The organism is Actinoplanes sp. G11-F43, from assembly GCF_050589265.1.
Lineage (GTDB): Bacteria > Actinomycetota > Actinomycetes > Mycobacteriales > Micromonosporaceae > Actinoplanes.
In genome coordinates this window covers 1-55,915 of record NZ_JBNZCE010000051.1, presented here as the reverse complement: position 1 = coordinate 55,915, position 55,915 = coordinate 1, and the positions used below count along the sequence as shown (strand labels likewise).

Sequence of the window (55,915 nt, the reverse complement as noted above, 5' to 3'; positions counted from 1 at the left end):
ATCCCGCGCACCGCGCTGACGCCATCCGGCTGGACACCCTGGAGCGTGAGGGGGGCATCTTCCTCGACCTGGACGTCATCACCATCCGGCCATTCACAAAGCTGTTGGACAATCCGGCCGACACGATCCTCGGTTTCGAAGACACTTTGGCGCTGTGCCCGGCGGTCATCCTGTCCCGGCCGCGAGCGCCGTTCATCCGACGGTGGATCGAGGGATACGACCCGCAACTCTCGGAATGGCAGGGCTTTCGTTCTGAGGGTTTCGATGAATTCTGGGGCGAAATTTCCACCCGTTATCCCAAGTACCTCGCACAGAAGCATCCTGAGGAGGTATCCCTGGTCCCGTCACACTATTTCTATCCGGTGCACTGGCGCCGGGCCAGCTGTGAGCGCCTTTTCTATCCACCGGAGGCAGGCGGCCTGGACGAAGGCGAGCTGAAGGATTCCTACTGCATTCATTTGTGGGAGACCGGAAGCTGGGCGGAACGCCTGAGGACGCTGGATCCATCATCGGTGCGCAATGGGAGAACCGTACTCGATGCCGTGTTGTCGCCGCTGTTGAAAGGACTGTGAACATGCCCGTTCGCCGCTATGAGGACGATCCATGGGCGTCGACGGTGAGCAAGCGCGGGCTCGCCTGCGACGAGTTGATCTCCGCTCTGCAGAAGTACGTACGGCGCAGCGAGACCGAGGAGTGCCTGCTGATCGCCCGCGAGATGTACGAGACCAGTGAGGAACTCGCGCATCACCTCTGGGAGCGCCTGGTCTTCATCGCTTCCGCCGACGTCAACGATGGGACCTTCCTGGCTCCCGTGATCGTCGAGACGTTGCGCGCCCAGTGCCTGCGCCAGCCCTGGGCGGAGCAGCAGGGCTGGCTGTTCGTCGCGCAGGCCGTGCGCTACCTGTGCCAGTCACCGAAGGACATGACCACCGAGGACATGTGCATGTGGGGTCACCACGTCATGACCGAAGGGCTGCGTTCGCCGCGGATCCCCGAATACGCGATCGACAACCACACCCGCCGCGGCCAGTTGGCGGGGCGGGGCGTCAAGCACTTCCTAGAGGTCGGGTGCCAGGTCACCAACGAGGTACCGGGGCGTGACACGTCCTACCGCGCGCGTGTCCTGGAATTCGTCGACCGGCACGAGTGGAAGGAATGACGTTGGGCCGCCTATTGGTCAGCGGAATGGGGGGCGCCTCCGGCTACGCCGTTGGGCTCCTGGCCAGAGACCTGGGCTTCGACCCACTCTGGGGCGACACCGATCCGCAGACTCCCGCACTGCTGCTGGAGCCCAGTCGCGCGGTGCTTCTGCCGCACGCCAAGGATCCGGACTTCCTGGACGCGTTCGACGAGGTTTGCCGCCGTCACGACATCACGTGCATGAGCCCGAACGTCGACGCTGAGATCGCCCGGCTGGGTTGTGCCGCGGCCGCCACCGTACGCGAACGGGTGCGGGTGTGGTTGCCGGCCGACGACATCGTTGCCTGTTGTCTGGACAAACAGCGATTCGCCGAGTTCCTGGAGGCCCGCGTGCCCGAACTGGCTCCCCGCCGGTTTGGTTCGGACGGCGAGTTCCCTTCGGCGGGAGTCGTGGTCAAGCCACGCACCGGCAGCGGGGGGGCGGGGTGTCGAGGTGTGCCGGACCCCCGAGGAGATGCGGCGGGCGCTGCGGGCGTGTCCTGACGCTCTGGTGCAGGAGCACCTGGTCGGACCGGAGTTCTCCGCCGATTGCGTGTCCGACGCGGACGGCCCGTCGCTGGTGCATCTGCGGCTGCGACACCGGACGCGAGCCGGGATGTCCACCGTCACCGAAGCCTTCACCGACGCGGACTTGGAGAAGGCGATCATGCGGGTCCTGGGTGATCTTCGGTTCGCCGGGCCCAGCTGTGTGCAGGGGTTCCTCACTCCGGAAGGCCCACGCCTGACCGAGGTGAACGTCCGTTTCGGTGGTGGCTGCGCGCTTTCGCAATTCAGCGGCGGTGGGCTGGTGCAGACCTACTTGCGCGCCCTGGTGTCCGGCGAGCCGCTGCCGGCCGAGAACTTCCGGTACGCGGCCGGCGCCAAGTTGGTCCGTCCGCTCGACTTCCAGTACATCCCGGAGGAACTGTCATGACCGTTCTTGTCATCGCACCCCATCCCGACGACGAAACGCTCGGCTGCGGCGGCACGATCGCGGCACTCGCCGCCGCCTCCATCGAGGTCTACATCATCGCGGTGGTCTGCCACGGCTCCAACACCGGCGATCTGGGTGAGCAACGGCCTGCCAACAGGTCCGAGGAGTTCCACACGGCGTGCAAGGCACTCGGCGCCACCGGTTCCGAGGTGGTGTTCGAGCCGTCGATGCACCACACCCTGCACGACCGGCAGGCGCTGCTGGTCGCGCTGCTGGAAAGTGGCTGCACCTACGCTATCGACAAGGTTCGCCCCGACACCGTGCTGATCCCCGCCGAAGGCGCCTACCACCAGGACCACCAGGTCGTACACGCCGCAGCGCTGGCTGCCTGCCGTCCGCGTGGGATCGGTAGCCACACACCGCCCAACGTCCTGGGCTTCTACGGTCCCGAGGACGAGTGGCGCGCGCAACCCAAGGTCACCCCCGCCTTCATCGAGGTGACCGACGTGCACGAGCGGAAGATCGAGGCGTTGCGCAAGTACTCACTTCAGCTACGTCTGCCTCCGCACCCGCGATCGATCGAGTTCGTACAGGCCGCGGACATGGTCAACGGCGCACGATTCGGCGTACCGGCCGCCGAGGTGTTCACGCCGTACCGCCTGGACCTGGCGGGAGCGCTGGGAGTCTCCGCACGATGAGCGAGTCGCCATTGCAGCACTGGAGCTGGGCGCAGTCGGTCGTCCGGTTCACCACCGTGCTGCCGCCTTCCGAACTGGTTCAGGGCACGCGTGCGGTTGCCTGCCACCGCGACGGCCGGGTCGCGGTCTGCGTCGACGGCGACGGGAGGGCGCTGCTCCCTGGCGGTACGCGTGAGCGTGACGAGCCGGCCGAGGAATGTCTGCTGCGAGAACTGGCCGAAGAGGCGGGCGTGCTGGCCGCCTCCCGGCCGCACTGGTTCGCCGCTCACGTCGGGCTCAGCTACCACCGGGTGCCCTATCGCGACTACGCACCGTTCCCGCTCAAGGCCTGGCTGTGGGGCTTCGTGCTCATCGATGAGGTCGGGCAGCCGCGAGGTTCGGCCGACAGTTCGCCGGAGGCGGAGACGGTGTCGGCCGTGAAGTTCCTGCCCTTCGACGACGCGTTGGAAGCCGTGCGCGACAGCCCGCGAGGCTGTGCCGATGCCCTGAGCCAAGCGAGAGGACTTGCCGATGCTCATTGTCGATACTGACCTGGAAGAACTGAACGACGACGCCTTCGCCCTGCACTTCCTGCTCGCGTCGGGCCGCGTCCCGGATCTGGTGACGACCATCTTCGGGAACACGACCCCGCAACGTTCGGCCGCTCTCGGCCGGCAGAACTTCCCCGTACCAGTCTCCCCCGGTGCCGCCGTGCCGCTCGACTGGACACACGACCGCGCCAGCGCTCTGCGAGCCGCAGTCGAGGCGCTGCCCAGGGGAGCCTATGTGGCCGGCCTGGCCGCCGACGGGCCACTGTTCGCCGCCAGCCGGCATGACATGGGTCCCGCATCCGCCGACATCGCCGGTCGGCTGTCCGGTGATCGGGCGGCGACCGTCCTCGCCCTGGGGCCACTCACGAACGTGGCGGAGGCCTGCCGCGGCACCGCACCTGGCTCCCTCGCCCGGCACGATCTCCTCTTCTGCGGCGGCAGCCTGGAAACCGGCAACATGACGGCGTTCAGCGAATTCAACGCGTTCGCCGATGCCGAGGCGGTCAACGTGGCATTGGCGGGCAATTGGCGCTCGGTCACCGTGGTTCCGCTGGACGTCACCGCCACCGTCGACTTCGGCGAGCCGGAGATCGAGCGTCTGGCCGCCTCGGGGTCTGCTTTCGGCAAGGCGGTCGCTGCGGCCTACACCGGCCGCTCGCTGATGTGGGATGTGGTGGCCGCAGTGCTGTACCTGCGCCCCGACGTGATACGGCAGTCACGGACGCTACGGCTGAAAGCGCTGACCGAGCCGCCGCACTTCGGCCGTCTGGTTCCCGCCGAGCCACCGGTGCCAGAGGTCACCGTGATCACCGACGTTGACGCCGGCGCTGTACGGGAGATCTTCGTCCGCGCCTTCGAGGAGGCTACCGATGAACACTGACGTCACCGTGGTCATCCCAGTTCGCGACGACCCGCTGGTCTTCCGCTGTCTCGCCTCGATCGATGTCGACATTCCCGCGGTGGTGGTCGCCAACGGGTCCACACCGGAGTTCCTACGCTTACTCGAGCATGTCTGCCGCGGCAACGTACGCCTGGTGGTGTGCGAGCAGCCAGGGATCGGCACCGCCTACAACGCGGGGATCGCCGCCGCTGACACCGACTGGGTGCTGCTGATGGACTCCGACTGCGTGTTCCGTCAGGGAGCACTCACCGCCATGCTCAAGCACGCCGACGGCGAGCGGATGGTGAAGGGTCGCGTCGAGTTCGAGGGCACCGGCTGGCAGACCCGGCTCACTGCCCGCGCCCGGCGCTGCTGCGAGGATCCGCTGCTCACTGGGCGGGTTAATGCGTACAGCCCGCCGTTGCTCTACCCGAAGGCGATCGTGGGCCGCATGGATGGCCGGCACTTCGACGACCGGCTCGCCTGGCGCGAGGACCGTGACTTCGAGCTGCGGCGCCGCAAAGCAGGGCTACCGGTCGTCTTCGAGCCCGACGGCGTGATCGTGCACAAGCCGCTGTCGATCCGGCAGGACCTGGCAAGTGTCCGTAGCTACGGCGGCGGGCAGCGACGCGGGGAGCGATTGGGGATTCTCCCTCGGTTCACCGCCCGTCACGAGCTCCGTAAGGTTGCACGAATAGGCCGTCGCGCCATCCGGCAGGACGGCCCAGCCGTTGCCGCGTACTCGGTGTCTCGATACCTGATGCTGTGGTGGGCCAGGGCGGTGACGAGATGATCCAGGCTCTGGCATGCGACCTCGACGGCACCCTGGTGCCTACCGGAGGGCGGATCGCCCCGTCCGACGTGGCGGCACTGGTGGAGGCGGGCCGGCTCGGTGTCCGGCGCGTCCTGGTGACTGGACGCCCGTCACGCTGTCTCGACGACGTACCCGACGTGGTCGCGCTGTTCGAACGCACGTACGCCTGCAATGGCGCGGAGGCGGTGGCACCCGACGGGCGCGTCATGGTGCGGCACGCCTTGACCGCCGCACAGGCGCTGGACGTCACTACGCACATTCGCCGGCTGTTGCCTGACGCCGCGTTCGCCGTCGAATACGGAACCCACTTCGGCTACGAACCGCGATACTCCTACTGGCCAGCGACCGATCGATGGCCCGACTCAGTCGAGGCGCCGATATTCTCGCTCCTGACCGGCTCCGGACCGTTACTGAAGCTACTGGTGAAAACAGACCTGCCGACCGCCGAGCTAGTCCGATTGATCCTGGCGGCGTTTCCTCGGCTGACCGTCACGCACTCCAACCCTCAGGGCGTCCCCGGCCCGGTCGAGATCCTCGCCGGTGGCGCCACCAAGGCGAACGTCGTACGCGAGTTCGCCGATTCTGCCGGGATCGGGCTCGGCGACTTCGCGGCCTTTGGAGATCGCCTCAACGACCTGCCCATGTTGCGTATCGTCGGGCACCCGGTGGCGGTGGGTGCTGCGGATCAGCCAGACCTTGCCGCATTCGAGCAAGTCGCCACTGCTCCCGCCGATGGTGTGGGCGGATGGTTGCGCCGCTGGCCGCCCCTCACTCGGGTGCCGGGTTGAGAGGCGGTATGCCGCCTCTCAACGTGTCTTGAGCGTGGTGGCTGCCGGTCCAGTGCACGGGCGCGGGTGTCGGCAGGATGACGGCCCAGTTGCTGCCGAGGCGGCACGAAGCCGTGACGCCCGCGCCGGGCCCGGAGCCGTGTCTCCAGCGGTGGGAGTAAAACCGGCTCCGGGGACGACACGCGCCCACCAGCCAAGGGCGTTAGCGCGCCTGCGGGCGGCTACACGAGCCGGCAGCAGGTCGTCACCCTCACGACGATGGCGATCACGACGCCGCGACGCCGACCGTGTCCGTAAGACGAGGACTCGGGAGGACATCATGCCGACGCCAGTGTTCAAACAATGCGGCTGCCGGGACACCACCACCGGGAAGCGGCTGCTGCGCCGCTGTGCCCGGCTCACCGAACGTGGCCATGGCAGCTGGTACTTCCGCTGCTACGTCCGTGACCTGTGGGGCAAGCCGACACAGATCAGCCGCGGCGGTTTCACCTCGCAGACCGCCGCGCGCCAGGCACGAGCCCAGACCCTGTCGGAGTCACAGGAGGAGCACGCCGGGCGGACCTGGACCGTCGCGCAGTGGCTGCGGTACTGGCTCACCACCCGCCGGTCGATCCGGCCTACCACCCTGCGCGTCTACATCCACCACGTCGACGCCTACCTTATCCCCGGCATCGGCGCCCTCCGGCTCAACGCCCTGACCAGCCGCCACCTCACCGCCTTGTTCACCGAACTCGCCGCCGGCACCACCCCCACCGGCCAGCCCCGCTCGCCTTCCACACTCCAACGGATCCGGGCCACCCTGCGTGCCGCCTACAACGCCGCCATCCGCGAAGGCCTGGTCACCGCCAACCCCGCCCGCAACGTGGAGATGCCGCCCGCCCGCCGCCCGCACGCGGTGGTCTGGACCGATGGCCAGGTCGCCCAGTGGGAGACCGACGGCACCCGGCCCGCCGTCGCCGTCTGGACCACCGAACAGGTCAGCCTGTTCCTCACCGCGGTGGCCGACGACCCGCTCTACCCGCTGTGGTGGCTGATCGCGCTGCGCGGGCTCCGCCGCGGCGAAGCCGCGGGACTGCGGTGGTGCGACATCGACCTCGACAACCGGCAGCTCACCATCACCAACCAGCGCACCACCGTCGGCTACCAGATCATCGAAGGGCCGCCCAAGTCCGCGGCCAGCCGCCGCACCATCGCCCTCGACCGGCAGACCGTCACCGTGCTCCGCGCCCACCTGCGCCGGCAGCGGGCCACCTATCTGGTCACCGGCCGGCTCTGGCACGAGTTCGGTTACGTGTTCACCCGCCCGGACGGGCAGCCGTACCACCCGAACTACCTCACCCACCGGCTGCCGTACCTCATCGAACGCGAAGGCCTGCCACCGGTCCGGCTGCACGACCTGCGCCACGGCGCGGCCAGCCTCGCCCACGCCGCCGGCGCCGACCTCAAGACCATCCAGGCCTTACTCGGGCACGCCAGCATCGTGCTGACCGCCGACACCTACACCAGCGTGCTCCCCGCCGCCCACCACCAGGCCGCCGAAGCCACCGCCCGGCTCATCCTGACCACGGCCCGCCGCGCCCGCGGCAAGATCACCCGAAAGAGCCGACGCCTGAGTTCAAGGCCCGAATCCACCAACCCGACGCCGGCTAACCCGCCGAACGCCCGGAAAACCGCTGGCCAGCGCCGTAACCGGCGCCGCGGTCGGGCATGAAAGCCGCGAATCGCAATGAGTGGCAACGAGCGCCCAGCAAGCTACCACTGCCCACAAAAGAATGACCTGCGGTACGAAACCGCAGGTCAACCAGTGGGCCGCCAGGGACTCGAACCCTGAACCTATGGATTAAAAGTCCACAGCTCTGCCATTGAGCTAGCAGCCCGCACGGGGAGAGATTACCCGGTGAAGGCGATTGAAGCCTACGCGGACCCTCCCATAGCTCCATGATCGCAGGCATGTCGAGGGCGTCAAGCGGATAACACCGCTTCCTCGGTCAGTTGGCGGCGGTGATGTGTTCGCAGCCGGTGGTGTTGTCGTTGGGCCAGCGCTCACAGACGTCGCCGCCGCCGTTTCCGGGGCTGGTGTTGGTGCCGCCGTCGAGGAGGTCGGCAGTTCTGCTGTTGCCCCAGTCGTTGCCGGTCAGCCAGTCGTCGCCGGCGCCGCCGTACAGCTTGTCCTTGCCGGGGCCGCCGAACAGGGTGTCGTTGCCGCCCAGGCCGTGGATCGTGTCGTTGCCGCCGACGCCTTCCAGCACGTTGGGGCCGGCGTTGCCGACGAGCCGGTCGTTGCCGAAACCGCCGACCAGGTTCTCGATGTCGGTGGCGATGGTGTCGCCTTCGCCTTTGCGGCCGTCGTCGCCGGTGACGCCGTCGGCGTCCAGGCTGACCGCCGACCGGTACGAGTAGAAGACGGTGTCGTTGCCGGTTCCGCCGAAGAGACGGTCCTTGTCGACGGTCTGACCGGCCGGGTATTCGTGCATCGTCAGCCGGTCGTCGCCGCCGTCACCGTAGAAGGTGTCGTTGCCGCCGTGGCCGGAGATCCGGTCGTGGCCGTTGCCACCGCGGACCAGGTCGCGGCCGTGGCCGTCGTCGATCGAGTCGTCACCGTCGCCGCCGTACAGGAAGTCGTTCTGGGGGGATCCGTAGATCTCGTCGTTGCCGCCGAGGCCCCAGATCTTGTCGCCGCCGAGGTCGCCGTAAAGGATGTCGCCACGAGGGCCGCCGGTGATCCGGTCGCTGCCGGTGCCGCCGAAGGCTGTCATGGCCAGGCTGGTGCGGTTGACGATCGAGTCATTGCGGTCGTACGTGCGGATGTTCACCCTGGTGGGCGCGGCTTTCGTCGTACAGCGGACCCGGGTCTTGTCGCCCTTGACCGCCTTGCAGCCGGTGCCGGCTTTGATGGCGACCCGGTCGTCGACGGTGATCGTGTTGCCGGAGCGGGTGACGACGACCTGGTTCTGGCGGCCGCTGCCGGCCTTGTATTTGACCTTGGTGGCCCCGTAGACGGAGACGACCCCGGTGCCGGCGGCCTGTGCGGGTGCGGCGGTTCCGCCGATCAGTCCGGCCATCAGGATCGCTGTTCCGGCACGTGTCAGCCAGATCGAACGTGACATGTGGGCCCCCGTGCCTGATCCTCGAAACCGATAGATCGGGACGGTACAGTATCGACCCGGCGGGGAGGAAGGCGGGAACCGGGCCGCCGTGATACGACGGCCCGGTGTTCAATTCAGCTCAGGCCGAGCACGTCCAGCGCCCAGGCCAGGTTGAACGCCTCCTCTTTCCAGGCGTCGTAGCGGCCGCTCGGACCGGCGTGGCCGGCGCCCATCTCGGTCTTCAGCAGATAGGTGCCCTCCGGCGCCGTCGACCGCAGCCGGGCGATCCACTTGGCCGGCTCGTGGTAGAGCACCCGGGTGTCGTTGAGGCTGGTCACCGCGAGGATCCGGGGATAGGCCTGCTTGGTGACGTTCTCATACGGACTGTACGACTTCATGTACGCGTACACCTCGGCCGAGTCGAGCGGGTTGCCCCACTCCTCCCACTCGGTGACGGTGAGGGGCAGCGACGGGTCGAGAATCGAGGTCAGTGGGTCCACGAACGGGACCTCGGCCAGCACCCCGGCGAACGCCTCCGGCGCCAGGTTGGCGACCGCGCCCATCAGCAGTCCACCGGCCGAGCCACCGCGGGCGACCAGGCGGGCCGCCGACGTCCAGCGGTTGCGGACCAGGGCCTCGGCACACGCCACGAAGTCGGTGAAGGTGTTCTTCTTGGCGAGCATCTTGCCCTGCTCGTACCACTGCCGGCCCATCTCGCCGCCGCCGCGCACGTGCGCGATCGCGAAGACCACGCCCCGGTCCAGCAGGGAGAGCCGGGCGATGGAGAAGTACGGGTCGATGGAGTGTTCGTACGAGCCGTACCCGTAGAGCAGCGCGGGCGCCGAACCGTCCCGCTGGACACCCTTGCGGGCCACGATCGAGATCGGGACCCGGGTGCCGTCGGCGGCCGTCGCCCACTCGCGGAACTGCTCGTAGTCGTCCGGCTGGTATCCGCCGAGCACCGGCTTGCGCTTGCGCAGCGTCATCACCCGGGTGTTCAGGTCCATGTCGTAGATCGAGTCGGGGGTGACCAGCGAGGTGTACGACAGGCGGACCGAACTCGTGTCGTACTCCGGGTTGCCGGCCAGCCCGACGCTGTAGATCGGCTCCGGGAACTCCACGTCGTGTGCCGCGGTGCTGCCGTCGGTGAGCACCCGCAGACCGGTCAGGCCGTCGCGCCGCAGCGAGATCACCAGGTGGCGGGCGAACGCGTCGACCGACTCCAGGCGGGTGCCCGGCTGGTGCGGGATCAGCTCGACCCACTCGCCGGGGTGGTCCACCGAGGTCCAGGACACCGCGAAGTCCTCGGCGTCCCGGTTGTGCAGGATCAGGAAGCGGTGGCCGTGGTGCTCGATCGAATACTCCACACCCTGCTGCCGCTCGGCGATCAGAGCCGGCTCGGCGTCCGGCCGATCGGCCGGGATCACCCGGATCTCCGACGTGATCTTGCTCTGTACGTCGATGACGATGAACTTCTCGCTGCGGGTCAGGTCGACACCGACCCAGAAGCGCTCGTCCGGCTCCTCCAGGATCAGGGTGTCCTCGGTGGAACCGACGGTGTGCCGCCACACCCGGTAGGGCCGCCACGCCTCGTCGACGGTGATGTAGAAGAGCGTGCTGTTGTCCGACGACCAGGCGCTGCCGTAGAAGACGCCGGTCACCTCGTCGGCCAGCACCTCGCCGGTCGCCAGGTTCTTCACCCGCAGCGTGAACCGCTCGTCGCCGTCGAAGTCGGTGGAGAAGGCCAGCCAGTTGCCGTCGGGGCTGACGTCGAAGGTGCCGAGCGCGAAGAAGTCCTGCCCCTCGGCCAGCTCGTTGCCGTCGAGGAGCACCTCCTCACCGGGCTTCTCGGCGTCCATCGGCGGGGCCGTCTCGCCGGGCGCCACCGGGACGCGACAGTGGATGCCGTACTGCTTGCCCTCCTCGGTGCGGGTGTAATACCAATACCCGCCCTTGCGGGTCGGCACCGAGAGGTCGGTCTCCTGGGTGCGAGCCTTGATCTCCTGGAAGACGGTCTCGCGCAGGCCCTCCAGGTGCGCTGTCGCCTGATCGGTCCAGGCGTTCTCCGCCTCCAGGTGGGCGATGGTCGCCGGGTCGTCCTTGGCCATCAGCCAGGCGAACTCGTCGGTGACCGTGTCGCCGTGGAAAGTGCGCTCGGTGGGCGCCTGGCGGGCGATGGGTGGGCCTTCAATCGTCACCGGAAACACGTTACCGCCCGAATTTCGGCGACACACGAACCTCGGTCATTCGAACATGTGTACGATGTGCCAGAGTGGACGATCTTTCATCTTGTCGCTGGGGGGCTAGTGACGATCCTCGCTGAACTCGTCGAGATCTGCGGCCCGGGATCGGCTCGCGCCGCCCGGCCCGATGACCGCCCGGCCTCCTGGGTCGCCGCGCCGTCCACCCCGCGTTCGGTCGCTGCGCTCCTCAACCTCGCCGCTGCTCACGGTCTGCGATTCCGGGTCCGGGGATCCGGCAGCAAATTCCATTGGGGTACGAGTGAGAAGGCCCCCGATCTCCTCATCGACACGGCACGGCTCAACGGCCTGTGGGATCACGACGGCTCCACCGCGGTCGTCGCGGCCGGCACCCCGGTCGGGGCCGCGCAGGCCGCTCTGGAGCTGCACGGCAAACGCCTCCCGCTGGACCCGCCGTCACCGGGCGCCACCATCGGCGGGGTGCTCGCGGTCAACGAGGCCGGGCCGCTGCGGCACCGGTTCGGCCCACCGGCCGGGCAGGTGCACCGTGTCGATCTGGTCGACCCGTCCAGTCACCTGCTGTCGCTGGACGAGGGGTGGGAGGGCGCCGGCGGGGTGATCACCGCGGCGCTGCTGCCGGTCGAGGAACTGCCCGAGGCCCGCCGCTGGGTGGTCCGGCCGGTGCGCACCCCGACCGAGGCCGGTGAGGTGGTCAACGACGTGGTGGCGCAGGAGTTCACGCTCAGCGGGGTCGAGATGGACCTGCCCGGCGAGGGGGAGGGCACGCTGGCCCTGCTGCTGGAGGGGCCGGCCGCGTGGGTGACGGTCAGCGCCGGGCGGCTGGCCGGCCGGCTCGGGTCGCGGGCGGTGATCCGGGAGACGGCTCCGCAGTGGTGGGGGCGCTACCCGTTCGGCGGGTCCGATGTGGTGTTGCGCCTGCGGGTCCGGTCCCGTGACCTGCACGGGATGAGCTATGTGCTGCGGGACGCGGTCGGTGCCGGGGTCGCGATCCGCGGTTCGGCCGGCGCCGGGGTGGTGCACGCGGTGCTGCCCGGCGGGCTCACCGCGGCCCGTGTCGGGGACATCGTGGTCGGCCTGAAACAGGTGCTGATGGCCCGGCGTGGCCAGGTGGTGGTGCTGACCGCCCCGCCCGAGCTGGTGTCAGCGATCGACCTGGCCCGCCCCACAGACCTGTTCTGACACCCGCGCCGACGTGCGGTGCCCCGGACCACAGCTCGGCACGCGGTTTGGCGGTGCCCGGGGGTGTGCCGCGTTGCGGTGCGTTTCGGACCGTAGGTTGGCACGCGGTTTGGCGGTGCCCGGGTGTGTGCCGCGTTGCGGTGCGTTTCGGACCGCAGGTTGGCACGCGGTTTGGCGGTGCCCGGGTGTGTGCCGCGTTGCGGTGCGTTTCGGACCGGAAGTCGGCACGTGGGTTGGCGGTGGGCCGGCCGGACCGTGGGCGTTACGGGAGGACCGGGATCCGGGCCACCGTTTCGGCGGCCAGGTGGCGGCCCATCCGGGCTACGTCGCCCACCGCGTACGTCAGGAAGGCGAACTGGCCCACCGGCCGCGCGCCGGTCAGGATCAGATCATCGACCAGCACACGCCGGCGCATCATCGGCACACCCTCGCCCAGGATGGTCGGCGCGATGCCCAGGATGATCTCGTCGAGCAGGCCCTCGGCCACGAACTGGCCGACCAGGTCGCCACCGCCGGCCAGCCACACGTTCTTGCCCTGGGCCGCGACCAGCATCGCCTCGTGCACCCGTCGGACATCCCCGCTGATCATGAAGACGTTGGCGTCCGGGACCGGCGGCAGGTCGCGGTGGGTGAAGACCCAGCACGGTACGTCGCCGTACATGTCGTGCCAGTTCTCCGGCTCCGCCAGCAGGTTGTCGTGCTCGAGGACCCATTCGTAGGTGGTCGCGCCCATGGCGAACGCGCCGATGCCCTCGAAGAACTCGCCGAACGGATTCTCGGTGCCCTCGTCGACCTCGAACAGCCAGTCCAGCGAGTTCCGTTCGTCGGCGATGAAGCCGTCGATGCTGGTGGCGGTGTAGTACTGCGTCTTCGCCATGAGCACACCATGCCACGGCCGAGCCGACAAAAAGGGCGGATCGATCAAGACCGGGGCCGAGGTGTCGGTGGCGGGCCGGGCGTTGCCGCACCCAGCCCGCCACCGCCACCGGCTTGAGCGGGGTGTGGGGTCCCACACCGTACTCCACCGGAAAGGGCTGTGGGACCGGCTCTCACATCTCGGTCCGGTACCGCATCGACGCAGGTCAGGCCGGGGGACTCACGGCGTACGTCAGATACGCGAACTGGCCCACCGGACGGACCGCGGTCAGGCTCAGCCGGGACGAGGTGATGCGGCGGGGGAGCACCGGCGCGCCGCCGCCCAGGATGACCGGTGCGACGCCGAGGATCACCTCGTCGAGCAGGCCCGCGTCGGCGAACTGGCCGGCCAGATCACCGCCGCCGACCAGCCAGATGTTCTTCCCGGCAGCGGCCTCCGTCATGGCGGCGTGCACGGGGCCGACCTCACCCCGTACGAAATGAAGGTTTGCTCCGGGAACGGCGGGCAGTTCGCGGTGGGTGAAGATCCAGGCCGGAGTGTCGCCGTACGGTTCCAGCCAGGCCGACGGATCCGCCAGCGCCTTCTCATGGCTCAGCACCCACTCGTAGGTGGTGGCGCCCATGGCGAACGCGCCGACCCCGGCGAAGAACTCGTCGAACGGGCTGTCCCCACCCTTGTCCGCCTCGAAGAGCCAGTCCAGCGAGTTGTTCTCGTCGGCGATGAAACCGTCGATGCTGGTCGCGGTGTAGTACTGCGTCGTCATCCTCAGAGGGTGTCAGGCGTCGTTGCGCAGGACCAGGATGGCGATGTCGTCCCGGGGCTCCTCGACCGAGAAGTTGATCGTGGTGGAACGCAGCCGCGCCGCCATCACATCTGCCGGATAACCAGCCAAAGGGGTCGCCGCCTCACGCAGACGCGTCGATCCGAACAGCTCACGGCCACGCCGCCGCTCGGTCACCCCATCGGTGTAGAAGATCAGCGAGTCGCCGGACTCCAGAGTGACCGACACGTCCGGGGAGGTGATCGTCTCCAGCAGACCGAGCGCGGTGCCGCCCTCGCCGACGAACGCGGTCTTGCCGTCCGCCCGGACCAGCACCGCCCGGTCGTGCCCGGCCAGGTGCAGGCAGACGTCCAGGGCGCCACTGGCCCGGCGGGTCACCGATGCCATCGCGAGCGTGCAGTACCGTCCGCCGCCCCGCTGGACCAGCGTCCGGTTGACCCGCCAGAGGATCTCGTCGAGCGCCTTGCCGTCGTCGACCAGGATCCGGATCACGTCCCGGACCAGGCCGGTCACGGTGGCCGCCTGGACGCCCTTGCCGGAGACGTCACCGACCACGACCAGCCACTGGTTCTCCCCGGACGGCACGACGTCGTAGAAGTCGCCGCCCACCTCCGAGCCGGTCGGGACGTACTCCGCGGCGAATCCGATGCCCTCCACCCGGGGCAGCGCCGGCGGCAGCAGCGAGGCCTGCAGGGTCCGGGCGACCGTGCGCCGCTCGTCGTGGATGCGCGCGTTGTCTATCGCCAGGGCGGCCCGGCGGGCCACGTCCTCCAGGACGGCCACCTCGTCGGCGTCGTGCCGGTGCCTCGGGTGCCGGCCCACCGCCAGGGTGCCGAGCCGGGCGCCCCGGGCCACCAGCGGCACCGCGTAACCCTCCAGCGGCGAACCGAACATCACCTGGGTACCGAGCCGGGACGCCTCCTCCAGCCGGGCCAGCAGCGACTCCGGGCCGGTCTCGGCGAGCGTGGCGTGCAACTGGGCCAGCGAGGCCTCGTCGGCGTGGGTGGCGGCGGCCAGCTGCAGCCGGCCCCACGAGTCGGTGGTGTGCACCGCGCACCATTGGCCCAGGCGTGGTACCACCAGCTGCGGGATCAGCGCCATCGTCAGGTTCACGTCGAGGGACTGGGCGAGCAGCTCACTGGCTTCGGAGAGGAAGGTGATCCAGGTGGCCCGGCGGATGTCGGCGCGGCGCAACCGGTCGTTCTCCAGGTGCAGGGCGAACCGCTCGGCGACCATGGTGGCCAGGGCCAGGGCGTACCCCTCGGGCGCGGCGTCGAGTTCCAGCTCGCCGGAGTACGGCCGCTGGACGTCGAGCGGCACCCGGATGGTGTCGGCGTTGTCCCGGGGCGCCCGGCCGTACCTGGCGAGCAGCTGCCGGCCGGTGCCGTCGCCGCGATCCAGCCGGACCACACCACCGGCCGCGCCGGTCAGCCGGGACAGCCGGGACAGCAGATCCGCGGCCAGGTCGGCGATGCCCTCCTCGGTGTGCCGGTCGGTGCCGCTGCGCAGCAGCCCGGTGAGCGCGCCCAGGCTCGGTGTCTCGGCCGCGCTGGGCAGCCGCACCGGCCCGGTCTCGGCGCGCTGGTCCAGCCGGAACCAGACGCCCTTGCCGTCGCCCTCGTGCACGGTGCCCCAGCGGCTGGCGAAGTGGTCGACCAGCAGCAGGCCACGGCCCCGCTCGGCGACCTCACCGATCTCCGAGCTCTCGTTGCGGGGCCCGACGGTGAGCTGCTCGACCGGGCCGGCCGCGAAGTCGGTGACGGTGACGGTGAGCCCGCCCACGTCGGCCGCGACCTCTATCTCCAGCTCGGTGTTGGCGTGCACCACCGCGTTCGTCGACAACTCGGTGGTCAGTAGCAGGGCCTCGTTGAGCAGGACGACCAGCCCGGTCTCCTCCAGGACGGAACGCACGAGTGCGCGGGCAGCCGCTGGGGTACGACGATCATTGGGCAGTCTGGTCCGGCGCACGAGTGCCTCGGACGGAGCACCCGACGGGATGCTCGTCCTGGTTCCGACCTCGGCTGGCACCCATGCATCCTCTCCCGTCGAAGGGTGGATGCACAAAGTCGTCTCTCGCATTGACCCGGTCGGGCGAGAGAAGATAGGTAACCCCCCAGCCGATGACTGCGAGTGAGGACAGCATGACTGCGGCTAAAGAGGCCGACGAGACCGTTCTGCTCGGTGAGCTCGCCGAGGCACTCAGGCGTGTCCGGCGCGGTGATCTCAAAGTGCGGCTGAACCGGCGCGACGGCGCGGCCGGGGCGGTGGCCGAGGCGTTCAACGAGGTGGTCTCCCTCCAGGAGCGGCAGAACCAGGAGCTGCGCCGGATAAGCCGGATCGTCGGGCGGGACGGCCGGCTCACCGAGCGTCTCGACGAGGAGGGCCTGGACGGCTCCTGGGAGGACAGCGTCCGGTCGGTGAACTCGCTGATCGACGATCTGGCCCGGCCGACCACCGAGATCTCCCGGGTGATCGAGGCGGTGGCCCAGGGCGACCTGTCCCAGCACATGGCCCTGGAGATGGACGAGCGACCGCTGCGCGGCGAGTTCCTGCGGATCGGCCGCACGGTGAACACGATGGTGGACCAGCTGTCGTCGTTCGCCGACGAGGTGACCCGGGTGGCCCGCGAGGTGGGCACCGAGGGTGAGCTGGGCGGTCAGGCCGACGTGCGGGGTGTGGCCGGCACCTGGAAGGACCTCACCGACTCGGTGAACACGATGGCGTCCAACCTGACCCACCAGGTGCGGTCGATCTCCCAGGTGGCGACGGCGGTGGCCCGGGGCGACCTGTCCCAGAAGATCACCGTGTCGGCCCGTGGTGAGGTGGCCGAGCTGGCCGACACCATGAACGGGCTGACCGACACCCTGCGGCTCTTCGCCGAGCAGGTCACCCGGGTGGCCCGCGAGGTGGGCACCGAGGGCAAGCTGGGCGGCCAGGCCGACGTGCCGAACGTGGCGGGCACCTGGAAAGACCTCACCGACTCGGTGAACTCGATGGCGTCCAACCTGACCAGCCAGGTCCGTAACATCGCCCAGGTCTCCACGGCGGTGGCCAAGGGTGACCTGTCGCAGAAGATCACGGTGGCCGCGCAGGGTGAGATCCTGGAGCTGAAGGACACCGTCAACACGATGGTGGACCAGCTGTCCTCGTTCGCCGACGAGGTGACGCGTGTCGCCCGCGAGGTCGGCACCGAGGGCCGGCTCGGCGGTCAGGCCCAGGTCCGTGGCGTCTCCGGCACCTGGCGCGACCTCACCGAGAACGTGAACCAGCTGGCCGCCAACCTCACCGCCCAGGTGCGCAACATCTCCCAGGTCTCCACAGCCGTCGCGAAGGGCGACCTGTCGCAGAAGATCACCGTCGACGCGCGCGGCGAGATCCTGGAGCTGAAGAACACCGTCAACACCATGGTCGACCAGCTCTCGTCGTTCGCCGACGAGGTGACGCGTGTCGCGAGAGAGGTCGGCTCGGAGGGCAAACTGGGCGGACAGGCCCAGGTCAAAGGCATTTCCGGTACGTGGCGCGACCTCACCGACAACGTCAACTACATGGCGTCCAACCTGACCAGTCAGGTCCGCAACATCGCCTCGGTCACCACAGCGGTGGCGAAGGGTGACCTGTCGCAGAAGATCACCGTCGACGCCCGGGGCGAGATCCTGGAGCTGAAGTCGACGGTCAACACGATGGTGGACCAGCTGTCGTCGTTCGCCGACGAGGTGACCCGGGTGGCGCGCGAGGTGGGCACCGAGGGCAAGCTGGGTGGCCAGGCGCAGGTGCGCGGGGTGGCCGGCACCTGGCGTGACCTGACCGACAACGTCAACTCGATGGCGTCCAACCTGACCGGCCAGGTCCGCAACATCGCGCAGGTGTCCACGGCGGTGGCGAAGGGCGACCTGTCGCAGAAGATCACCGTCGACGCGCAGGGCGAGATTCTGGAGCTGAAGAACACCGTCAACACCATGGTCGACCAGCTGTCCTCGTTCGCCGACGAGGTGACGCGTGTCGCGAGAGAGGTCGGCTCGGAGGGCAAGCTGGGTGGCCAGGCGCAGGTGCGCGGGGTGGCCGGCACCTGGCGTGACCTGACCGACAACGTGAACTACATGGCGTCCAACCTGACCGCCCAGGTCCGCAACATCGCCTCGGTCACCACAGCGGTGGCCAAGGGCGATCTGGGGCAGAAGATCACCGTCGACGCGCGCGGCGAGATCCTGGAGCTGAAGAACACCGTCAACACCATGGTCGACCAGCTGTCCTCGTTCGGTGACGAGGTGACCCGGGTCGCCCGCGAGGTCGGCACCGAGGGCCGGCTCGGTGGACAGGCGCAGGTGCGCGGGGTGGCCGGCACCTGGCGCGACCTGACCGACAACGTCAACCAGCTGGCCTCCACACTCACCATCCAGCTGCGTGCCATCGCCGAGGTGTCCACCGCGGTCACCCGCGGCGACCTGACCCAGAGCGTCGCGGTCGAGGCACAGGGCGAGGTGGCCGAGCTCAAGGACAACATCAACCGGATGATCGTCACGCTCCGGGACACCACCAAGACCAACGCGGAGCAGGGCTGGCTCGACTCCAACCTGGCCCGCATCGGTGGCCTGCTGCAGGGCCAGCGGGACGTCGGCGAGGTCTGCCGCATGATCATGACCGAGGTGACGCCCCTGGTGGACGCGCAGCTCGGCGCGTTCTTCCTGGTGGACAACGAGGAGGCGGTCACCCGGCTGCGGCTGGGGGCGGCGTACGGCTATGTCGCCCGGGACCACGAGGTCACCTTCGGTCCCGGTGAGGGACTGGTCGGGCAGGCCGCGGTGTCCCGTCGCACGATCCGGGTCCGGGCCACCCACGACGGCATACTGACCATGCGCTCCGGCCTGCTCGCCATGCCACCGAACGATCTGGTGGTGCTGCCGGTCCTGTTCGAGGGCGAGATGCTCGGCGTGATCGAGTTCGCCTCGGTGGCCGCCTTCAACGGACTGCACCTGACGTTCCTGGAGCGGCTGGTCGCCACGATCGGGGTGGCCCTCAACACGATCCAGGCCAACCGGCGTACCGAGGAACTGCTCGCGCAGTCGCAGCGGCTCGCCCGGGAGATGCAGGACCAGTCGGCCGAACTCCAGCGCACCAACGCCGAACTGGAGGACAAGGCCAAGCTGCTGAGCGACCAGAAGGCGAACATCGAGCTGAAGAACCGGGAGATCGAACTGGCCCGGCTCGGCCTGGAGGAGAAGGCACAGCAGCTGTCCCGGGCCAACACCTACAAGTCGGAGTTCCTGGCCAACATGAGCCACGAACTGCGTACGCCACTCAACTCGCTGTTGCTGCTGGCCCGGCTGCTGGCCGACAACACCGAGCAGAACCTGAGCAGCAAGCAGATCGAGTTCGCCCGGACCATCCACAGTGCCGGCTCCGACCTGCTCTCGCTGATCGACGACATCCTGGACCTGTCCAAGATCGAGGCCGGCCGGATGGACGTCGAGACCGACGTGGTCGACTTCGACGGCATCCGCAGCTACGTGGAGCAGGCGTTCGCGCCGCAGGCCGAGGACAAGGGCCTGCAGTTCCGGGTGGACGTGGCGCCGGAGCTGCCGGACTCGCTGGTCACCGACCCGCAGCGGCTCCAGCAGATCCTGCGCAACCTGCTGTCGAACGCGGTCAAGTTCACCGACACCGGCTCGGTGACGCTGAGCATCTTCCCGGCCGCGCTGGACGCCGACATCGACGCCCCGCCGTCGCTGCACTCGGCCCAGCAGGTGGTGGCGTTCGCGGTCAGCGACACCGGCATCGGCATCTCGGACGAGAAACTGGCGATCATCTTCGAGCCGTTCCAGCAGGCCGACGGCACCACCACCCGCAAGTACGGCGGCACCGGCCTGGGCCTGTCGATCAGCCGGGAGTTCGCCGCGCTGCTCGGCGGCACCATCTCGGTGTCCTCGCTGCCGAACGAGGGCTCGACCTTCACCCTCTACATGCCGGAGGCGCTCACCGCGGACGCGATCCCGATGCCGGTGCTGCCGCCGGTGCCGGCCAAGGCGGTCTCGGTCCGCCCGGCCGCCTCGCTGGTCGGCCCGGCCGCCTCACTGGGTCTGCCGCTGATGGAGATGCCGCCGCGGGTCGAGGAGAAGCCTCCGGTCAGCCCGGCCGGCCGGAAACTGGAGGGGGTCACGGTCCTGATCGTCGACGATGACGTGCGCAACGTCTTCGCGTTGACCAGCGCCCTCGAAATGCATGGACTTCACGTGCTGTACTCGGACAACGGGGTGGACGGGGTGCGGATCCTGGCCGAACATCCCGAGATCGACATCGTGTTGATGGACGCGATGATGCCCGATCAGGACGGCTATGAGACGACCAGGGGAATTCGGCGCAATCAGCGGTTCCAGGACCTACCGGTAGTCTTCCTGACGGCGAAGGCGATGCCGGGGGACCGGGAGTCGGCCCTCGCGGCCGGCGCCAGTGACTACATCACGAAACCGGTCGATCTGGACGAGTTGATCGAGCTGATGGACCGTTGGGTGAACGCGAAGGGGACCGGAGCGCCGGATCGGGGATGAGACCGGCCGTGACGGGGTAGCGCCATGGGAGGGAACTACCGGTGGGTGAGGTGAGCACGGGTGGGTGAGCGTGCCAAGGCGCTACTGGTCGACGACCGGAAGGACAACCTGCTGGCCCTGGAGGCGATCCTCCAGGGGCTCCCGGTCACCGCGGTCGCCGTGGAGAGCGGTGAGGCCGCGCTCAAGCAGCTGCTCACCGACGACTTCGCGGTGATCCTGCTGGACGCGCACATGCCCAACATGGACGGTTTCGAGACGGCCAGCCACATCAAGCGGCGGGAGCGGACCCGGCACGTGCCGATCCTGTTCCTGACCGCGGCCGACCGGGACGCGCAGCTCGCCCTGCGCGGCTATGCGGTCGGTGCCGTGGACTACCTGACCAAGCCGTTCGATCCGTGGGTGCTGCGTGCCAAGGTCTCGGTCTTCGTCGAGCTGTGGACCAAGAGCCAGCAGCTGAAGGCGTCGGCCGAGATGACCCGTGAGCGCGAGGCGCAGTGGCAGCGGCTGACCTCGACGGTCGACGAGGCCGCGCGGGTGCTGCGGGCCGGCGGGGAGAAGGCCGCGGCCGAGGCCCTGGACCTGCTGGAGAAGGCCCGCTGGGGAGACTGACACCGGCTTGCATGTGACCTGGGTCACTGCGAACAACCTTGCCGGGCAGCCGCACCACTACCGGGGCGTGATCGCTTGATCATGCGAGGTCATCCCCGAGTAGGAGCGATATGCGGCACGCGAAGCCCAGCGAGAACCCCGGCCGCCGGCGACGTCGCCTGGTCACCGGATTCGGCGCGGCCGGTGCGGCCGGCGCCGTCACCGCACTGGTCGCCGTCCTGGTCCCGTCCGCGTCGGCGAGCACGCTGTTCAGCGACGGCTTCGAGGACGGGGCCGGCGGCTGGTCCAAGTCCGGCGGCACCTGGTCGGTGGTCTCCGACGGCTCGAAGGTCTACCGGCAGGCCAAGACGGACAGCGAGCTGGCCCGGGCGTTCGCCGGGGAGACCTCCTGGAGCGACTACTCGGTACAGGCCCGGGTGAAGGCGCTCGACCTCGGCAAAGGCCTGGCCGGGGTGGCGGCCCGGGCCAGCGGATCGTCCACCATGTACCGCCTCGCGCTGACCGGGGCCGGAAAGGCCGAGCTCCAGGCGGTCAAGGGCAGCACGGTCACCGTCCTCGGGGCGGCCGCGGTGGCGAACCCCACCGCGTGGCACACCCTGAAGGTCGACGTCGCCGGGACCGCCATCACCGGGTACGTGGACGGGGCCAAGGTCGCCTCGGGCACCGGGTCGCTGGCCGGCACCGGACGGATCGGCCTGGTCACCAGCTATGCCTCGGCCCAGTTCGACGACGTCGCGGTGAACCCGCTGGGCACCACCCCGAGCACGTCCTCCCCGGCCGCGACCAAGCCGCCGGCCGCGTCACCCACCGCTACCAAGTCGCCGGCCGCCACCAAGCCGCCGACCGCCACCAAATCACCTACCGCCACCAAATCACCTACCGCCACCAAGTCGCCGGCCGCTACCAAGCCGCCCGTCGCGACCACGCCGCCGGCCGCCACCACCAGCCCGGTCGTGTCGGGTGCGTGGCCCAAGGCGACCGGTCAGAAGCCGGTCACCGCGACCATCCCGATCTCCGGCACCGTCGACGGCGGCAACGTGCGCTACTTCGGCAGCGGCGCGCTCGGCGGCGACGGTCAGGACGAGGGTCAGGACCCGCTGTTCAAGCTGGCCGACGGTGCGGTGCTGAAGAACGTCATCCTCGGTGCCCCGGCTGCCGACGGCATCCACTGTTCCGGCTCCTGCACGTTGCAGAACGTGTGGTGGGAGAACGTGGGTGAGGACGCGGCCACCTTCAAGGGCGGAGCGTCGGCGAAGTACATCGTGGACGGCGGTGGCGCTCGTAGTGCTGACGACAAGGTGTTCCAGCACAACGGCGGCGGCACGCTGACCATCAGGAACTTCCAGGTCGCCGACTTCGGCAAGCTCTACCGCTCGTGCGGCAACTGCTCCACCCAGCACAAGCGTGCGGTGGTGGTGCAGAACGTGGTGGCCACCGCCCCGGCCGGCAGCCTGGTCGGCATCAACGCCAACTTCGGCGACACCGCCCGGATCTCCGGTGTGACCGTGGTCGGCAAGAAGAAGCTGGACATCTGCGTCCGGTTCACCGGCAACAACACCGGCAAGGAGCCGACCAAGATCGGCACCGGCCCGGACGGCACCAACTGTGTCTACAACGAGTCCGACATCACCTTCAAGTAAGACGTTCGTGGCGGGTCCGGTCCGAGTCAACCGTGGGGAGGCGGCACGATGACGTTCGTCGAAAGAGAGCTACGGGCGGCACTGCGTGCCGAGGCGGCGGCGCACCAGCCGGACAGCGCGGTGATGCTCGACCGGATCACCGCGACGGCGATGCGCAACCGGGCGGTGAAGGGCCGGGCGCCGCGTCTGCGGATGGCCGGGGCGGCGGCCGCGGTGGCCGCCGTCCTCGGTGGTGGGGGCGCCGCCCAGTGGGCTTTCGCCGGGTCCGGCGAGCCGGTTCCGGTTCCGGTCCCGCCACCGACGGCGGTGGTCACCGTGGCGCCGTCCCCGAGCGGCCCGCCGTCGCCCGGCGTCACCGGTTCCAGCGGTACGTCCAGTGCCCCGCCCAGCCGCCCGCCCCGGACCCGGCAGTCCAGCCGCCCGGCCGGCTCGTCCTCCCCGGCTGTGCCGAGCTCCCCGGCCGCGGACCCGGCCGTCGGTGGCCCGCTGTGGTCCGACGGCTCGGTGGACGACGGTGGCAGCTCTCAGGCCGGCAGCGTGGTGACGGTGAAGACCAGCGAGCGGCTCACCGCCCTGGAGGTGACGGTCCGGCTCGCACGGACCGAGGATCTGGTCTCCCGGGGCGGCAGCCGGCAGGTGCCCGGGGCGAGTGTGAACAGCACGGTCGTCGAGGAGGCGGACGCGATCGTCTACCGGTTCGTGCTCTCGTCCGGTGACCGGCTGGAGCCCGGCACTTACACGTTCTCCGCGCGCTACACCCACCGCACCGGTGGACGGGATGCGGCCGGCGATTCCTATCGGGTGACGGCGACCGTCGAATCCGGTGCGGAGACAGTGGTCAGCGGCGACTTCCGCTGACCTTTCCGGCGCTTTTCCGCCATTCTCCGGTAAACGGTTCCGCGGTCAGTATTTGAGGTACTTGCGGGTCATCTTGGCGACGGTCTGCACGACCTTGCGCCCGGCCAGCTCGGTGGCGTGCCCGTGGGACAGCACCGCGATCGAGACGTCGATGCCGTCGTCGGAGATCCGGCCCACGCTGTTGATGATCCAGCGCTGGTTCTCGGTGGACCGGGGCAGCCAGCCGTTCTTGATGGTGAAGTCCTCACCCTTCTTGGCGGCGGCGCTGATGCCCCACTGCTGGCCCTTGTCCACCTCGTTCATCAGCTCGAACGCGATCTTCCGCGACTTGGCGTTCAGCGGGCTCTCGTCGTCGACCAGCTCGGTCAGCAGCCGCATCTGGTCGTCGACGGTGGTCTGGGTCAGACCCCAGGACGACTTGACCACGGTGGACTTCAGCCCCAGCCGCTTGTTGCAGTCGGTGATCGCGGTACGTCCGCCGAGCTGCTGATACAGCGAGGTGGTGGCGTTGTTGTCACTGATCCGGATCATCAGCTTGGCCCGGGACAGCTCCGACGAGGTGAGCTTGCGGTCGTCGTCCTGAGCGGTCAGCAGCAGGCAGGTCATCACCTGGACCTTGACCACGCTGGCGGTCTCGTAGCGCTTGGAGCCGCGGTACGCGTATTTGTCGCCGGTCTCCGCGTCGAGCACCGCCACCGAGAACTCGGGCACCGTCTCGGCATACTCCTTGAGCGCCTTGTCGAGGGCCTTCTTGTTGCGCTCGCGCTCCTGCCGGGCCAGTTCCTCCGGGTCCGGGGTGGGCGGCGCGGCGCTGGTCGGGGTGACCGGGCCGGGGTTTCCACCACTGCTGAGCGCGGCCAGCTCGCCGATGCCGCCACCGTCACGGACACCGAGCCCGATCAGGGTCGCGCCCATCGCGATGGCGACGACGATGCCCAGGATGGGAAGGAGAGATCGGCTGACACGCACCTATGCATACTGCCTTGCCGAGGTGCGGGATGGCACCCGCGGCCCGGTTTAATGACCTTTTCCTAAGGAATCCCCACCCCAGTGAATGTATTCCACCACGCTGCGTGATATCCGTTATCGCGGATGTGTCCGGAACGCTACTTTCGGTGGCCGGTCCATTGATCGGTCGACATGCGCCGATCGGGGGCGGCGCGGGTCAGCTGTGGCTGCTGATCATCAGAGCCGACCGCAGGCCGGTGATATCGAGCACACGCATCAGGAAATCCCCGACATTCGCCAGGGCGAGCACCACCTGCGCGTGCTGGGCCTTGCGGCTCAGCACCACCAGAGTGCCGAGGCCCTGCGAGTCGCAGAAATTCACCCCGGACATGTCCAGGACGATGCGATTGGGCTGCTCATCGACCAGAAGCTCATGGACGACGGTGGACAGCTCGTTGACCGTGAGCACGTCGATCTCCCCGGCGAGCTGGATCACCACCTCGTCGGGGGCACGCTGAACCGCGATGGACAGCTCGGGTCGCTCCACGCAGCTCAGCCTATCCTCTTCGGGGCGAATCAGCCCGTCCGGCGCGGTCAGATCGGGCGCTCGACAGCCATGATCCGGTGACGTGAAGAACCCTCTCGCAATACTCGTTCCATGGCGCTGACAGAATGGGGACTGCTGTGACCACGACATATCCCACCGCGGGACTTCCGTACCCGGAGGACGCCCCGGTCTCCCAGGCCCTGTTCGACCGCGCCCAGGCCATCGTGCCGGGCGGGGTGAATTCACCTGTGCGGGCGTTCCGCGCGGTCGGCGGCACGCCCCGGTTCATGGCCTCCGGCTCCGGCCCGTGGCTGACCGACGCGGACGGGCGGCGCTACGTCGACCTGGTCTGCTCCTGGGGCCCGCTGATCCACGGGCACGCGCATCCCGAGGTGATCGGTGCGGTGCAGCGGGCGGCGGCCCTCGGCACCAGCTTCGGCACACCCACCGCGGGTGAGGTGGACCTGGCCGAGGAGATCGTCCGGCGGACCCCGATCGACGAGGTCCGCCTGGTCAACTCGGGCACCGAGGCGACCATGACCGCGATCCGGCTGGCCCGCGGCTTCACCGGCCGCTCCAAGATCGTCAAGTTCGCCGGCTGCTACCACGGGCACGTGGACGCGCTGCTGGCCGCGGCCGGTTCCGGGGTGGCCACCCTCGGCCTGCCCGACTCGCCCGGTGTCACCGGCGCGGCGGCCAGCGAGACCATCGTCCTGCCGTACAACGACGTCGACGCGGTGACCAGGGCCTTCGAGGCCGACGGCGCGGAGATCGCCGCGATCATCACCGAGGCCGCCCCGGGCAACATGGGCGTGGTCACCCCGCGGGACGGCTTCAACCAGGCCCTCGCCGAGATCGCGCACCGGCACGGCGCGCTGCTCATCGTCGACGAGGTGATGACCGGGTTCCGGGTCTCGGCCGGTGGCTGGGCGGGGCTGCACCCGGTCGACGCGGACCTGTTCACGTACGGCAAGGTGATGGGTGGCGGCCTGCCCGCCGCGGCGTTCGGCGGACGCCGGGAGATCATGTCCCGGCTCGCCCCGGCCGGCCCGGTCTACCAGGCCGGCACCCTCTCCGGGAACCCGCTGGCCTGCGCGGCCGGACTCGCCTCGCTGCGGCTCGCCGACAAGGCCACCTACCAGCGGCTGGACGAGCTGGCCGGCACGATCAGCGGTCTCTGCGCGGACGCCCTGAGCGCCGCCGGGGTGCCGCACCGGCTCCAGTTCGCCGGAAACATGTTCTCGATCTTCTTCACCGAGGACGAGGTCGTCGACTACGACTCCGCGAAGACCCAGAACGCCGCGGCGTTCAAGGCGTTCTTCCACACCATGCTGGCCAACGGCGTCTACCTGCCGCCGAGCGCCTTCGAGTCGTGGTTCGTGTCGACGGCCATCGACGACGACGCACTGAACGTGATCGCCGCGGCGGCTCCGCTCGCGGCCCGAGCCGCAGCGGGGGCATGACCGTGAGTGAACCGACCAAGACCACGGTGCACGTGCTCCGGCACGGCGAGGTGCACAACCCGGGCAGGATCCTGTACGGGCGGCTGCCCGACTTCCACCTCTCCGAGCTGGGCAACCAGATGGCGAAGGCGGCCGCCGAGGTGCTGGCCGGCCGGGACATCACGCACGTGGTGGCCAGCCCGCTGGAGCGCGCGCAGGAGACCGCCCAGCCGTTCGCCGCCGAGTTCAAGCTGGACATCGCCACCGACGTGCGGCTGATCGAGAGCGCGAACTACTTCGAGGGCAAGAAGGTGTCGGTCGGGGACGGCGCGTTCAGCAACCCCCGGCACTGGTGGGTGCTGCGCGACCCGATCACCCCGTCCTGGGGCGAGGCCTACCTGGTGATCGCCCAGCGGATGTTCGAGGCGGTGCAGGCGGCCCGGGTGTCGGCCGAGGGCCACGAGGCGGTCTGCGTCTCGCACCAGTTGCCGATCTGGACGCTGCGGCGTTACATCGAAGGCAAGCGCCTGTGGCACGACCCGCGCCGCCGGGAGTGCGGCCTGGCCAGCCTCACCTCGTTCCGTTTCGAGGGGTCCAAGGTGGTCGGCGTCGACTACTCGGAGCCGGCCGCCCACCTGGTCGCGATGTCCGCGACCGCCAAGACCGCCAAGGGGGCCTGATGCGCCGCCTCGCCGCCGTCGCCATCGCGGCGGTCACCACCGCCGGAGTCCTGAGCGGCTGCGGCGGCGAGGAGAACTGGGCGAAGAAGTGCACCACCACCAACCTGGTGGTGGAGTGCGCCCCGGAGAACCGGCCGCTGGTCGCCGACGTCACCGGTGAGCTGCTCAGCGGTGGCACGTACGACATCGAGAACGACCGCGGCAAGGTGGTCGTGGTCAACTTCTGGGGCTCGTGGTGCGCGCCATGCCGGGCCGAGGCGGACGACCTGGAGAACACCTATCAGGCGACCAAGGCCGGCAACGTCACCTTCCTCGGGGTGAACACCCGGGACAGCCGGGACGCGGCACGTGCCTTCGAGCGGGCGTACCGGGTCACCTACGACAGCCTGTACGACTCGGACAGCACGGTCGGCGCGAAGTTCGACGTCACCCAGAACGCCATCCCGAGCACCCTGATCCTGGACCGGCAGGGCCGGATCGCCGCCGCCATCCGCAAGTCGACCACCGAGGGTGAGCTGAAACCCCTGGTCGAGAAGATCGCGGCGGAGGCGACCGGCTGATGGGCGACGCCTTCGAGGGTGCGGTGACCGGCGGACCGATGCTGCTGGCGATCGGCGCCGCCGTGATCGCCGGGCTGGTCAGCATCCTGTCCCCGTGTGTGCTGCCGCTGCTGCCGGGCTACCTGTCGTACGTGACCGGCCTGGCCGGCTCGGACATGGAGACGGTGATGGGCCGGGGCGGCGCGACCACTGTCTCCACCGCCCGCAAACTCACCCTCAAGGGCAAGGTCCTGCTCGGCAGTCTGCTCTTCGTGCTCGGCTTCTCGGCCGTCTTCACGCTGATGGTGACGATGTTCGCGAACATCTTCCTGGAGCTGTCGGCCAACCAGCGGATCCTGAACACCGTCGGCGGCGTGCTGATCATCGTGCTCGGCATCGCCTTTCTCGGTTGGATCCCGGGCCTCCAGCGGGAGATCCGGATCAGCCGGATGCCCTCGGCCGGGCTGCTCGGCGCACCGGTCCTCGGCGCGGTCTTCGCGATCTCCTGGACCCCGTGCATCGGCCCGACCCTGGGCGCGATCAACGTGCTGGCGGTGACCACCGGGCAGAGTGACCGGGCCGCGGTCCTGGCGATCGCCTTCAGCCTCGGCCTGGGCCTGCCGTTCGTGATCTTCGGGCTCTTCTTCCGCCGGCTGCTCGGCGTCTTCACCGCGATCCGGCGCAACAGCCGGTGGGTGACCCGGATCGGCGGCGGCATGCTCATCCTGGTCGGTCTGGCCCTGGTCACCGGCGCCTGGAACCAGTTCCTGATCTTCCTGTTGACGACCTTCGACTTCGGTCAGGGGACGCTGCTGTGACAATCGTCGAGGACCGGCCCGCCACCGCCGAAGCGCCACCGCCGAAGCGCCCGAACCGGCTATGGGCGCTGCTGCGGAACTCGTGGCGGCAGCTGACCAGCATGCGTACCGCGCTGGTTCTGCTCTTCCTGCTCGCGGTCGCCGCGGTGCCCGGCTCGATCTTCCCGCAGCGGGGCGTCAACCGGGAGCGGGTCAGCGAGTACTTCACGGCGAACCCGGAGCTGGCGCCGATTCTGGACCGGTTCTTCGCCTTCGACGTCTACGCCTCGCCCTGGTTCGCGGCGATCTACCTGCTGCTGTTCACCTCGCTGGTCGGCTGTGTGCTGCCCCGGATGCGGGAGCACCTGCGGGCTTTGACGACCGTACCGCCGCAAGCGCCCAAGCGGATGGACCGCCTGCCGCACCATGACGGCGGACATCATCGCCCGGAGGAGCCCGCGGCCGTGGCCGCGGAGATCGCGAAGACGCTGCGCCGCAACCGCTTCCGCACCCGGGTCCGCCAGACGCCGGACGGCTGGACCGTCGCGGCCGAGAAGGGCTACCTGAAGGAGACCGGCAACCTGCTGTTCCACATGGCCATGCTGGGGGTGCTGGTCGGGGTGGGATTCGGGCACTGGTACGGCTGGAGCGGCAACCGTCTCCTGGTGGAGGGCCCGGACCACGGCTTCTGCAGCGTCCTGCCGCAGTTCGACGAGGCGGTGCTCGGTCCCCGGGTGGAGGCCGGCGACCTGCCCGACTTCTGTGTGCGGATGACCGGTTTCGAGTCGACCTTCCAGGACACCGGGCAGCCGAAGTCGTTCGAGGCCAGTGTCGAGGTGAACGAGAACGGCGGGGGGTACCGCCCGGAGCGGTTCACCGTCAACGACCCGCTGCGGCTCGACGGCGCCACCATCAACCTGATCGGTCAGGGGTACGCCCCGATCCTGCGGTTCACCGACCGGTTCGGCGCCCAGCAGACCGTCACGGTGCCGTTCCTGCCCACCGACATGATGATGACCAGCGAGGGCGTGGTCCAGTTCCCGGACGTCAACGTCGATCCGAACGGCACCCGCGACCCGAAGCTGCAGATGGGCTTCGAGGGGGTGTTCCTGCCGACCGCGAGCAGCCACGGCAGTGCCCTCTCCGAGTACCCGGCCGAGAACAACCCGATGCTCTACCTCACCGCCTACCGCGGCGATCTGGGTCTGGACTCCGGCAAACCCGGTTCGGTGTACGCCCTGAACCGCGAGAAGATCGACGACGGTGATCTCCAGAAGATCGGTGGCGACCGGCCGTACGTGCTGCGCCCCGGTGAGAAGTGGACCCTCGACGATGGGACCACGCTGGAATTCCTCGGCACCGAGCGGTTCGCCACACTGTCCATCCGGCACGACCCGACCAAGATCTCGCTGCTGATCGGTTCGGTGATCGGCCTGCTCGGGCTGATGCTGTCGCTGTACGTGCACCGCCGCCGGGTCTGGTTCCGGGTTCTCCCCGCCGACGGCGATTCGGCGAGCGGTAGCGTGATCGAGGCCGGTGGCCTTCCGCGCACCGACCATCCAGGTTTCGGTGATGAGTTCGCGGCGCTCACCCGGCAGATAACGGAAGGAAGACGCTGATGGCGGAGTTGTCCAATCAGCTCATGGCGCTGACCGTGCTGGCCTATCTGGCCGCCATGGTCTGCTATGCCGGGGAGTACGCGTTCGGCAGACGCAGCCACATCGGCAAGGCCGCCACCCGCCAGCTGGTCGGCGCCGGCGCCCCGGTGGGAGACGAGCCGCCCGCGGTGGTGGCGGAGCCGCCGGCCCGCCGGTCCAAGGGCGACCTGATCTCACTGATCGCGGTCGGCCTGAACATCGTCGGCCTGCTCCTGCACCTGGGCACCACGGTCACCCGCGGCATCGCGGCCGACCGGATGCCCTGGGGCAACATGTACGAGTACATCCTCTCCACCGCGCTGATCGGCTCCGCGGTCTGGGTGGGTGTGCTGGTGCGCAAGCCGGCCGTCCGGCATCTGGGCCTGTTCGCCACCCTGACCCTGGTGGTGCTGCTGGGCGCGGCCGCACTGGTGGCCTACACCCCGGTCGGCCCGCTGGTGCCGGCCCTGGAGTCGTACTGGTACGTCTTCCACGTCTCCACGATCATCGTCTCGTCCGGGATCTTCCTGGTCGGTGTGGTGCCGGCGATCATGTTCCTGATCAAGAACGGGTGGGATTCCGGCAAGCGCAGCTTCCCGTACACCCTGGGCCGGCGCGTCGGGGACGCCGGTGTGCTGGAGCGGCTCACCTTCCGCCTGCACGCGTTCGCGTTCCCGCTGTTCACCTTCGGCGCGCTGATCGCCGGGCCGTTGTGGGCCGAGGCGTCCTGGGGCCGCTACTGGGGCTGGGACCCGAAGGAGGTGTGGGCGTTCATCTCCTGGATCGTCTACGCCGCCTACCTGCACGCCCGCGCCACCCCGAGCGTGAAGCGGACCACCGCCACCTGGATCGCGATCATCGGGTTCGTGACGATGCTGATGAACCTGTTCGGCGTGAACCTGTTCTTCGAGGGCCTGCACTCGTACGCCTGAGTTCGTGTGCCGGTCCGCGGCTCGATTCGAGCCGCGATCGGCACACGCTAGTCCCGGCAGTCCCCGGCGGTCCAGGTGTCGTAGCGGGTCTTCCAGTCCAGGCAGAAGCCGCCGCGGCGCTGCTGTTCGCCGGGGGCGGTGCCGGTGACGGTCGGAACGTCCTCGCGCCAGTAACGGGCCGGGCCGCCGCCGGCCGGGCGCAACTGCACGTTGTCCACGGTCACCTCCGGCATGTCGATCTTGGCTTGCCGGGTGGCGTCCACGTGCACCTCGACGTACTGCTCGATCATCGCGCTGCCGCCCAGCGGCAACTGCTGCTGGGTGAGCAGGTTCCACCTGTTGTTCCACCACAGCCAGGCCCGCCACATGCCGGACCGGTCGGTGCTGACGTCCAGCCAGACCTGGTCACCGGGGCGGACCTGGTACTGGTCGTAGAACTGCCACCGGTTGGTGTTGGTGTTGAACGTGTAGACCCGCTGCCGGCCGGGCGAGTCCCAGCCGGTCTCCGCCCAGCCCGCCTCCAGCCAGGCGATCCGGCCGGCGCCCATGTCCTTCTTCGCCATGAACCGGCCCACGATGAAGTCGTAGGTCTGCGGGCGCACCGAGCCGTCCACCACCGAGAACCGGCCGGACACCCCGCCCCACTCGCCGCTGGTCCCGGCGCCCAGGTGGTGGTAGCCGCTCGGGGTGAACCCGCCCTTCGGAAGCCGGGCCGACTCCAGCGCCGGACGGTCCGCCCGGCAGGCCCGGGGACTGGACGCGCTCGCCGGCCCGGTGGGCGGCCTGGTGGAGGCCTTGCCGGGGGAGCACTGGGGCAGGCGTACCCCGGGGGCCGATTCCGCCGGGGCGGTGACCGCGAGCGCCGCGGCCAGACCGGTCACCAGACACCATCGGGTCACGTTCCGCAGCTTCACGAAACCCACAACGGGATCCCGGATCTCCAGTGACGGATGCTGGTGCCAGACTGGGGGTCATGGCGCCGCGTGGATTCCCTTATGCCGATCTGCAGAGCTTCATCGCCGCCCTCGAGGCCGCGGGTGAGCTGCGTCGAGTGAAAGTGCCGGTGGACCCGACGCTGGAGATCAGCGAGATCGTCACCCGGACGGTGCGGGCCGGTGGCCCCGCGCTGCTGTTCGAGAAGCCGACCAGGGGCGAGATGCCGCTGGTGATCAACCTGTTCGGCACCGAGAAGCGGATGGCGATGGCCCTCGGCGTCGACAAGCTGGACGAGATCGGCGCCCGGATCGGCGAGCTGGCCAAGCCGGAGCTGCCGGTCGGCTGGTCCGGCATCCGGGAGGGCCTGGGCAAGGTGCTCCAGCTCAAGTCCGTGCCGCCGAAGAAGATCAAGACCGCGCCCTGCCAGGAGGTCGTGCTCAAGGGCGACGAGGTGGACCTGGGCCTGCTGCCGGGTCTGCAGGTCTGGCCCGGTGACGGCGGGATCTTCCACAACTTCGGGCTGACCCACACCAAGCACCCGGAGACCGGTAAGCGCAATCTGGGTCTCTACCGGCTGCAGCAGCACTCGAAGAACACTCTCGGCATGCACTGGCAGATCCACAAGGACTCGACCGCGCACCACGCGGTCGCCGAGCGCCTCGGCCAGCGCCTGCCGGTGGCGATCGCGATCGGCGCCGACCCGGTGGTGACCTACTCGGCCAGCGCGCCGCTGCCCGGCGACATCGACGAGTACCTGTTCGCCGGCTTCCTCAAGGGCGAGCGGATCGAGATGGTCGACTGCCTGACCGTGCCGCTGCAGGTGCCGGCCTCGGCGCAGGTCGTGCTGGAGGGCTACCTGGAGCCGGGCGAGCGGCTGCCGGAGGGCCCGTTCGGCGACCACACCGGCTTCTACACCCCGGTCGAGCCGTTCCCGGTGCTGCACGTCGAGACGATGACGATGCGCAAGAAGCCGATCTACCACTCGATCGTCACGTCCCAGCCGCCGCAGGAGGATCACGGCCTGGGCAAGGCCACCGAGCGGATCTTCCTGCCCTTGATCAAGATCCTGATCCCGGACATCGTCGACTACGACATGCCGTCCGCCGGGGTCTTCCACAACTGCCTGATCGTGTCGATCCGCAAGCGTTTCCCGAAGCACGCGCAGAAGGTGATGAACGCCGTCTGGGGCGCGCATTCGCTGTCGTTCACCAAGCTGATCGTGGTGGTCGACGAGGACTGTGACGTGCACGACTACCACGAGGTGGCGTTCCGGGCGTTCGGCAACGTCGACTACTCCCGCGACCTGCTGCTCACCGAGGGCCCGGTGGACCACCTGGACCACTCGTCCTACCAGCAGTTCTGGGGCGGAAAGGCGGGCGTCGACGCCACCCGTAAGCTGCCCGCCGAGGGTTACACCCGAGAGTGGCCGGAGTCGATGGTGATGGTGCCCGAGGTGGTCAGCCTGGTGGACAAGCGGTGGAAGGAATACGGGCTGTGACCGCCCTGGAGGAGAAGCCCGGCAAGGTCAAGGCCTTCCTGCGGCTGGTGATGATCGAGCACTCGATCTTCGCGCTGCCGTTCGCCTACCTGTCGTCGCTGGTGGCGATCGAGTCGCTGGACGCCGACGTCGCGGACCACTGGCTCGATCTGCTGCTGGTCACGATCGCGATGGTGTCCGGGCGCACCTTCGCGATGGCCGCCAACCGGATCCTGGACCGGAAGATCGACGCGCTCAACCCGCGGACGAAGAACCGGGAGCTGGTCACCGGCGCGGTCAGCGTGCGCACCGCGTGGACCGGAGCCCTGGTCTCGCTGGCCATCCTGATCATCGCGGCCGGTCTGCTCAACCCGCTCTGCCTGGTGCTCTCCCCACTGGCCGTGATCCCGCTGGTGGTCTACCCGTACGCCAAGCGCTTCACGAACTTCCCGCACTATGTGCTCGCGCTGGCCCAGGCGGTGGCCCCGGTCGGCGCCTGGCTGGCGATCACCGGCACCTTCGACGGCTCGTGGCCGGCCTGGGTGCTGGGTGTCGCGGTCGGTCTCTGGATCGGCGGCTTCGACATCATCTACGCCTGCCAGGACGTCGAGGTGGACCGGGAGATCGGGGTGCACTCCACCCCGGCCCGCTTCGGGGTGCGGACCGCCCTGCACATCTCCAGCGTCACCCACGTCCTGACGTTCGGCTTCTACGTCTGGTTCGGCCAGCTCGCCGGCCTGGGCTGGCTGTGGTGGGCGGGCCTGGTGGTGACCGCCGGGGCGCTCGTCTACCAGCACGTGGTGGTGACCGAGAACGATCTTTCCAAGGTCAACCGGGCGTTCTTCACCGCGAACGGCTTCGTGGCGATCGCGCTCTTCCTGTTCGCGGTCCTCGACCTGAGCTTCCTCTAGGTTCTGTGTGGTACCCGCTGGGCGAGGCGTTCCCCACGTCGGCCGGGTTTCGGGCGAAGTAGCGGCACACTTGACCACATGCGTGAACCATGGATCGTCGGTGTCTCCGGGGCCTCCGGTACCCCGTACGCGAAAGCGGTCCTGACCGCCCTGCTGGACGCCGGTGAGTCAGTGGACCTGGTGGTCTCCCGGGCGGCCCGGCTCACCCTGCTGGACGAGACCGGCGCGACGATCCGGGACGCGCACTGGAAGGACGACGTGGCGGCCTGGCTGGGCCGGGATCTCGGTGATCTGGCCTACTGGCCCGCCAACGACATAGCCGCGGGTCCGAGTAGTGGTTCCTACCCGGCCCGCGGCATGGCGGTGGTTCCGGCCAGTACGGCGGCGTGCGCCGGAATAGCCATCGGTTTGTCGAAAGACCTGTTGCAGCGGTCAGCCGAAGTGAATCTGAAGGAAAGACGGCGCACCGTTGTGGTGCCCCGGGAAACCCCGGTCACCCGTAGTCATCTGGAGCACCTGATCGCCTTGCACGACGCCGGGGCCGTGGTGCTGCCGGCCAGCCCCGGATTCTATGGTTCCGGGGCCGGCGCGACCGCACAACAACTGGTCGACTTCGTGGCCGGCAAGGTCCTCGACGCGTTGGGCGTACCCCACACGCTTTTTCGCAGATGGACCGGCGAATTGGGTGAGCGGAACAGCTAACGCAGGCCATTGGGAGGGCCGTAGCCCTGCCCGGGATTGCTCGGCCCGTTGTTCCGCGGCTTGTTGGCGGCGTCGTCCTCGCGCATTTCCTCGACCACTCCATCGCCTTCGAGTAGTGCGCGTACTTCGGATTCACGGAATCGGCGGTGTCCACCCGGAGTACGGATACTGCCGATTCGGCCGGCGGCGGCCCATCGCGTGACCGTCTTGGGGTCGACGCGGAACAACGCGGCCACCTCGCCCGGTGTCAGCAGACGATCTCCAGTGTCCACAACCCCCTCCTCGGTTCGGTTTCTGGAGCGGCCGGTGGTCACGGTGAGTGTCGGCGTGCTCGATCTGGACGTAAAGTCATTAGAGCACCGCCCCTGAACCAAGTCCGTGAAATGCGGAAAAAGCCCCGATTGCGACAGTGGTCATTATCCTGCCTCCCATTCGCCGCTACCGGGCGTGAAGGCGGGAGCGCCACCCGATTAGGGTTTGAAGCATGGACTCCATCGACCTCCGGCTGATCGACCTGCTACGAGAGAACGCCCGCTCGTCGTACGCCGAACTGGCCCGCAAGGTCGGCCTCTCCGCCCCCGCCGTGCACGAACGAGTCGGTAAGCTCGAGACCGCCGGGACCATCCGGGGCTACCGGGCCGATATCGATCACGAGGCGGTCGGTCTCGGTGTGACCGCGCTGATCGGCATCATCGAGGACTCCGGTGCCGACACCGACGACGTGCTCGCCGCCGTGCGGGCCATGCCCGAGGTGGAGAGTTGCTATTTCATGGCCGGCGTCGAGTCGTACCAGCTGACCGTGCGGGTCGGCACGATCGCGGAGCTGGAGCAGCTGATCGTGCGGATCAACCGGACCCCGGGCGTCGCGTCGACCCGGACCGCGATCGCGCTCTCCACCAAGTGGGAGAACCGTCCGCAGCCCGGTCAGGCATGATCACCGACCTGGGGCGCACCGAGCGCGTCACCCGTGACTGGGCCCGCACCGCGATCGCCCAGGTCGAGGCGGACGCCAACCGGTCCGCCGACACCCACCTGCTGCCGTTCCCGCTGCCCGCCGAGTGGGGCATCGACCTGTACCTCAAGGACGAGTCCTCACACCCCACCGGCTCGCTCAAGCACCGCCTGGCCCGCTCGCTCTTCCTCTACGCGCTGTGCAACGGCTGGATCGGCCCGTCCACCACCGTGGTCGAGGCGTCGTCCGGGTCGACGGCGGTCAGTGAGGCGTACTTCGCGCGGATGCTCGGCCTGCCGTTCATCGCGGTGATGCCGTCCGCCACCTCGCCGGAGAAGATCTCGCTGATCGAGTTCCAGGGTGGCCGATGTCACCTGGTGGCCGACGCGACCGAGGTGGTGCCGGAGGCGCGCCGGCTCGCCGCCGAACTCGGCGGGCACTTCATGGACCAGTTCACCTTCGCCGAGCGGGCCACCGACTGGCGGGGCAACAACAACATCGCCGAGTCGATCCACAACCAGATGGCCCTGGAACGGCATCCGATCCCGGCGTGGATCGTGATGGGCGCCGGGACCGGCGGGACCAGCGCCACCATCGGCCGGTACGCCCGCTACCGCTGCCTGGACACCAAGGTCTGCGTTGTCGACCCCGAGGGGTCGGCGTTCTGGCAGGCTTATCTTGCCGGCGACTGGGACGTCGTGACCGGCACCGGCTCCCGCATCGAGGGCATCGGCCGGCCACGGGTGGAGCCGTCCTTCCAGCCCGCCGTGGTGGACCGGATGATCCACGTGCCGGACGCCGCCTCACTCGCCGCCATGCGGGCCGGCTCGGCCGTCCTGGGCCGCCGGCTGGGTGGCTCCACCGGCACCAACCTGTGGGGCTCGTTCCGGCTGATCGCCGAGATGCTCGCGGCCGGCCGGACCGGATCGGTGGTCACCCTGATCTGCGACGGCGGCGAACGCTACGCCGACACCTACTACTCCGACGAGTGGGTGGCCGCGCAGGGCCTCGATCTCGGGCCGCCGGACCGGGTGATCCGTGAATTCCTCGACGGCGGTGGCTGGCCCGGATAGGGGTGCGCCCGGCGTGATCCGGGAGCGTGCTTAGATTCCCGGTCATGGATGAGAATCCCTCACGTACGAAACCGTTGCTGCCGGTGCTCGGTCTGGTCGGGGCGGTGCTGGTGGCGAGCGTGGTGGGATTCTGGCCGGACGGTGACAAACCGGCCACCGCGATCCCGGTGGCCGCCCCGTCGGCCTCGCTCCCACCCCTTCTCCCGCCGACCGCCGAACCGGTGCCGGTCACCCCGTTCAGCCAGGTCGCCGACCTGCTCGACGACCAGGTCCAGGCACTGGTCAAAGGCGACGAGGCGGGCTGGCTCGCGCCCGTCGACAAGAAACTGCACCCGCGCTACCGGACGATCTTCAAGAACCTGCGGGCGCTCGACCTCACCGCCGCCGACATGGTCATCCACGGCGAGGTCAAGACCAAGGGCGGCACGCTGACCTCGCGGGTCGGGCTCGCCTACTGCTTCAGCGGCAACGACTGCCCCGCCTACGGACTCGAGCCCGGCAGCGGCTCGCCCAAGATGATCAGCAACCTCACCTGGAGCGCCCGGAACGGCTCCTGGACGATCACCAAGGCGAACGACTCCGGCATCGACAACTACATGCAGCCCGCGCCCTGGGAGAAGGCCGACCTGACCGTCGCCCGCAGCGCCCGGGTGATCGTGGCCGGCCCGAAATCACAGGCCCGGAACGTCAAACGGGTCCTGCGGCTGGCCGACAAGGCCGCCGTGGTCGCCGACCGCTTCGCCGGCCGGCTCAACAATCCGCAGAAGGTCTACCGGATCTACGTGGCCGACAACAAGGTGTGGAAGAGCTGGTACGACGGCCGGCGCCCGGCCTGGGCGGTCGCCTACCACCGGCAGCACGACGGCATCGGCAGCGACATCATCCTCAAAGCCAGCCAGGTGCTGTCCGGAAACGATCGCTACGCCACCGAGATCATCCAGCACGAGATGGCCCACGCGGTCACCCTCGGCGGCACCCGCAACCGCGACGACGAGGACGACATGTGGCTGATCGAGGGCATCGCCGAATACATCGGCTACCTGCCCGCGAAACCACGCGCCACCTACAGCCGGGACGCCCTCCGATACGTGCACTCCCGCCGCGGGCCGATCAAGACGATCGCCCTGCCGTCACTCGGCGGCAAACCCGACGACGTGCTCGTCACCCGGCTCTACGCCACCGGACACTTCGCCGTCGGATGCATGGCCGCCAAATACGGTGAGACGAAGATGCTCGACTTCGTCGACATGGTGCTGCACGAAGGCATGGAACCCGACGTGGCCGCGCCGATCGCCTTCCGCAAACCCTTCAAGACCGTCGACAAGGCATGCGTGAGCTGGATCAAACGGCAGCTGTGACCCGGCGCGCCAGCCCCGGATAGTCGACCACGAACCCCTCCGGATCGCAGACCAGATCGGCACTCAGCGTCTCGTCGGCGAACCGGAGCCGGTCACCACCCAACGGCGTGAAGATCTGATCGCCCTGCACCACCTCCAGGCTGGGCGCCAGGATCAGCGCGACGCTGATCCGATGCGACACCCCCGCCTCGGCGCCCGGCAGCCCCAGACGCCTCACCGGCAGCGAACGAAAGAACGGCGACCCGGCCAGCGAAGCGTCGAACGCCCCGTAAAACTGATCCGGATCGTCACATCCCGGCCGCCCGGCGCGCGCATGCCCCGCCGCGACCAGCGCCGCATCCAGATCGCCCTGCTCAAAACCGGTCACCCGCCAGCGCCCGGCAGCCAGCTCCAGATGCACCGTCCGGGCCCAGCCGGCGCCCTCGGCCCGCACGTCCACCCTCGTGGCCGCCCTCGCGGCCGCCTGATCCGGATCGGTCTGCACCTCGTAGCGGCAGACGAATGGCACCGGCTCGGCGGCCAACACGGTGCCCCGCGCGAACCCGTCGCCGAACAGGACGTGCTCCGCCCCGGGGACATCCCGGCGCTCCCAGAACAACACGGTAGGCAGCGACATGCCGGTAACCTACCCGTTTCCGCCCGCCCACGTCATTGCCTCCCTCAAAGATCAAATTCCCGATTTCGTACGATCCACGAACAGCCCCGCATCGTCCCCGCAAGCCAGGCGACACCCCGGACCGAAACGCGCCCGCCGGGCGAATGCGGTGACCCCGGTCCTGCGGCCCTGCTCCGAGCGTCCACCGTGGCCGTGGCCGTGGCCGTGGCCGTGGCCGTGGCCGTGGCCGTGGTCAGGCCGCGTGCCGATCTGTGGTTCGAATCGGGCCCTGATGGTCACTTCAGGAAGGCCGCCCACCTGCGGAAACGTCATGAACAGCGGGTCTGGTCCGCGGCCGAACCATCCTGAGAGGCAGCAGAATCGATGCCGGATGCCGGATGCCGGATGCCGGATGCCGGATGCCGGATGCCGGATGCCGGATGCCGGATGCCGGATGCCCGATGCCCGATGCCCGCCGGGCCCGGGGCGGTGCGTACGTTGGCGGATCGGGGTGTTCGCGTCGGTGCCCTGGAGCCTTGCTCTCAGCTGCCCGATCACTTGCGGTCAATCCCTCGCGCGGGCAACCCGTCCAATAGAGATCTTGGCGGATTTACCACCTTATGATCCTTCTTCTCAGCTGCTGGCCCGCTCGCGGTCAACTCCTCGCGCGTGTGTCCGCCTTCCAGCTCCACCTTGGCCGATCTTGGCGGATTTACCACCGTTTCCGGTGGTAAATCCGCCAAGGTCTCTGCTGAGCGAGTCGCCCGCGCGAGGTATTGACCGCGAGTGATCAGGCAGCCGAGAAGAAGACTCTTATCCGGTGGTAAATCCGCCAAGATCGGCCAGGGTGGGGCCGGAAGGCGGACTCTCGCACGGGGACATTCGCGCGGGGACTTGACCGCGGACGGGCCAGCAGCCCAGAGGAAGACTTCCTGGGCCCGGCATGTGCTCACCGTCTGGCCTGTGTGACGCCGTTGGGGTGGGGTGGCCGGGCCTCTGCGCACGAGCCGAGTGGTGTGGGCGTCCGGCGGGGTCCCGGGGTGGGCGACCCCGACGATTAATCACGAAAGGACAATCGCGAAAGGCCGATCACCCGCGGAAACGTCATGGAGACCGCGGCCGGCGCGCCGACGAGCCGATCAACCTTCAGGGCCCGAATCGAGCCACAGATCGGCACACGAGCTGAGCGCTCTTCCCGGGAACGGGCGAAGCCCCGGAGCTCGCATCTCTGCGAGTTCCGGGGCTTCGTCGTCGATCAGTGACGTCGCGGTGCTGGAATCAGCGGCCGCTCCGTCTCCGGATCAGTAGCCGCGAACCGGATCAGTAGCTGCGCGCCGGGCGGGACGAACCGTGGCGGCCGCCCGGGCCCTCACGGCGGTCGCCGAACGAACGCTGGCCGTCGGAGCGCTGACCGTCACGGCGCTGACCGGACGGACGGTCACCGAACGACCGCTGCGGACGGTCACCGGAGGCGTGGCGGTCACCGAACGGACGCTGACCCCGCTCACCCTGCGAACGGTCGCCGTAGGACGAACCCTGCGAACGGTCACCGTAGGAACCCTGCGGGCGGTCACCGTACGAGCCCTGCGGGCGGTCGCTGTAGGAGCGCTGCGGACGGTCGCCGTAGGAGCGGTCGCCCTGCGGGCGGTCACCGTAGGAACGCTGCGGACGGTCACCGAAGGACCGGTCGTTGCGGTCGCCGAACGAGCGCTCGTTGCGGTCGCCGTAGCCACGCTGGGGGCGGTCACCGAACGACCGCTGCGGGCGGTCACCGCGGGGACGGTCACCGAAGCGGCCGCGGCCACCGGAACGCTCACGACGCGGCTCCGGCTCCTCCACCACCGGGACACCACTCGGCTCACGGGCGCCGGTGATCTCGGACAGCTTCTCGTCGCCCAGCCGGACGCGGACCTCGGCGGGAGCGACCCCGGCCTTGGACATCATCGCCTGGGTGGTGCGGCGCTGCTTCGGCAGAACCAGCGTGACGACCGCACCGGACTCGCCGGCCCGCGCGGTGCGGCCGGCCCGGTGCAGGTAGTCCTTCGGGTCCTTCGGCGGGTCCACGTGCACGACCAGCGAGATGCCGTCGACGTGGATGCCACGCGCGGCCACGTCCGTGGCGACCAGGACGTTCGTCCGGCCTTCCTTGAACTCGGCGAGCGTACGCGTACGGACCCGCTGGGTCTTGCCGCCGTGCAGGGCGCCGGCCCGGACACCGACCGCCGCGAGCTGCTCGACCAGCCGGTCGACGCCCATCTGGGTGCGGGCGAAGACGATGGTCTTGCCGTCCCGGTTGGCGATCCACGACGTGATCGGGAACTTGTCGGCCGGCGGGATCAGCAGCAGGTGGTGATCCATGGTGGACACGCTGGCCTCGGCCGGAGCCGTGGAGTGCGTCACCGGGTCGTTCATGAACCGCTTGACCAGGGTGTCGACGTCACCGTCCAGAGTGGCCGAGAAGAGCAGCCGCTGGGCGGTCGCCGGAGTCTTGGCCAGCAGCTCGGTGACCTCGGGCAGGAAGCCCATGTCGGCCATCTGGTCGGCCTCGTCGAGGACGGTGACCTCGACGTCGTCGAGCCGGCAGGCGCCCCGCTCGATCAGGTCGGCGAGCCGGCCCGGGGTGGCGACGATGACCTCGACGCCGCGGCGCAGCGCGTCCATCTGGCGGTCGTAGGGAACCCCGCCGACAGCGGTCTTCAGGAACACGCCGACCGCGCGGCCCACCGGCATCAGCGAGTCGGCGACCTGCATGGCCAGCTCACGGGTCGGAACCAGGATCAGAGCTTTCGGGTAGTGCGGGCGAGCCCGGCCACCCTTGGCGGAACGGGCCAGCACCGGCAGGCCGAAGGCGAGCGTCTTGCCCGAGCCGGTCTGGCCACGGCCCAGGACGTCCCGGCCGGCCAGCGCGTCCGGCACGGTCGCGGCCTGGATCTCGAACGGGGTGGTGATGCCCTCACGGTTCAGAACGCGGACGATCTCGGACGGAAGACCGAGGTCGGCGAAACTGCGAGCGGCCGGAGCATCGGCCGGAGTGTCGGACGTCTCGGTGACGAGCGTCTCAGGGGCGTCGGTCTCGGGGGTGTTGCTGTCATCGAGGACGGACGGGAACGTGCTGGAATCAGCGAAAGTGGTCAAGAGAACCTCTCTACGGGGGCGCATGCTCGCGAATGGCCCGCCGCGGTCGATGTCGACCGCCCGCTGAAATGCCCGCAAGAACGCCCGTGGCGTGCACCGGGTGGGCACGCCGCGTCAATAACTACCATCAGTGTACGGGTGAACGTCGAAACCGCCGACCGCATTCCGGCCGGGTAGTGGGCCTGCTCACCCCGGAGCGCAACCTCGCCAGCTTAAATGTTCGAGGCCCCGGCGGGCAAAACGCCAGGGCCTCGATTCGCTGTCGGACGTCCGTCAGTTACGTCAGGCCGCCCAGGAAGTCGGTGAAGGCGTCACCCGCTGTGAAGACGAAGACCAAACTCACAGTGACGAGAAGGCCCAGCACCACCAGCATGGCGATGACCACCTTCAGGTTGCTGCGCCGCTGCTCGGTCGGGGCGTCGTACCAGCCCTGCGCCAGGATGTGCCCGGTCAGCGAACCCGAATTCTCCACCGGATCGATGTTGACCGGCATCGTCGTGTCGATCGCCGGGTAGCCGCCGGTGCTGTAGACCGTGCCGCCGGCCTGGCCACGCTGCTGCGGGACACCGTTCGGGGTGGGGCTGATCGGGGTGGTCGGGGTCTGGGAGGGATATGTGGTCCCCCGAGGGAGGGGGGTTCCGGCAGAGACCGGCTGGGTCATCTCGATGTTCTCCGGCGAAGACGGGAAGCCCCGGTACGGCGTTCCGCGAGGAGCGCTGTGCGGGGCCGGTGGCAAGCCTGCCGATGCGGCACTGGGCGGCAGGGTATAGCTGGGCAGGCCGTTTCCACCAGACCCGATCATCGGAGGCGGCGGAACCACGGGCGGAATAGTCCCCGGCCCTGGCGGAACCGGGCTCGGCCCAGGCCCCGGCGGCACCGGGCTGGGTCCTGGTCCCGGCGGCACCGGGCTCGGCCCAGGTCCTGGCGGAACCGGGCTGGGTCCAGGCCCTGGCGGCACCGGGCTCGGCCCAGGTCCTGGCGGAACCGGGCTGGGTCCAGGTCCCGGCGGCACCGGGCTCGGCGGAGCCGGCGTCGGCGGCACAGGGCTGGGCGGCACCGGAGCGGGCGGGGCCGGGCTGGGTGCTGGAGCAGGCGTGGGGCGAGGGTTCGGCGGCGGCTGAACCGGTGTGGGCCGAATCGGGTCGGGCCGTGCCGGATCCGGGTCGGCCGGCTTCGGTAGCACGGGCCGCGACGGCACAGGACCGGCAGGCTTGGGGTCCGCCGGGTCGGCCGGGTCTGCGGGATCGCTCGGGTCTGCGGGATCGCTCGGGTCGGCCGGATCTGCGGGATCGGCCGGGTCCGCCGGGTCGCTCGGTTCCGCTGGGTCGGCGGGCTCCGCTGGGGCGGCCGGCTTCTCCGGGTAGGAGACACCGGCCGGACGTGGCGTCGCTCCGTAGACGGTTGACTGCCCCGCGCTGAGGGCAGCGGCGGGAACCTCGTCGACTGACGGCTTGGCCGCCCCGGGCACGGAAACCCGAGCCGCACCGGAACTGGGCACCGCCGAGATGGGCCGAGCCGACGACCCCGGCGAAGGCGCCGCCGACACCGGGCGCGCAGACCCACCGACGGACGGGGCAGCGGGCGTGGCTGAGCCTGTCGCGGGTGAGGCGGGCGAGGCGGAAACCGGTTTCGCTGATCCGGTGGCGGGTGAAGTCGGCGCTGCGGAGACCGGCTTGGCCGAACCGATCACCGGCGAGGAGGAGACTGGCTCGGCGGCATTGACGCTCGCTGAGCCGGAGACCGGCTTGGCCGCATCCACGGTTGCTGAGCTGGCCGGCGTGGTCGCGTTCACGGTTGCTGAGCTGGCCGGCGTGGTCGCGTTCACGGTTGCTGAGCTGGCCGGCGTGGTCGCGTTCACGGTTGCTGAGCCGGCCGGCGTGGTCGCGTTCACGGTTGCTGAGCCGGAGACCGGCTTGGCCGTACCCACGGTCGCTGAGCCGGAGACCGGGGCTGCGGAGACCGGGGCTGCGGACACCGGGCGAGCCGAGCCGACCGCGGGTGCTGCTGAAACCGGCTTGGCGGGGTCGGGAGTCATGGTCGCCGCCGGTGAGACGGGTGTCCCGTAGGTGGTCGGAGCGGGCGCCGCGGAAACCGGGGCGGGGCTGCCTGGCGCCGCCGAGACAGGAGCCGCCGAGACAGGGGCCGCGGACACGGGGGCGGGGCTGCCTGGCGCCGCCGAGACAGGAGCCGCGGACATCGGGGCTGGGGACATCGGGGCTGGGGACACCGGATTCGCAGACACCGGTGCCGGCGAGATGGGAGCCGCAGCGCCGGAGGTCGGTGCCACAACGTCCGGAACCCCGGAGGTCGGCGCGCCTGAGGTCGGTGTGCTGGAGACGGGTGCGCCTGAGATCGGTGTGCTGGAGACCGGCGCGTCCGAGGGCGGCGCGGAGGCCGGGCCACCAGAGGTCGGCGCGCCCGAGACAGGGACGGGGACACCCGAGACAGGCGCGCCTGAAACAGGGGCTTCTGACACGGAAGCGCCGGAGACGGGAGCGCCAGAGACGGGAGCGCCGGAGACGGGAGCGCCAGAGACGGGAGCGCCTACCGGGGTGGCGGGGGTTCCAGGGCCGTCTGTGGCGGGCGCGCTGGAGGGCCGGGGGGTAGGCGGGGCCGGAGTGCCGGATGAGGCGGCCCACAGGGCCCCCGGGGCGGGTGGGGGCGGGGGAACGTACCCCTCGTCGTCTTTTGCGGGCGGCCGCGCAGCAGGCGGCGTCCCGATCTCGCCGTCCCTGGTCGCGTGCTGCTCGTCCATGGGTCCTCCCGACCACCGCTGCCGACGCTCGGACGTCGGGCGCTGACCTTAACCGTGCCACATCAGCCGGTGTGAGCACACCCGGCATCAGCGTCATCTGACCCGCGCCGACAGTCCGATACGCAATTAGCCGTTTCGGGGCAAAGTATCAGCCGCGTACCACCCGATTACGGGACTAATCATCCTTGGTGCTGCTGTCGGCGGAGGCGGACTTGGAAGCCGATTCCGACGAGGCGGCGGACGAGGACGAGCCGCTGGACGATGAGCTGCTGGAGGACGACCCGGAGCTGCTGGAGGACGACCCGCCGGAGGATCCGCCGGAGGACGAGCTGCTGCCGGACGAACCGCCACCCGAGGAACCGCCACCGGAGGTCGATGTCGGCTTCGGCGACGCGGTGGTCTTGCCGGGCGTCGGGGTCGGCTCGGGCGGCGCCACCGACATCTGGGAAGCCGACGCCGAGGCGGCCGGCGGCGGCGCGGAACTCGTCGACGGGGTGACCGACGGCGAGGTGGACGTCCCGGTCGACGGGGAGGTCGACGGCGGTGCGGGCGACGAGCTGGATGTCGACGGTTTCGGCGGGGTGGGCGACGAGCTGGATGTCGACGGTTTCGGCGGGGTGGGCGACGAACTCGAGTTCGACGGTTTCGGCGGAGCGGGCGACGAGCTGGAGCTCGACGGGCTGGGCGAGCCGCTGGTCGGCGGCTTGCTGCTCGTGCTCGGCGACGGGCGGACCGGGGTGTTCGGCTCGTCGGGGTCGGGGGAGCCGAGGTCGGGACCCTCGGTGTCGCCCTCGATGGATCCGAAGACCCGGGTGGCCGCGAACAGCCGGCTCCACCGCACCGGCGTGAGCCGCACGTTGAGACCGGTGCGCGGGGCCTCGACCATCATGCCCTCACCCGCGTACATCGCGACGTGGTGAATGCCGGTCCAGCTGCTGGAGGAGCTGAAGAACAGCAGGTCGCCGGGGAGCAGCGAGTAGCGGGACACGGTCCGGTCGCGGGTTTGGTAGTACTGGTCGCGGGAGACCCGGACGAGCGGGTAGCCGACATCGGGGCGGCGGTACGCGGCGTACATCAGACCGGAGCAGTCGTAGGCGTCGGGGCCCTCCTCGGACCACACGTAGGGGTCGCCGCGTTGGGACAGGGCGAACTCGAGTGCCTTGACGGCCCGCGGGTCGGCGCCCCGGCCGGCGTCCGAACCGGCCAGGATGTCCCGGCCGATCTCCTGGTCGGTGGCGGTGGACTGGCTCTCCACCGCGGTGATCTCGCTGCGGTGCTTGTCCTCATACTTCTTCTGGGCCGCCTGCTTCTTGGTCAGGTCGGCGTTGAGGGCGGTCCACTGCGCGGCGAGGCTGGCATACCGGTTGTTGGCGTTGAGGTGGTCGGCGGCCGCGGCGGCGACGGCGTTCTCGGCGGCGAGCAGCCGGCGGGCGGCGGCCTCGTAGGGCGCCGAGTCGCCGCGCTGCATGCGGGCGAGCGCACCGAGTTCCAGCAGGCCGGAGTCGAGCGAGCCGGGCGGCAGGGCGGCGGCCTCCTGAATGGTCTCGGACGCGGCGGCCTGGGCCCCCTCGCGAGCCTGGGCGAGGGCTGCCTGGGTCTCGCTGACCCGCTGCGACGCGGTGGTGAGCTGGGTCTGTGCGAGGTCGCGGTCGGCTCCGACGCGGATGAGCTGGTCACCCAGGGCGGCGATCTCGGCGCGGCCCTTCTCCACCTTCTGGATCACCGGGCTGGCGGTGACACCGGGGGTGGTCAGGGCCGGGGTGGTCGGTGTGCTGCGGGCCGCGGGGGTGCCGGGCAGGACCAGGGTGCCGGTCTGGACCGGGCGGGAGCCGGTGTCCGGGACGGTGCTGATGCCGGGAGCGCTGGCCGGGTCGGCCATCGCGGGGATGGGCTGGAGGAGCGCGGCGATCGCGGCGGCCACGGTGGCCGAGATGATCAGGGGACGCAGACGCGAGCGGACGTGGCGCGCGCGATGCGGTGTGCTGATCCGCGATCCCTTGGCCATGAGCTCCCCGTCCGCGACGCTGTTTGACCGTCGCTTGTCGTCCCTAAAGGTTCATACCGCAAGCGTCGTACCGATGTCGATCGAATGAAGGTGAAAGCTCCCTGAGAATTATTCGTCTCAACGGTGTCGCAGGCCACTCGAGGGGCAAGACGTACCCTCGTGCACATGGATGCTGGGTTGAAGCGTGCGCTGGAAGCGAAGGTCTACGCGGGTGAACGACTGACCCGTGAGGACGGCGTCGCTCTCTTCGCCTGTGACGACCTGGCGTGGCTCGGGCGTCTGGCGCATCACCGCCGGACCGGGGCGACCGGCGACCGGGTGACGTTCGGCCCGGACGCCGGCGAGGTCACCGGCCGGGCCGAGCTGACGGACGCGTCCGCGGAAAGCGGTGACCGGGTCGATCACCTGCTGGGCCTGCGGGACCGTCAGGACGAGACCGGCGAGTTCGTGTTCTTCGTTCCGCTGGGGACGGGTGCGCCGGCCGAGACGCTGAAGACGTTCGCGGTGTCCCGGCTGCTCTTCGACAACGTGCCGCACGTGCGCAGTTCTCCGGCGGAGCACGGGCCGTCGGTGGCCCAGTTGGCGCTGAGCTTCGGCGCCGACGACCTGGAGGCGGTCGCGGACGCGGCCGAGGCCGAGGACGATCTTCTGCACCTGATCTGGGACGCCGGATTCCAGCCGGTCCGGCGGGACGCTCGTTATCAGGTGGTACGCGAGTACGAGAAGGCGCCCTCGCTGGCCGAGCGACGCAGCGAACCCCAGAAGATCTGGGCCTGACCCCACGGACGGTGACGTCGATGCCCCAGCTCAACAAGGATGCGACAGGTCGTCTGGCGACGTTCGGCGACCTGCTGGGCTCCGCTTTCGCCGGGCTCGCGGCCGGCACCGCCGTGCTGCTGGTCTTCGAGGCGGTGATGGCGCTGACCGGGCTCGGCGAGTTCGGTGAGTCGAACGGCTGGCTGATGATGATCCTGCCGGTGTGGTTGTTCGTCGAGGAGTTCCGGGCCGAGGGCTTCGGCGCGCACCGGATCATGGTGGGTGTCCTGGGCGCCGGTTTCGGGGTCGCGATGGGGATGTCGGTGGCCGGTGTGGTGTCGGGGGTCGCTCCGGCGTTGGTCAGCGGCGGCTCCGGCGCCGTGACCGGTACGGTCGTGTACTGCCTGATCTGGTTCTACGGCCTGCGGTGGCTCAGCCATCGGTCCGGCTGAGGGAGATATCGCATGAAGCCCGCCGTCAAGTACACGCTCGGCCGTCTCGGACTGTTTCTGGCCGTCTTCCTGGCGCTGTTCCTGACGCCGCTGAACATCCTGGTCAAGGCGATGGTCGCGTTCGTCGCCGCGTCCGGTCTCTCGTTCCTTCTGCTCCGCGGGTGGCGGGACGAGATGGCCGAGCAGCTGGGTGAGGTGGCGGCCCGCCGGTCGGCGGAGAAGGACCGGCTGCGGTCGGCGCTGGCCGGTGACGAGGACGCGGCCGCGCAGGGCGACCGGGTGGCCGCCGCCGACGTGGTGGAGCAGCCGAAGCGCGCGGACGTCTAGGTACGGGGGCCGAAAGTCACCATTCCGCGAGCGGAACACTGCTCTCGGTACGGGTGTGGGTTAGCGTTTCCACGACCGCGCCTCAGCGAAGCCGGTGCGAAACCGGCGCTGTCCCGCAACTGTGATGCCCTGTGAGGGGTTAGCCAGGTCGCCTGGGGCGTTCGGTCGCGATCAAGCGCTCCCGGGGAGGGGCGCCTCGCTGGCGGTCCTGTCGGCGAAGCACCATGCCCGGCCGACCGGAGGACCCATGAAACGCCTTTTCACGGCTGCGATAGCGGCCACCGCACTGTTCCTGACCGGCTGTGCGGACCGTACGCCCGATCCGACTGTCGCCACGCCCGGCGCCGGCGCCGCGTACCCGGTGACGGTTGACGCGGTGACCCTCGCCGAACAGCCGGTGAAGATCGTCTCGCTGAGCCCGACGGCGACCGAGATGCTGTTCGCGATCGGTGCGGGATCGCAGGTCACCGCGGTCGACGACCAGTCGAACTTCCCGGCCGACGCGCCGAAGACGGATCTGTCCGGGTTCAAGCCGAACGCGGAGGCGATCGCCGCCCGGGACCCGGATCTGGTGGTGGTCTCCAACGACGCCGACGGCATCGTGGGCCAGCTGGGCAAGCTGTCCATTCCGGTCTTCGTGACGCCGGCCGCGGCCAGTCTGGACGATGCGTACGAGGAGATCACCGACCTGGGCGCGCTCACCGGGCGCCGGGCCGAGGCGGCGGCGCTGACCGAGCGGATGGCCGCCGACATCGACAAGATCGTGAAGTCGGCGCCGGCCCGGGAGAAGCCGCTCAGCTACTACTACGAGCTGGGCCCGGACCTGTATTCGGCGACCTCGAAGACGTTCATCGGTTCGGTGTTCGGGCTGTTCGGGATGACCAACGTGGCGGACGCCGCCGATCCGGACGGCAAGCTCGGCGGGTACCCGCAGCTGTCCCAGGAGGCGCTGGTCGAGGCGAACCCGGACACCATCTTCCTGGCCGACACCAAGTGCTGTCAGCAGTCGCCGGACACGGTCCGGGCGCGGGCCGGCTGGTCGTCGGTGACAGCGGTGTCGAAGGGGCAGATCTTCCCGCTGGACGACGACATCGCCTCGCGCTGGGGTCCGCGGACCGTCGATCTGGCTCAGGTGGTGGCGGACGCGATCAGCAAGGTTCCCACCGCGTGACCACTCGCCGGCCCGCCGGTCTGCGCCCGGTGTGGCTGGCGGCGGGGGTGGCCGCGGTCCTGGCGGCGATGGTTCTGGGGTCGGCGTTCGGTGCGGTCTCGCTGCCCGCCGGCGGCGTCGCGGTGGAGATCGTCAACCTGCTTCCCTGGGTACGCCTGGACAGCGGCCTCTCCGAGCGGGAGATCGACATCCTGATGCAGCTGCGGCTGCCCCGGGTCGTGCTGGGTCTGCTGGTGGGGGCGATGCTGGCGCTGGCCGGGGCCGCCTATCAGGGCGCGTTCCGCAATCCGCTGGCCGACCCGCACCTGCTCGGGGTGGCGTCCGGCGCCGGTCTCGGGGTGACCGCGGTGATCGTGCTGAGTGCCGACAGCGACGGCCTGTCCGGGTTGCCGATCGGGGTGCCGATGGCCGCGTTCGCCGGTGCGGTCGGTGCGGTGGCGCTGACCTGGCTGCTCGGCGCCGCCGGGGGCCGGGACCGGTCGCCGGCCACGCTGATCCTGGCCGGGGTGGCGGTGTCGGCGTTCCTGTCCGCGGCGCAGACGTTCCTGCTGCAACGGCACGTGGAGTCGTTGCGGGACGTGTTCTCCTGGCTGCTCGGGCGGCTGTCCACGGCCGGCTGGCACGACGTGCTGGTGGTCCTGCCGTACGCGGTGATCACCGGTTTGATCGTGTTGTCGCAGCGGCGTGAGCTGGACGTGCTGACGGTCGGGGACGCCGAGGCGACGAGTCTGGGCCTGCATCCGCAGCGCAGCCGGTACCTGTTGATCATCGCGGCGTCGCTGGGCACGGCGGCGGCGGTGAGCGTGTCCGGCCTGATCGGTTTCGTCGGGATCATCGTGCCGCACACGCTGCGACTGCTGGCCGGGCCGGGTAACCGGGCGCTGCTGCCGCTGTCGGTGCTGTTCGGTGCGGCGTTCCTGGCGCTGGCCGACCTGCTGGCCCGGACCGCCGGTGGGGACGCGGAGATCCCGATCGGGGTGGTCACCGCGTTCCTCGGGGCGCCGTTCTTCATCCTCGTGCTGCGAACCAGCCGGATGGCCGCAGCGTGAGCGCGATCGGTGTCGAGCGACTGAGCGTGACACTGGACGGATCACTCATCGTCGATGGTGTCGATCTGGATGTCGCTGAGGGTGAGTGGGTGACGGTGATCGGCCCGAACGGTGCCGGCAAGTCCACCGCACTGCGGGCGATCGGCGGGCTGCTGCCGGCCGGTGGGGCGATCCGCTGGCACGGGCGGCCGATCGGCGAGCTGAACCGGCGGGAGCGGGCCCGTACGGTCGCCACCGTGCTGCAGTCGCCGGTGATCCCGCCCGCGATCCGGGTCTTCGACTACGTGCTGCTCGGTCGTACCCCGTACATCAAGCCTCTGGGTCGTGAATCGGCGGGCGACCTGGCGGCCGCCGACGAGGCCCTGACCGCGCTGGACCTGATGCCGTTCGCGATGCGGCGGCTGGACACCCTCTCCGGCGGCGAGCGGCAACGGGTCTTCCTGGCCCGGGCGCTGGCCCAGGGCGCCGGGATCCTGCTGCTCGACGAGCCGACCAGCGCGCTCGACATCGGCCACCAGCAGGAGGTGCTGGAACTGGTGGACCGGTTGCGTGCCGAACGGGGCCTGACCGTGCTCGCCACCATGCACGACCTGACCACCGCCGGGGAGTACGCCGACCGGATGGTGCTGCTCGCGGGTGGCCGGGTGGTCGCCGCCGGGACGCCCGCCGAGGTGCTGACCGAGAGCAACCTGGCCGAGCACTACCGGGTCCGGGTGCGGATCATTCCGGGTGAGCACGGGCCGCTGGTGGTTGCCGTACGCGGCTGAATCCAGGTTTTTTGTGGTTGCGACTTTGCCGGCGGCGGGTTCGGCCGAACGGAATGACATGCTTACGGACACCGTGGTTATCGAGATCGCCTTCATGGCGATGACCGTCGCGGCGAAGATGGCGGCGCCGGTCCTGCTGACCGCGCTCGGGGTCGGGTTCGTCATCTCGCTGTTCCAGTCGGTCACCCAGATCCAGGAGGCGACGCTCTCGTTCGTGCCGAAAGCGGTGGCGATCGGGGCGGTACTGCTGCTCACCGGCAACTGGATGCTCCGCGAGATGATGACCTTCACCGTTCAGATCTACGAGAAGATCCCCAGCCTGCTGGGCTAGGGATCCGCTCGGAGAGGTCCAGCACCGAGCCGAAGTTCGGCCAGGAGGCGCGGGCGCCTTGATCGACGATTCTTCGCGGTGCGGACAACGGCTTCTATCGATATCGATGAAGGACTGCGAACGTGCCGCCCTGCGGATCGGCCAGCACCGCCCGCCGGGCACCGGAAACGGTCACCGGCGGCTGCACGATCCGGCCACCCAGCCGGACCGCGTGCTCGGCCGTCCCGTCACAGTCACCCACCGAGAAATGGATCTGCCAGTGCGGCGGCAGGTCGTCCGGCCAGCCGGGACCGGACATCAGCTGGATCCCGGCGACCGGGACATGGTTCAACTCGCAGACCAGGTACGACGGGGAGCCCCGGAACCGCCACCCGAGCACCGCGCCGTAGAACGCCGCCGCGCTCTCCAGATCACGGGTGTTCAGCTCGTTCCAGGTCAGCGCGCCGGGGATGTGGAAAACCTCGGCGCCGCGCATCGTCCCGGACTCCCAGACACTGAACGGCGCACCGGCCGGATCCAGGAACGCCGCCATCCGGCCCTGATCCTTCACGTCGAACGCCGGCATCAGCACCGTGCCGTACGCCGCCTCCACCCGGGCCGCCGTCGCATCCGCGTCCACCGTCGCGAAATACGTGCTCCAGGCGGTCGCCTGGCCCTCCCCGAAGAGCGGCCCCGCCCCCGCCACCGGCAGCCCGTTCAGCATGAACGTCGTGTAGCCACCGAGATCGTCCCCGGAGATCTCCACGGTCCAGCCGAACAGCTCGGTGTAGAAACGGGTCGCGTCGTCGAGGTCGGCGGTGGCCAGATCCACCCAGTTCGGTACCCCCGGGAACGGAACGCTCATGCCTCGGATAGTGGCAGGGACCTGCCACCAGCCGGAGCGAACTGTCAACCTTCAGCCGAATCGGCGACCCTCGTCGCGCCGATAGGCCCACGTGGCGAGTAGTCCGAAAAGGATCGTCCAGCCCAATAGGGCCAGGGCCGACGGGAGGTGGAACGGGAAATCGCCGACCGTCGCCCACATCAGCCGCACCGCGCCACCGGTCGGCAGGTACGGGGCCAGATCCTCGACGAACCCCGGCGCGCCACCCGGCGGCGTCATCAGCCCACCGCCGAACGCCAGCGGCAGGAACAACACCTGCGCCACCACCAGCGCGGCCTTCGACGGCAGGGCGTAACCGATGGTCAGGCCCATCAGGATGAACGGCACCGCGATCGCGCCGGACAGCAGCGTCGCGCCCAGCAGCGCCAGTGGGGTCACCGCGGCCTCGGTGAACAGCGCGGCGATCAGCACCACCGGGGCCAGCGCGACGAGCATCATCAGCAGCCCGGTCAGGATCCGGCCGGCGAACCGTGGTGCGGCACCGGCCGGCAGCGTGCGCACGTACGGGTCCCACGGTTGTGCGCGGTCCTCCGAGACGCCGATGCCGTACTGGAAGAGGTTGGTGTTCATCACCGCGAAAGTGATCATCGAGGCGGTGGCGAACGTCGCGGCCACCGGATCGTCGCCGGCGAACGGCACCACGAACGCCAGCATCGAGGCGGCCGGCCAGAACGCGCTGCCGACCACCGCGATCGGGATCCGGAACAGCTCCAGGGCCTGGAAACGGGTGTGGGTCAGGGTCAGGCTCGTCATGACTGGTCCTTTCCGGTCAGCGCGTTTCCGGTCAGCGCGTTTCCGGTCAGCGCCAGGAACGCTTCCTCCAGCGACGTCGGCCGCACCTCCAGATCGCGGAACGGCACCTCCCGTCTCACCAGCTCCCGGACCATCCGGTCGGCGTCCGGCGTGAGCAGATGCAGGCGATCCCCGGTCCGCTCCACCGACACCAGACCAGCAAAATCAAGATCCGCTTGCGGTACGGGTGAGGTAAGGCTGACCCGGCTCACCCTGATCAGCCCGCGCACCGCCTCGACACTGTCGTCAGCCAGCACCCGGCCCTCCGCCAGCACCACCACCCGCTGCGCCAGCGCCTCGATCTCCTCCAGATAGTGGCTGGTCAACACCACCGTCCCGCCGCCCGCGTGGAATTCGCGCACCGCCTGCCACAGGTCCCGGCGGGCCTCCACGTCCAGGCCGGTGGTCGGCTCGTCCAGGAACACGATCGCCGGATTGCCGGCGAACGCCAGCGCCACCGCCAGCCGCCGCTTCTGCCCACCGGACAGTCCACCCGTCTGCCGCCGGACCAGGTCACTCAACCCGAAACGGTCCAGCAGCACTTCTCGGGACAGCGGGTCGGGGAAGTGGGCCCGTACAAAATCGACGACCTCGCCGACGCGCAGCGAGGCGGGCAGACCCGTCTCCTGCGGTGTCACCCCCAGTGTGCGCCGGGACCGCGGATCGCGCGGATCACCACCGCACAACTCGACCCGTCCCGACGTCGGCCGGCGGCTGCCCGTCAACAGGCCGACCAGGGTGCTCTTGCCCGCACCGTTCGGCCCCAGCAGCCCGACGATCTCGCCCGGCCGCACCTCCAAGTCCACCGCGTCCACCGCCGTGGTGCCACCGAACGTCTTCGTCACCCGCTCCGCCCGCGCGTGGATCATCGGTCGTCCCCTCCCGGCTCGATCAGGGTGCGCAGCGTGCTCACATACTCCTCGAACGCCAGCCGGCCCTTCGCGGTCAGATGCGCCAGGGTGGCCGGCGTGCGGCCCCGGTGCGTCTTGGTGACCTCGACATATCCGGCGTCCTCCAGCTTGCGCAGGTGCACCGAGAGGTTGCCGGGAGTCATCCGCAGAATCTCCTGCAGCCGGGGGAACGTGATCCGGTCTCCCGCGTTGAGCTGAGAGAGGGCCACCACCACCCGGAGCCGCGCCTGCGCGTGGATCACCGGATCCAACTCCGGCAACTCGCCGTCGATGGTCGTCATCGGCGCTGCCACCAGCCGATCAGGCCGGCCACCAGCAGGCCGCCGCCACCGGCCAGCGCCACCACCAGCGCGTGCCAGCCCGGACCGCAGAGCACGCCGACGATGTTGATCGCGCTGATCCAGGCGCCCAGCACGAACATGTCCCGCTCGTCCCAGATCGCCGCACCCGCCAGGTAGAGCACACCCACCAGCGCGACCGTGCCGCCACCCCAGAGCAGGCTGAGCGCCCCATCCGACAGACCATCACTGACCTGGCCGAAAGTGATCGCCATGGCGGTGAAGCCGACGGACCAGGAGATGCCGTACATCAGGCCTTGACGGCTCGACCGGCCCTCGATGTGGCGGCTGGCTCGTGCGCCGACGATGCCGGTGAAGACGCCGGCGGCGATGAGGAGGCCGGTGAGGGCGGTCATCGGAATCCACTCCGGCATGTCGACCAGGGTCTCGCCGCCAGGTCCATAACGGAGGAATGAGAGGCCGAAACTGATTAGCCAGGTGAGGCCCCATGGCCAGTACATCAGGCGGGGGTCGGGGGTGACGTGCTTGATGGTGTTGACCTGCTCGCGCTCGATCAGCCGCAGCGCGTCCCCAGGATCACCGAAGGTCGATTCGTCATCACTCGATGTCATGCCTGAACTTTACGACACAAAGTCAAAGAACTTTGTGCCACAAAGTAGTTGGATCCGCGAGGTGTCGTCGCCGGGCCTCGTTTTGGCCACTCAGGACACTCCCGGCCTTGGCTGTCTCCGGGTCCTCGCGCCTCCTTGCTCATCGCCTATCCCATCCATCGCGTCGTGTTGCCCCATTTGTGCAGGCCGCCTGCTGTCGCTTCCCGCCTTGGTCGTGTCTCGGCCGCTTCCTGTCGAGTTGCTTTACGTTTGGCCGCTCGATCACCGGAAAAGACTCTTGTTCCAGGCCGCTTGGGTGACCCGCCCAGCGGAGATCTTGGTGGATTTGCCACCGGAGAGAGCCCTGCTCTCGGCTGTCTGATCACTCGCGGTCAATATCTCGCGCGGGCAAGCCGCTCAGCAGAGATCATGGTGGATTTACCACCGGGAGAGCCTCCTTCTCGGCCGTTGGCCCGCTCGCGGTCAATTCCCCGCGCGGGTGTCCACCTTCCAGCTCCGCCCTGGCCGATCTTGGTGGATTTACCACCG

General features: G+C 69.4%; 53 protein-coding genes, 1 tRNA gene, 1 pseudogene and 1 riboswitch (1 of these 56 cut by a window edge). Of the genes and pseudogenes, 35 read left to right on the top strand and 20 right to left on the bottom strand.

Annotated elements, in window-relative coordinates; genetic code table 11:
* The 10 genes from ACQ0O7_RS40870 to ACQ0O7_RS40825 all read left to right on the top strand — a co-directional run.
* A protein-coding gene (locus tag ACQ0O7_RS40870; protein ID WP_430791081.1) for a glycosyltransferase crosses the window boundary here: on the top strand, positions 1 to 572 show its 3' portion. 232 nt of this gene lie to the left of the window's left edge; only the last 572 of its 804 coding nucleotides appear in the window; its start codon lies beyond the left edge, outside the window; its stop codon occupies positions 570 to 572.
* 2 nt (positions 573 to 574) lie between these two features.
* Positions 575 to 1,159 carry a hypothetical protein gene (locus ACQ0O7_RS40865; protein ID WP_430791079.1) on the top strand — a complete coding sequence of 195 codons (585 nt, stop codon included), beginning with the start codon at positions 575 to 577 and terminating at the stop codon, positions 1,157 to 1,159.
* 143 nt (positions 1,160 to 1,302) lie between these two features.
* Positions 1,303 to 1,683, top strand: coding sequence for a hypothetical protein (locus ACQ0O7_RS40860; protein WP_430791077.1), 381 nt, complete (start codon positions 1,303 to 1,305; stop codon positions 1,681 to 1,683).
* Positions 1,634 to 2,113: an ATP-grasp domain-containing protein gene (locus ACQ0O7_RS40855; RefSeq protein WP_430791075.1), complete on the top strand. Its 480-nt coding sequence runs from the start codon at positions 1,634 to 1,636 to the stop codon at positions 2,111 to 2,113. Before ACQ0O7_RS40860 ends, ACQ0O7_RS40855 begins: the two co-directional genes overlap by 50 nt.
* Positions 2,110 to 2,811, top strand: a complete 702-nt coding sequence (locus ACQ0O7_RS40850) for a PIG-L deacetylase family protein (RefSeq protein WP_430791073.1) — start codon at positions 2,110 to 2,112, stop codon at positions 2,809 to 2,811. The genes ACQ0O7_RS40855 and ACQ0O7_RS40850 overlap by 4 nt, the downstream gene beginning before the upstream one ends.
* Positions 2,808 to 3,341, top strand: a complete 534-nt coding sequence (locus ACQ0O7_RS40845) for an NUDIX hydrolase (protein ID WP_430791071.1) — start codon at positions 2,808 to 2,810, stop codon at positions 3,339 to 3,341. The genes ACQ0O7_RS40850 and ACQ0O7_RS40845 overlap by 4 nt, the downstream gene beginning before the upstream one ends.
* On the top strand, positions 3,322 to 4,221 hold the full coding sequence (locus ACQ0O7_RS40840) for a nucleoside hydrolase (protein ID WP_430791069.1): 900 nt from the start codon (positions 3,322 to 3,324) through the stop codon (positions 4,219 to 4,221). Before ACQ0O7_RS40845 ends, ACQ0O7_RS40840 begins: the two co-directional genes overlap by 20 nt.
* Entirely contained in the window at positions 4,211 to 5,014 is an 804-nt protein-coding gene (locus tag ACQ0O7_RS40835) for a glycosyltransferase family 2 protein (RefSeq protein WP_430791067.1), read from the top strand. The genes ACQ0O7_RS40840 and ACQ0O7_RS40835 overlap by 11 nt, the downstream gene beginning before the upstream one ends.
* Positions 5,011 to 5,823, top strand: coding sequence for an HAD family hydrolase (locus ACQ0O7_RS40830; RefSeq protein ID WP_430791065.1), 813 nt, complete (start codon positions 5,011 to 5,013; stop codon positions 5,821 to 5,823). Before ACQ0O7_RS40835 ends, ACQ0O7_RS40830 begins: the two co-directional genes overlap by 4 nt.
* Before the next feature lie 319 nt (positions 5,824 to 6,142).
* Positions 6,143 to 7,534: a tyrosine-type recombinase/integrase gene (locus ACQ0O7_RS40825; protein ID WP_430791063.1), complete on the top strand. Its 1,392-nt coding sequence runs from the start codon at positions 6,143 to 6,145 to the stop codon at positions 7,532 to 7,534.
* A 94-nt stretch (positions 7,535 to 7,628) separates the two neighbouring features.
* Here ACQ0O7_RS40825 and ACQ0O7_RS40820 read toward each other — a convergent pair.
* From ACQ0O7_RS40820 to ACQ0O7_RS40810, 3 genes are all read right to left on the bottom strand, one after another.
* A tRNA-Lys gene (locus ACQ0O7_RS40820) sits at positions 7,629 to 7,700 on the bottom strand.
* Positions 7,701 to 7,811: 111 nt separating this feature from the next.
* A complete protein-coding gene (locus tag ACQ0O7_RS40815) occupies positions 7,812 to 8,930 on the bottom strand; it encodes a calcium-binding protein (RefSeq protein WP_430791061.1) in 1,119 nt (372 codons plus the stop codon).
* Between the two features lie 113 nt (positions 8,931 to 9,043).
* Positions 9,044 to 11,107: a S9 family peptidase gene (locus ACQ0O7_RS40810; protein ID WP_430791059.1), complete on the bottom strand. Its 2,064-nt coding sequence runs from the start codon at positions 11,105 to 11,107 to the stop codon at positions 9,044 to 9,046.
* A 108-nt stretch (positions 11,108 to 11,215) separates the two neighbouring features.
* Here ACQ0O7_RS40810 and ACQ0O7_RS40805 point away from each other — a divergent pair, with 108 nt between their 5' ends.
* Entirely contained in the window at positions 11,216 to 12,310 is a 1,095-nt protein-coding gene (locus ACQ0O7_RS40805; RefSeq protein WP_430791057.1) for an FAD-binding oxidoreductase, read from the top strand.
* A 262-nt stretch (positions 12,311 to 12,572) separates the two neighbouring features.
* Here ACQ0O7_RS40805 and ACQ0O7_RS40800 read toward each other — a convergent pair whose 3' ends face one another.
* From ACQ0O7_RS40800 to ACQ0O7_RS40790, 3 genes are all read right to left on the bottom strand, one after another.
* On the bottom strand, positions 12,573 to 13,187 hold the full coding sequence (locus ACQ0O7_RS40800) for a dihydrofolate reductase family protein (RefSeq protein ID WP_430791055.1): 615 nt from the start codon (positions 13,185 to 13,187) through the stop codon (positions 12,573 to 12,575).
* 205 nt (positions 13,188 to 13,392) lie between these two features.
* Positions 13,393 to 13,950, bottom strand: coding sequence for a dihydrofolate reductase family protein (locus ACQ0O7_RS40795; RefSeq protein WP_430791053.1), 558 nt, complete (start codon positions 13,948 to 13,950; stop codon positions 13,393 to 13,395).
* 12 nt (positions 13,951 to 13,962) lie between these two features.
* Positions 13,963 to 15,996: a SpoIIE family protein phosphatase gene (locus ACQ0O7_RS40790; protein WP_430791051.1), complete on the bottom strand. Its 2,034-nt coding sequence runs from the start codon at positions 15,994 to 15,996 to the stop codon at positions 13,963 to 13,965.
* Positions 15,997 to 16,109: 113 nt separating this feature from the next.
* Here ACQ0O7_RS40790 and ACQ0O7_RS40785 point away from each other — a divergent pair, with 113 nt between their 5' ends.
* The 4 genes from ACQ0O7_RS40785 to ACQ0O7_RS40770 all read left to right on the top strand — a co-directional run bounded on the left by ACQ0O7_RS40785 (position 16,110) and on the right by ACQ0O7_RS40770 (position 23,617).
* On the top strand, positions 16,110 to 20,510 hold the full coding sequence (locus tag ACQ0O7_RS40785) for a HAMP domain-containing protein (protein WP_430791049.1): 4,401 nt from the start codon (positions 16,110 to 16,112) through the stop codon (positions 20,508 to 20,510).
* Between the two features lie 60 nt (positions 20,511 to 20,570).
* Positions 20,571 to 21,119, top strand: a complete 549-nt coding sequence (locus ACQ0O7_RS40780) for a response regulator (RefSeq protein ID WP_430791047.1) — start codon at positions 20,571 to 20,573, stop codon at positions 21,117 to 21,119.
* Positions 21,120 to 21,229: 110 nt separating this feature from the next.
* On the top strand, positions 21,230 to 22,759 hold the full coding sequence (locus tag ACQ0O7_RS40775) for a pectate lyase (protein ID WP_430791045.1): 1,530 nt from the start codon (positions 21,230 to 21,232) through the stop codon (positions 22,757 to 22,759).
* Between the two features lie 48 nt (positions 22,760 to 22,807).
* Complete coding sequence (locus tag ACQ0O7_RS40770) at positions 22,808 to 23,617, top strand: hypothetical protein (RefSeq protein ID WP_430791043.1); 810 nt, start codon at positions 22,808 to 22,810, stop codon at positions 23,615 to 23,617.
* 45 nt (positions 23,618 to 23,662) lie between these two features.
* Here ACQ0O7_RS40770 and ACQ0O7_RS40765 read toward each other — a convergent pair whose 3' ends face one another.
* On the bottom strand, positions 23,663 to 24,586 hold the full coding sequence (locus tag ACQ0O7_RS40765) for a serine hydrolase (protein WP_430791041.1): 924 nt from the start codon (positions 24,584 to 24,586) through the stop codon (positions 23,663 to 23,665).
* A 196-nt stretch (positions 24,587 to 24,782) separates the two neighbouring features.
* A complete protein-coding gene (locus ACQ0O7_RS40760) occupies positions 24,783 to 25,112 on the bottom strand; it encodes an STAS domain-containing protein (RefSeq protein ID WP_430791039.1) in 330 nt (109 codons plus the stop codon).
* A gap of 125 nt (positions 25,113 to 25,237) precedes the next feature.
* Between ACQ0O7_RS40760 and hemL the strand changes: the two genes are divergently transcribed.
* Genes hemL through ccsB form a run of 6 tightly spaced genes read left to right on the top strand, consistent with a single transcriptional unit; the run spans position 25,238 to position 31,139 of the window.
* Positions 25,238 to 26,575 carry a glutamate-1-semialdehyde 2,1-aminomutase gene (hemL, locus tag ACQ0O7_RS40755; protein ID WP_430791037.1) on the top strand — a complete coding sequence of 446 codons (1,338 nt, stop codon included), beginning with the start codon at positions 25,238 to 25,240 and terminating at the stop codon, positions 26,573 to 26,575.
* Positions 26,572 to 27,234, top strand: coding sequence for a histidine phosphatase family protein (locus ACQ0O7_RS40750; RefSeq protein WP_430791035.1), 663 nt, complete (start codon positions 26,572 to 26,574; stop codon positions 27,232 to 27,234). Before hemL ends, ACQ0O7_RS40750 begins: the two co-directional genes overlap by 4 nt.
* Positions 27,234 to 27,794 (top strand): TlpA family protein disulfide reductase, encoded by a 561-nt coding sequence (locus ACQ0O7_RS40745; protein WP_430791033.1) that lies wholly within the window; start codon positions 27,234 to 27,236, stop codon positions 27,792 to 27,794. The genes ACQ0O7_RS40750 and ACQ0O7_RS40745 overlap by 1 nt, the downstream gene beginning before the upstream one ends.
* Positions 27,794 to 28,591 (top strand): cytochrome c biogenesis CcdA family protein, encoded by a 798-nt coding sequence (locus tag ACQ0O7_RS40740; RefSeq protein ID WP_430791031.1) that lies wholly within the window; start codon positions 27,794 to 27,796, stop codon positions 28,589 to 28,591. Before ACQ0O7_RS40745 ends, ACQ0O7_RS40740 begins: the two co-directional genes overlap by 1 nt.
* Positions 28,588 to 30,189: a cytochrome c biogenesis protein ResB gene (gene resB, locus ACQ0O7_RS40735; protein WP_430791029.1), complete on the top strand. Its 1,602-nt coding sequence runs from the start codon at positions 28,588 to 28,590 to the stop codon at positions 30,187 to 30,189. The genes ACQ0O7_RS40740 and resB overlap by 4 nt, the downstream gene beginning before the upstream one ends.
* Positions 30,189 to 31,139, top strand: coding sequence for a c-type cytochrome biogenesis protein CcsB (gene ccsB / locus ACQ0O7_RS40730; RefSeq protein WP_430791027.1), 951 nt, complete (start codon positions 30,189 to 30,191; stop codon positions 31,137 to 31,139). Before resB ends, ccsB begins: the two co-directional genes overlap by 1 nt.
* 47 nt (positions 31,140 to 31,186) lie before the next feature.
* Here ccsB and ACQ0O7_RS40725 read toward each other — a convergent pair whose 3' ends face one another.
* Positions 31,187 to 32,038: a hypothetical protein gene (locus tag ACQ0O7_RS40725; protein ID WP_430791025.1), complete on the bottom strand. Its 852-nt coding sequence runs from the start codon at positions 32,036 to 32,038 to the stop codon at positions 31,187 to 31,189.
* Between the two features lie 74 nt (positions 32,039 to 32,112).
* Between ACQ0O7_RS40725 and ACQ0O7_RS40720 the strand changes: the two genes are divergently transcribed.
* From ACQ0O7_RS40720 to ACQ0O7_RS40710, 3 genes are all read left to right on the top strand, one after another.
* Positions 32,113 to 33,573 (top strand): menaquinone biosynthesis decarboxylase, encoded by a 1,461-nt coding sequence (locus ACQ0O7_RS40720; RefSeq protein ID WP_430791023.1) that lies wholly within the window; start codon positions 32,113 to 32,115, stop codon positions 33,571 to 33,573.
* On the top strand, positions 33,570 to 34,463 hold the full coding sequence (mqnP, locus tag ACQ0O7_RS40715; RefSeq protein ID WP_430791021.1) for a menaquinone biosynthesis prenyltransferase MqnP: 894 nt from the start codon (positions 33,570 to 33,572) through the stop codon (positions 34,461 to 34,463). The genes ACQ0O7_RS40720 and mqnP overlap by 4 nt, the downstream gene beginning before the upstream one ends.
* 78 nt (positions 34,464 to 34,541) lie before the next feature.
* Entirely contained in the window at positions 34,542 to 35,165 is a 624-nt protein-coding gene (locus ACQ0O7_RS40710; protein WP_430791019.1) for a UbiX family flavin prenyltransferase, read from the top strand.
* Here the strand turns inward: ACQ0O7_RS40710 and ACQ0O7_RS40705 are convergent.
* The gene (locus ACQ0O7_RS40705) at positions 35,162 to 35,437 is read right to left on the bottom strand and encodes a BldC family transcriptional regulator (protein ID WP_430791017.1); all 276 of its coding nucleotides are present in this window, start codon (positions 35,435 to 35,437) and stop codon (positions 35,162 to 35,164) included. The genes ACQ0O7_RS40710 and ACQ0O7_RS40705 overlap by 4 nt on opposite strands.
* Before the next feature lie 212 nt (positions 35,438 to 35,649).
* Between ACQ0O7_RS40705 and ACQ0O7_RS40700 the strand changes: the two genes are divergently transcribed.
* The 3 genes from ACQ0O7_RS40700 to ACQ0O7_RS40690 are packed head-to-tail and all read left to right on the top strand — an operon-like array spanning position 35,650 to position 38,548.
* Positions 35,650 to 36,099, top strand: a complete 450-nt coding sequence (locus tag ACQ0O7_RS40700) for an Lrp/AsnC family transcriptional regulator (protein ID WP_430791015.1) — start codon at positions 35,650 to 35,652, stop codon at positions 36,097 to 36,099.
* Positions 36,096 to 37,190, top strand: a complete 1,095-nt coding sequence (locus tag ACQ0O7_RS40695; protein ID WP_430791013.1) for a PLP-dependent cysteine synthase family protein — start codon at positions 36,096 to 36,098, stop codon at positions 37,188 to 37,190. The genes ACQ0O7_RS40700 and ACQ0O7_RS40695 overlap by 4 nt, the downstream gene beginning before the upstream one ends.
* 44 nt (positions 37,191 to 37,234) lie before the next feature.
* The gene (locus ACQ0O7_RS40690) at positions 37,235 to 38,548 is read left to right on the top strand and encodes a hypothetical protein (RefSeq protein ID WP_430791011.1); all 1,314 of its coding nucleotides are present in this window, start codon (positions 37,235 to 37,237) and stop codon (positions 38,546 to 38,548) included.
* Here the strand turns inward: ACQ0O7_RS40690 and ACQ0O7_RS40685 are convergent.
* The 3 genes from ACQ0O7_RS40685 to ACQ0O7_RS40675 form a co-directional block, all read right to left on the bottom strand.
* Complete coding sequence (locus ACQ0O7_RS40685; protein WP_430791009.1) at positions 38,532 to 39,164, bottom strand: putative glycolipid-binding domain-containing protein; 633 nt, start codon at positions 39,162 to 39,164, stop codon at positions 38,532 to 38,534. The genes ACQ0O7_RS40690 and ACQ0O7_RS40685 overlap by 17 nt on opposite strands.
* Positions 39,165 to 40,463: 1,299 nt before the next feature.
* Positions 40,464 to 42,278: a DEAD/DEAH box helicase gene (locus tag ACQ0O7_RS40680; protein ID WP_430791007.1), complete on the bottom strand. Its 1,815-nt coding sequence runs from the start codon at positions 42,276 to 42,278 to the stop codon at positions 40,464 to 40,466.
* 277 nt (positions 42,279 to 42,555) lie between these two features.
* Entirely contained in the window at positions 42,556 to 42,939 is a 384-nt protein-coding gene (locus tag ACQ0O7_RS40675; protein ID WP_430791005.1) for a hypothetical protein, read from the bottom strand.
* Between the two features lie 922 nt (positions 42,940 to 43,861).
* On the opposite strand from ACQ0O7_RS40675, the gene ACQ0O7_RS40670 reads away from it, so the two are divergent.
* A complete protein-coding gene (locus ACQ0O7_RS40670) occupies positions 43,862 to 44,344 on the top strand; it encodes a hypothetical protein (RefSeq protein ID WP_430791003.1) in 483 nt (160 codons plus the stop codon).
* A 237-nt stretch (positions 44,345 to 44,581) separates the two neighbouring features.
* Here ACQ0O7_RS40670 and ACQ0O7_RS40665 read toward each other — a convergent pair.
* Positions 44,582 to 45,121, bottom strand: a pseudogene (locus tag ACQ0O7_RS40665) (pentapeptide repeat-containing protein); the annotation flags it as partial.
* Between the two features lie 87 nt (positions 45,122 to 45,208).
* Positions 45,209 to 47,038 carry a C40 family peptidase gene (locus tag ACQ0O7_RS40660; protein WP_430791001.1) on the bottom strand — a complete coding sequence of 610 codons (1,830 nt, stop codon included), beginning with the start codon at positions 47,036 to 47,038 and terminating at the stop codon, positions 45,209 to 45,211.
* Between the two features lie 165 nt (positions 47,039 to 47,203).
* Between ACQ0O7_RS40660 and ACQ0O7_RS40655 the strand changes: the two genes are divergently transcribed.
* From ACQ0O7_RS40655 to ACQ0O7_RS40625, 7 genes are all read left to right on the top strand, one after another.
* On the top strand, positions 47,204 to 47,815 hold the full coding sequence (locus ACQ0O7_RS40655) for a hypothetical protein (protein ID WP_430790999.1): 612 nt from the start codon (positions 47,204 to 47,206) through the stop codon (positions 47,813 to 47,815).
* A 20-nt stretch (positions 47,816 to 47,835) separates the two neighbouring features.
* Positions 47,836 to 48,246: a hypothetical protein gene (locus ACQ0O7_RS40650; protein WP_430790997.1), complete on the top strand. Its 411-nt coding sequence runs from the start codon at positions 47,836 to 47,838 to the stop codon at positions 48,244 to 48,246.
* Positions 48,247 to 48,258: 12 nt separating this feature from the next.
* Positions 48,259 to 48,573 (top strand): DUF4229 domain-containing protein, encoded by a 315-nt coding sequence (locus tag ACQ0O7_RS40645; RefSeq protein ID WP_430790995.1) that lies wholly within the window; start codon positions 48,259 to 48,261, stop codon positions 48,571 to 48,573.
* Positions 48,574 to 48,663: 90 nt separating this feature from the next.
* Positions 48,664 to 48,721, top strand: a riboswitch (cobalamin riboswitch).
* Between the two features lie 99 nt (positions 48,722 to 48,820).
* Positions 48,821 to 49,744 carry a helical backbone metal receptor gene (locus ACQ0O7_RS40640; protein ID WP_430790993.1) on the top strand — a complete coding sequence of 308 codons (924 nt, stop codon included), beginning with the start codon at positions 48,821 to 48,823 and terminating at the stop codon, positions 49,742 to 49,744.
* A complete protein-coding gene (locus tag ACQ0O7_RS40635) occupies positions 49,741 to 50,793 on the top strand; it encodes a FecCD family ABC transporter permease (protein ID WP_430790991.1) in 1,053 nt (350 codons plus the stop codon). The genes ACQ0O7_RS40640 and ACQ0O7_RS40635 overlap by 4 nt, the downstream gene beginning before the upstream one ends.
* Entirely contained in the window at positions 50,790 to 51,560 is a 771-nt protein-coding gene (locus ACQ0O7_RS40630) for an ABC transporter ATP-binding protein (RefSeq protein WP_430790989.1), read from the top strand. Before ACQ0O7_RS40635 ends, ACQ0O7_RS40630 begins: the two co-directional genes overlap by 4 nt.
* Before the next feature lie 58 nt (positions 51,561 to 51,618).
* A complete protein-coding gene (locus ACQ0O7_RS40625; protein ID WP_430790987.1) occupies positions 51,619 to 51,891 on the top strand; it encodes a flagellar biosynthetic protein FliQ in 273 nt (90 codons plus the stop codon).
* Positions 51,892 to 51,985: 94 nt separating this feature from the next.
* On the opposite strand, the gene ACQ0O7_RS40620 is transcribed toward ACQ0O7_RS40625, so the two are convergent.
* The 5 genes from ACQ0O7_RS40620 to ACQ0O7_RS40600 are packed head-to-tail and all read right to left on the bottom strand — an operon-like array spanning position 51,986 to position 55,387.
* On the bottom strand, positions 51,986 to 52,735 hold the full coding sequence (locus ACQ0O7_RS40620; RefSeq protein ID WP_430790985.1) for a VOC family protein: 750 nt from the start codon (positions 52,733 to 52,735) through the stop codon (positions 51,986 to 51,988).
* A gap of 51 nt (positions 52,736 to 52,786) precedes the next feature.
* A complete protein-coding gene (locus tag ACQ0O7_RS40615) occupies positions 52,787 to 53,527 on the bottom strand; it encodes an ABC transporter permease (RefSeq protein ID WP_430790983.1) in 741 nt (246 codons plus the stop codon).
* The gene (locus ACQ0O7_RS40610) at positions 53,524 to 54,435 is read right to left on the bottom strand and encodes an ABC transporter ATP-binding protein (protein ID WP_430790981.1); all 912 of its coding nucleotides are present in this window, start codon (positions 54,433 to 54,435) and stop codon (positions 53,524 to 53,526) included. The genes ACQ0O7_RS40615 and ACQ0O7_RS40610 overlap by 4 nt, the downstream gene beginning before the upstream one ends.
* On the bottom strand, positions 54,432 to 54,758 hold the full coding sequence (locus tag ACQ0O7_RS40605) for a winged helix-turn-helix domain-containing protein (RefSeq protein WP_430790979.1): 327 nt from the start codon (positions 54,756 to 54,758) through the stop codon (positions 54,432 to 54,434). The genes ACQ0O7_RS40610 and ACQ0O7_RS40605 overlap by 4 nt, the downstream gene beginning before the upstream one ends.
* Positions 54,755 to 55,387, bottom strand: a complete 633-nt coding sequence (locus ACQ0O7_RS40600; RefSeq protein ID WP_430790977.1) for a transporter — start codon at positions 55,385 to 55,387, stop codon at positions 54,755 to 54,757. Before ACQ0O7_RS40600 ends, ACQ0O7_RS40605 begins: the two co-directional genes overlap by 4 nt.
* Positions 55,388 to 55,915 lie beyond the last annotated feature (528 nt).

Coding starts and splice junctions, on each gene's coding strand:
- ACQ0O7_RS40865 (WP_430791079.1), top strand. CDS start 575: ATGCCCGTTCGCCGCTATGAGGACGATCCATGGGCGTCGACGGTGAGC.
- ACQ0O7_RS40850 (WP_430791073.1), top strand. CDS start 2,110: ATGACCGTTCTTGTCATCGCACCCCATCCCGACGACGAAACGCTCGGC.
- ACQ0O7_RS40845 (WP_430791071.1), top strand. CDS start 2,808: ATGAGCGAGTCGCCATTGCAGCACTGGAGCTGGGCGCAGTCGGTCGTC.
- ACQ0O7_RS40840 (WP_430791069.1), top strand. CDS start 3,322: ATGCTCATTGTCGATACTGACCTGGAAGAACTGAACGACGACGCCTTC.
- ACQ0O7_RS40835 (WP_430791067.1), top strand. CDS start 4,211: ATGAACACTGACGTCACCGTGGTCATCCCAGTTCGCGACGACCCGCTG.
- ACQ0O7_RS40830 (WP_430791065.1), top strand. CDS start 5,011: ATGATCCAGGCTCTGGCATGCGACCTCGACGGCACCCTGGTGCCTACC.
- ACQ0O7_RS40825 (WP_430791063.1), top strand. CDS start 6,143: ATGCCGACGCCAGTGTTCAAACAATGCGGCTGCCGGGACACCACCACC.
- ACQ0O7_RS40815 (WP_430791061.1), bottom strand. CDS start 8,930: ATGTCACGTTCGATCTGGCTGACACGTGCCGGAACAGCGATCCTGATG.
- ACQ0O7_RS40800 (WP_430791055.1), bottom strand. CDS start 13,187: ATGGCGAAGACGCAGTACTACACCGCCACCAGCATCGACGGCTTCATC.
- ACQ0O7_RS40795 (WP_430791053.1), bottom strand. CDS start 13,950: ATGACGACGCAGTACTACACCGCGACCAGCATCGACGGTTTCATCGCC.
- ACQ0O7_RS40785 (WP_430791049.1), top strand. CDS start 16,110: ATGACTGCGGCTAAAGAGGCCGACGAGACCGTTCTGCTCGGTGAGCTC.
- ACQ0O7_RS40775 (WP_430791045.1), top strand. CDS start 21,230: ATGCGGCACGCGAAGCCCAGCGAGAACCCCGGCCGCCGGCGACGTCGC.
- ACQ0O7_RS40770 (WP_430791043.1), top strand. CDS start 22,808: ATGACGTTCGTCGAAAGAGAGCTACGGGCGGCACTGCGTGCCGAGGCG.
- hemL (WP_430791037.1), top strand. CDS start 25,238: ATGGGGACTGCTGTGACCACGACATATCCCACCGCGGGACTTCCGTAC.
- ACQ0O7_RS40750 (WP_430791035.1), top strand. CDS start 26,572: ATGACCGTGAGTGAACCGACCAAGACCACGGTGCACGTGCTCCGGCAC.
- ACQ0O7_RS40745 (WP_430791033.1), top strand. CDS start 27,234: ATGCGCCGCCTCGCCGCCGTCGCCATCGCGGCGGTCACCACCGCCGGA.
- ACQ0O7_RS40740 (WP_430791031.1), top strand. CDS start 27,794: ATGGGCGACGCCTTCGAGGGTGCGGTGACCGGCGGACCGATGCTGCTG.
- ccsB (WP_430791027.1), top strand. CDS start 30,189: ATGGCGGAGTTGTCCAATCAGCTCATGGCGCTGACCGTGCTGGCCTAT.
- ACQ0O7_RS40720 (WP_430791023.1), top strand. CDS start 32,113: ATGGCGCCGCGTGGATTCCCTTATGCCGATCTGCAGAGCTTCATCGCC.
- ACQ0O7_RS40710 (WP_430791019.1), top strand. CDS start 34,542: ATGCGTGAACCATGGATCGTCGGTGTCTCCGGGGCCTCCGGTACCCCG.
- ACQ0O7_RS40700 (WP_430791015.1), top strand. CDS start 35,650: ATGGACTCCATCGACCTCCGGCTGATCGACCTGCTACGAGAGAACGCC.
- ACQ0O7_RS40695 (WP_430791013.1), top strand. CDS start 36,096: ATGATCACCGACCTGGGGCGCACCGAGCGCGTCACCCGTGACTGGGCC.
- ACQ0O7_RS40690 (WP_430791011.1), top strand. CDS start 37,235: ATGGATGAGAATCCCTCACGTACGAAACCGTTGCTGCCGGTGCTCGGT.
- ACQ0O7_RS40685 (WP_430791009.1), bottom strand. CDS start 39,164: ATGTCGCTGCCTACCGTGTTGTTCTGGGAGCGCCGGGATGTCCCCGGG.
- ACQ0O7_RS40675 (WP_430791005.1), bottom strand. CDS start 42,939: ATGACCCAGCCGGTCTCTGCCGGAACCCCCCTCCCTCGGGGGACCACA.
- ACQ0O7_RS40660 (WP_430791001.1), bottom strand. CDS start 47,038: ATGGCCAAGGGATCGCGGATCAGCACACCGCATCGCGCGCGCCACGTC.
- ACQ0O7_RS40655 (WP_430790999.1), top strand. CDS start 47,204: ATGGATGCTGGGTTGAAGCGTGCGCTGGAAGCGAAGGTCTACGCGGGT.
- ACQ0O7_RS40650 (WP_430790997.1), top strand. CDS start 47,836: ATGCCCCAGCTCAACAAGGATGCGACAGGTCGTCTGGCGACGTTCGGC.
- ACQ0O7_RS40645 (WP_430790995.1), top strand. CDS start 48,259: ATGAAGCCCGCCGTCAAGTACACGCTCGGCCGTCTCGGACTGTTTCTG.
- ACQ0O7_RS40640 (WP_430790993.1), top strand. CDS start 48,821: ATGAAACGCCTTTTCACGGCTGCGATAGCGGCCACCGCACTGTTCCTG.
- ACQ0O7_RS40625 (WP_430790987.1), top strand. CDS start 51,619: ATGCTTACGGACACCGTGGTTATCGAGATCGCCTTCATGGCGATGACC.
- ACQ0O7_RS40620 (WP_430790985.1), bottom strand. CDS start 52,735: ATGAGCGTTCCGTTCCCGGGGGTACCGAACTGGGTGGATCTGGCCACC.
- ACQ0O7_RS40615 (WP_430790983.1), bottom strand. CDS start 53,527: ATGACGAGCCTGACCCTGACCCACACCCGTTTCCAGGCCCTGGAGCTG.
- ACQ0O7_RS40610 (WP_430790981.1), bottom strand. CDS start 54,435: ATGATCCACGCGCGGGCGGAGCGGGTGACGAAGACGTTCGGTGGCACC.
- ACQ0O7_RS40605 (WP_430790979.1), bottom strand. CDS start 54,758: ATGACGACCATCGACGGCGAGTTGCCGGAGTTGGATCCGGTGATCCAC.
- ACQ0O7_RS40600 (WP_430790977.1), bottom strand. CDS start 55,387: ATGACATCGAGTGATGACGAATCGACCTTCGGTGATCCTGGGGACGCG.